Consider the following 57395-nt stretch of genomic DNA (forward strand, 5'->3'; position numbering starts at 1 on the left):
CAGGTTGACCTCCCCGCCCCTCTCCTCCACCAGCTTCGCGGTCTTTTCCCACATCATGCCGGGGCCAAGCCGCGGATACTGGAATTCCTCGATGAGGCTTGCCGTGTCATTGGCACCCGAGATCGCGTTCCAGACCGCCTTGAACAGCGAGAGATTCTTGATCCGCTGCGCCGCCCAGTCGGCGCGGATGTCCTTGGGATTTATGCCCCAGACCTTCTGCGTGTAGCTGCGGAAGAAGTGCATGTAGAGCCGTCCGCCGAAGCGGTTGATCACCCATTGCTCGAAGCTCTCCTCCTTGCGGTAGGGCCGGACCTGCCACTTGAAGTAGGACAGCAGGATGCGCATCGACTCGTAGGGGCCGATGTTGAGGAGCGCATTGAACAGCTTCAGCGGGTAATCGAAGAATTTTTCGCGGTAGTAGATCCGGCTGAGGCGCGGGACAGTGATGAAATCATCCTGGAGAACCTCGTGCCACATCTCCTCGACCTCCTTCACCTTGGTGAAGAAGCGATGACCGCCGATGTCAAAGCGGTAACCATTATTGGTTTCCGTGCGGGATATTCCGCCGACCATATCCGAGGCCTCATAGACCTTGGGCTTGTGCCGCAGGCTGCGTTTCTGCAATTCGTACGCAGCAGTCAGTCCCGCCGGCCCCGCGCCAATAACCACCACGGGGCAACTCTTCCCTTGCTGGATGCTCAATTAACCGCCCCCAGAACACATGTTTCAAATATACATCACTATTTAATATACCCTGCAATTGCACACGGGCAAAACGATCCGAAGCGAAACGGTGGCCAGTCGGGGTGCATCACCCTCAATTGCCACTGTTGTTGCAATTTTTTGAACAATGCCGCCCCATACGCATCTGTCGTAATCATGTAATTTCCCCCTATGGTTGATACCCTAATGGAAGACGCCGCATTGGTTGTGGGCGACCCGAATCGCTTGATCACGAAACAGAAATACCAATCAGGCAAACGGAGGCTCCGCTTGCCCGCTCAAGCCTCTGCAATTCGGGTCAAATCTTGACAATGGGCCCCTTGCCCGCGCTGATGCCTCGCGCCGCGAATGCGTTGCGGGTGTCCAGGATAAGCCGCGCCTCCGCTGCCAGGAGCGCGTAGTCGACGGCGCCGTGGTCGGTGGCCACCAGTACCGCGTCATAGCCCGCCACTGTCTCGGCGTTCAGCGGCACCGAAACCCGCCCCGCCAGCGACGGATGGTCCCGGGTCGCGGGCATGACAGGAAAATACGGATCATGATAATCGCAGGCGGCCCCCATCTCCTCGAGACGGAGAAGAATGGCGAGCGCAGGGCTTTCGCGCGTGTCCTCGACATCCTTCTTGTAGGCGATTCCGAGGATCAGCACCCGCGAATCCTTCACCGCGACGCCGCAATGGCGGGCCAGCTCGCCCGCGATCCGGCCGGCGATCAGGTCCGGCGCCGCGGCGGTACTCGCCTGCGCCAGTTCGACCAGCGGCGTTTGCGCTCCAACGTCGCGCGCCCGCGCGGAGAGATAGACGGGAGAGACCGGAATGCAGTCTCCGCCAATCCCTGGCCCCGGATAGAAAGGCATGTAGCCGAAGGGCTTCGTTGCAGCCGCCGGCACCACCTCCCAGATATCGACGCCCATCGCCTCGAGCGCGGTCTTGATCTCGTTCACAAAGGCGATATTGACCATGCGGAAGCTGTTCTCGACGAGCTTCACGGCCTCGGCTGTGGCGAGCGAGCTCACCGGAACCGTCCGGGCGACGATCTGCGCGTAGAACCGGTCGGCGAGGTCGCGGGACCGAAGATCATCCGCTCCGACGATCTTCGGAATCGTCCGCGTCGTGAAGTTCGCATTCCCCGGATCCTCGCGCTCGGGCGAGAAGGCGAGGAAGAACTCTTCGCCGGCTCGCAGGCCCCGGCGTTCGAGGATCGGCTTGACCACCGTTGCCGTCGCTCCCGGCCAGACCGTGCTTTCGAGTACCACAAGCTGCCCCGGCCGCAGCTGCTCCGCGATCATCTCCGACGCACGGATCACATAACCCAGATCGGGCTTCCTCGCCGACGACAGCGGCGTCGGCACACAGATCAGGATCACGTCCACATCGGCGAGCCCGGCCAAGTCGACGCTGGCGGCAAAGCCGCGCGAGACCGCGTCGCGGACCCGGGCCTCGGGGAAGTAAGAAATCGTCCGCTCGCCGGCATTGATCATGGCCACCCGGTCCGCGTTAAGGTCGAAGCCGGTGGCGGGAAAACCCGCCTCGCACACGGTCAGGGCAAGCGGCAGACCGACATAGCCGAGCCCCACGATTGCCACCCGCGCCTCGCGCCGGCCAATCAGTTCGTTCAAAGACGCATAAAGCGAAAACACGTTTGTCATCGTAGCCCCCGAAACAATGCCTGGTGGCCGGCACGAAAATATACCCTTCGACTGTCGCACACAGGCGTTCCTCAGGGCAATCCTGAGCTGCGGGCTACATCGACGTTGTGCGCATAGCGCGAACAATTCGCCATTTTGACCCGGTTTGACGCCGATCGCGAACCTCGCCTGCGCCAAATGCGCCGCGCCGCACGCCGCACGCCCCTTCGCGGCGTTCACGGTTCGGCACCACCGGGCCATACCAAGACCGACTGTTTCGTAAAAAAAGACAGGCAGGACTGCAGCATAGCCCGGCTGCGGCCGCCATGCTACGATCCGGCAAGTTTCAGCAAAGGGTCGGGCGGGGCATATGAAGGTCTTGATCACGGGTGGCGCCGGTTTCATCGGATCGCATCTGACCGAGCGGCTGCTCGCCGAGGGCCACTCCGTTACCGCGCTCGACGACCTCTCGACCGGTCGAACCGAAAATCTCGCAGGCGTCGCCGGCCACAATCGTTTCCGCTTCCACGAGGGCACGATCCTCGACCCCGCGCTCGTCGGGGCGCTGACGGCCGAGGCCGACATGATCGTCCACCTCGCCGCGGCAGTCGGCGTGAAGCTGATCATGGAGGAGCCCTCGCGCTCGATCCTGACCAATGTCGGCGGCACCGAGACGGTGCTCAAGGCGGCGCTGAAGGATCTCAAGCCGATCTTCGTAGCCTCCACGTCGGAGGTCTATGGCAAGGCCACCAAGTTTCCCTTCAGCGAGGACGACGACCTGACGATCGGCGCGACGAAGAACCTGCGCTGGTCTTACGCCTGCGCAAAGACGCTCGACGAGTTCCTGACCCTCGCCTATGTCCGCGAGGCGGGACTGCCGGCCACCGTCCTGCGCTTCTTCAACACGACCGGCCCGCGCCAGACCGGGCGCTACGGCATGGTCCTGCCGAACTTCGTCCAGGCCGCGCTCGAGGGCCGACCGCTTCTGGTTCACGGCACCGGCACGCAATCGCGCTGCTTCGGCCATGTAGCCGACGCGGTCGAGGCGATGGTGCGGCTGATGGCGGAGCCCGCGGCGCGGGGCGAGGTCTTCAACGTCGGCAATGACGAGGAGGTGACGATCCGCGCGCTGGCCGAACAGGTCATCGCGGCGACCGACTCGGACTCCGAGATCCGGCTCGTGCCCTACGAGTCGGTGTACCCGGCCGGGTTCGAGGACATGGCCCGCCGCCTGCCCGACCTCTCCAGACTCGAACGCGCCACGGGCTTCCGCCCGCGCCGGCCCCTGTCGGAGATCATCGCCGACATCGTGGACGAGAAGCGTTCGGCAATGGCCGCCTGACGGACGCGCGCAGCATGGACCGTATCAGCCGAAGCGACTGGTTCTGGCTCGGCGCCATCCTCGCGCTGGCGACGGCGCTGCGCGTCCGGGGGTTGAACGGGCCCCTTTGGTACGACGAGTTGCAGACCGTGGTCACCCATCTCAGGCTCAGCTGGGGGGACATGCTGCAAAGCTACTCGATGAACCATCACTACCTGCACAACATCGCTGCGAAGGTTTCTATGGAGGCGTTCGGCGAGTCGTCCTGGGCGATCCGGCTTCCGGCGATGGTCTTCGGCCTCGCCTCGCTCGCCGCGATGTGGGCGCTTGCACGTGAGGTCGCAGGCAGCGCGATCGCCCACGTGACGACGCTCTTGCTCGCGCTCTCGTATCACGAGATCTGGTTTTCGCAGAATGCGCGCGGCTATACCGGGCTCGCGCTGTTCTCGACGCTCGGTATGCTGTTGTTCTTGCGAGGCATCGCGCGACCGACTGTCGCGATCTGGCTCGGATATGGCCTCTGTCTCGCCGCCGCCGTCTTCACCCACCTGACCGGTGCATTCTTTTTCGCTGCCCAGGGCCTCGTCTGGCTGGCGCTGGTCGCAACACATGCGCTGCGGGGGCGTCTCGATGGCGCGCTGCTGCGCCTGCCTTTCCTCGGCTTCCTCGCGGGCGGACTTCTCGCGACCCTGCTCTATCTGCCGATACTTCCAAGCCTCCTCGTCACCGTATCGACCGTATCGGAGACCTCGGCGGTCGACGTCATGAAGGAATACCAGAACCCTATCTGGACGGCGTTCGAAGCGATCCGCACCGGTATCGGACATGCCGGACCGTTCACCGCGCTCGTCGGGGCGGCAGTGCTCATCCTGTCGGCGCTCGGGGCGGTGGCGCTCCACCACGACGCACCGCTCTTCGCGCCGATCACGTTGCTGCACATCATCCTGACAACGGCGCTGCTGATGGCCGTCGGGATGCGGATCTGGCCGCGCTTCTTTTTCGTGGACATCGGCTTCCTGATGCTTCTGATCGTGATGGGGGTGCGGCTTTCCTGCGATCTCGTCGGCCATCTCATCAAGAACGAGCGCGCGGGGCGGGGGCTCTTCGCGCTGGCGGTCGTGGCGATGGCGGCGATCTCGCTTCTGCTTGCGAAGCGCAACTACGAAATCCCCAAGCAGGATCTTGCTGGCGCCTTTGAGATTGTCGAAGAAATTGCCCGGCCCGGTGAGCGCGTCTTTGCGGTCGGTCACGCCGGAGCGGTATACCGCGACTACTTCCACGCCGGCTGGCCGATCATATACACGGAGGACGACTATCGTGCAGCGACCGCCGAGCCGGGGCCACTGATCCTCGTCGTCGGCTTCCCCGGTCGCAATTTCCGGGAGGTGCCGGGGCTTGGCCACGATGCCGGACCCGATCCCTGCGATGAAAAGCGGGCAGCGGGCCACTTGCTGACGGCCGTCGCCTGTCTCCCCGGCACGCTCGGCGACGGCGACGTGATCGTCCTGCGCCGTGACTGAGCGGGCAGATATCGTCATCGGCTCGGGCCCCTCCGGGATCGCGGCAGCGACGGCGCTTCTCGCGCGCGGGCGGCCGGTCGTGATGCTCGACGGCGGCAAGGTGCCCGAGCCTGCGGCCGAGGCGCGGCGGACAGCGCTGGCCGCGACCGGCCCCGAGGGCTGGAGCGCTGCGGATCGCGCTCACTGGATGGCGCCGCAGCACGAGACCCCGCCCGGGCAGGTGCGCCGTTTCGGTTCGGATTTCGCGATGGAGCCGGCCTCGGCGACCTTCGCCAATCCACCCGGTTGGTTCGGGCTTCGCGCGTCGCGAGCGGCCGGCGGGTTTTCCAATGTCTGGGGGGCGGCGGTGCTGCCCTACCGGCAGGCCGACATGGCGGGATGGCCGATCACCGCAGACGATCTCGCGCCACACTACCGGGCCGTGGCCGGTTTCGTCCCGATTGCCGGGCGCGAGGACGAGCTTGAAGCCCTGATGCCGGCCCTGTCCATGACCGGGCGCCGGCCGATCGCGCCCGCACCGCAGGCGGAGGCGCTGATCGCCCGCCTGTCCGCCGTTCGCGAACGCCTCGCCGCCCTGGGGCTGCGGGCGGGCCTTGCGCGGCAGGCGGCGGATGCGGCCTGCCGGCTTTGCGGGATGTGCCTGCACGGCTGCCCCTACGGGCTGATCTGGTCGGCCCGCCAGACGCTGGCCGATCTGCGCACCGCACCCGGTTTCAGCTACCGCCCCGGCGCCGTCGTCACCCGCTTCGATGAGAACGCCGCAGGTATCACTTTGCACCTTCGGGACGGCACGACGATCACCGGCGCCCGCGCGTTTCTCGGCGCCGGGGTGCTGGAGACCGCGCGCATCCTGCTCGCCTCGGACCCGAAGCCGGGCGAACTGGTGCTGAAGGACAGCCAGCACGGCTTCCTGCCTATGCTTCAGCGGTTCCCGAACCGGGCCCGACCCGACCGCGGTGCGTTCCACACCCTGCCACAGATCTTCCTCGAACTCGAGGCGCCCGAGATTTCCGCCTACCTCATCCATGCCCAGATCTACAGCTGGAACGACTACTACGCCCGCGACCTTACCGCCAATTACGGCCACGGCCTGCCCTTCGCTTCGAATGTCTTCGCCGCGCTCGCGCGGCGGCTGATCGTGGCGCAGATATTCCTGCATTCCGACCATTCGCACCGGATCGGCCTCAGCCAGGCCGCCGACGGCCGGCTGGTGGCCCGCATGATCGCCAATGCCGATACCGACCGCAGCATCCGCGCGGCGGCCCGCCGGATCGGCGCGGCGATGGGCCATGCCGGACTCCTGCCGCTGAGCTTCGCCAGCCGGCCCGGCGCGCCGGGATCGAGTTTTCATGTTGGCGGATCGGTACCGATGGCCCGGAACTCGGCCCCCGGACAATCCGATCCGCTCGGCCGGCCCCACGGCCTTTCACGGCTGCATGTCATCGACGCCACGGTCCTGCCCGCGATCCCGGCCACGACGATCACGCTCCCTGTGATGGCAAACGCGCACCGGATCGCGACGCTCGCGCCCTAGGCGGCGCCCGTCTCGAAAGCCCCCGCCTCGAACTGCCGTACGAGTGCGCGGTCGCCCTTGCGATGCGCCGCCCGCGCAAGAGCCTCGCCATAGGCCGCCAGCACACGGTCCTCGCGCCAGATCGTCTCGAACGCGTGGCGCGCGGCGCGGGATTGCGCCGCACGAAGGCCGGGTTCGTGCTGCAAGGCGCGCATCGCCGCGATCAGTTCGTCCCCGGTCCCGAAGAGCGCCCCGCCGCCCGCCGCCTCGACGATCTCGGGGAACGGGCCGAGGCGCCGGGCGATCACCGGCGTGCCGAGCCGGAAGCTCTCGATCAGGATGATGCCGAACGTCTCGTAGCAGACCGAGGGAACGATCAGGCCCAGCGCCCCCCGGTAGTAGGCATCAAGCTCCTCGGGGCTCTTGCGGCCGAGGAACTGGATCCGCGGATTGCCCTGTGCGAGCCGTTTCAGCGTCACCGCATAGTCGCCGTCGCCGAGGATCAGGAGATCGGCATCCGGATAGCGTTCGATCGCCGGAAAGACGTCCTGCAGACCCTTGATCTTCTCGAGCCGCCCCACGAACAGGAAATAGGGCCGCGGGTGGCTGGCGGTGGCGGCGGCCTGACTGGTCAGGTCGGGAAGGAAATACGGCAGAACCTCCATCTCGTGGCGAAGGCCGAACTCACGGTGCTTGGCGCGGCTGAACTCGCTCTTGGCGACGATAAGGTCGACCTGGTCGAGCTGGCGGTCGAGGTATCCCGTATAGCGCCAAAGCTGCGGCGGACGGCGATATGAGAGCACGCAGCGCAGACATTCGCGGCCATCGCAAAGCTCCCGCCCGTGACGCCAGAGCACATGGGTCGGGCAGACCAGCCAGTGCTCGTGCGCCTCGTAGAGCTTCAGGCCCTCGCCGCAGGACAGGATCCCCGGTCCGCCGACCAGCGAGGTGTTGTTGTACCAGATGAGGTCGGGGCGGATCTCGTCCAGAAGCGCGCGGATCCGCGCGGCATGGACCAGCGGCCGCCCGGTCTGCTGGGTGAGGAGGTTCGACAGGAAGCCGTTGCGGCTGCGCAGGCCGATCCGCCGCACCCCGTCCGGCGCGCCCTCGGCCTGCGGCTTGCCGCCGAGGATCCGGTAGCTGTCCTCGTCATGCACCACCGTCACGTCATGGCCGCGCGCGGCGAGCGCCCTTGCCATGCGCTGCACGCCGATCGCGTCGCCGCCGAAGGAGTGAGGCGGGTAGAAGGTCGTGAACATCACGACCTTGAGCGACCGGGCGCGGCGTTCGATCTTCATTGTCCAGTCACCCTCCCCGCCCGGTCCGGTGCCGGCTCACCGATCGCTGGCCGGATGTAGGACATGAGGAGCCGAAGCCGGTCGCGCATGAAGATGAAGGTGAGAACCGCATAGGTCAGCACCCCGGTCCCGATGCTCAGAGCAAGCAGCGCCGCCAGCCCCGCGCCGTCCGCCCAGCGGGCGACGAGAAGGACCGGAACGACCATCGCCGCCGACGCGAGGAAGGGCGCGAAAAGCGTCCCCAGAAGCTGCGCCACTGCGATGTTGCCAAGCCGCGCCACGAGCCGGAAGCGGAACACCCAGACGAGATATTGGGCAAGAACGAAGCCGGCCGTGATCGCGACAAGTCCCCAACCCGACACCGCGAAGACCAGCGCGGTGCCCAAGCCGACGCACAGCCAGGTCAGGACCGCAAGCTGGCCTGCCCGGCCCGCCGCGAGGCAGAACGAGGTCTGCACCGAGGCGATGCACAGATAGACGCCGAGTGCTGCCATGACCCTCAGCACCGGTGCCGCACCAACCCATTCCGACCCGAAGACCAGAAGCAGCATCGGCTCGGCAAGCGCGGCCAAACCTGCAAAGAACGGGAACGCCACCAATGCGGTCAGCTGCAGGATTTCGATCAAGAGTTCACCCGTCTTCCCCCGCGCCCGAAAGACTGCGGCGAAGGCGGGCTGCGAGGCCATGCGGAATCCCGTCGAGGCCAGGAACGACAGGATCTCAACAAGCCGCCATGAGACCGAGTAGAGCCCGGTCGCGAGCGGCCCGAGCGTCGTCCCGATGATCAGAATCGGCATCTGCACCATGGCAAGCTCGCCCGACCGCAGGCCAAGGACCTGAAAGCCGAACCGGGCGGCGCGGCCGAGATGCGCGGCACTGAAACGCAGGCCCGGCCGCCAGTCCACGGTTATCCAGGCGATCACGGCGTTGGTGGCGATCATAACCAGCCACTGGCCGACGAAGCTCCAGACCCCGTGGCCGGTCAGGGCCATCGCGACCCCGGTAGCGCCCCCCGCGGCCACGCCCGCCACGGCGCGGATCGACATGACGCGGAAGTTGAACTCGCGCCGCAGGATCGCGACCGGTACCGCGTTGAAGGCGACGAGCACGACGCTCGGCGCCAGTGCCATGATCAGGCCCTTGACCTCGGGGTGGCCATAGACGGCCGCGATCGGCCCCGCCGCCGCATAAAGGACGCCGGCAAGCACGACCCCAACTATGCCGGTCAGCCAGAATACGGCATTGAGATCCTCCGGTTCAGGTTCCTCGACGGCGATAAGCGATTCCGCAACGGACTCGCGCACCAAGGCTTCGGACACGACGATGAACACCGCCGCCATGGACAGAAGCCCGAACGCTTCGGTACCGAGCAGCCGAGCGAGTGTGACGAATGCGGCGAGGTTGATCGCCTGCGCGGCCCAGTTCCCGGCCGACATCCAGGCGACTGATCGGATGAACTTGCCTCCGACGGTCATTGAAGCCGCTCCGGTCTTGGCCGCTGGCGGACAGTCAATCTCACGGTCACACCCCCTGCCAAGGCTTCATGACAGCGCCACGCACCGCACGCAGCGCCTTGCGGCCGGCCAGATAGGTCGCTCCCCGCCCGGCGAGGTGACGGTGCCAATGACCAAGGTCGGTGAAGTAGAACATCTCGAGCCGCGGCAGATCGTAGAAGTCCGAACCGGCAACCGCCTGGCCCAGCCGTGTGCCGACCGAGGTCCGGTAATAGGCGGCGATCCGGCTCCGCACCGGATCACCGGCGATCCCGTAGGGCGGCGCGAAGTGGTGAACCGGCCGGTCGATCTGGTCGGCGATTTCCCGCTGTGAGCGCCCCAGCTCGGCCTCGAGCACATCACCGGGCAGAGCGTCGAGATCGGGGTGAGTGACCGTGTGGCTGCCAAAGGCGACGCCTTCGCGGGCGAGCGCCCGGATCGTGCCCCAGCCCATCAGCGGACGCGGCGGTTCGGTGCCGCCGCGCCAGCCCTCGGCGCGGCCGATGTAGCCGGTGGGCAGGTAGACGATCGGCCGGATGCCCAAGGGCTCCATCACCGGCCAGGCGGCATCGGCGAAATCCTGAAAACCGTCGTCGAAGGTCACGACCACCGAATGCGGCGCCAGCCTGTCCGGCGACGCAATGAGGTCGTCGAGCGAGATCACCGGCAGGCCGGACTCGGCGAGTACGCGCATCTGGCCGGCGAAGACCTCGGGCGGAATGCAGGTCGGACCGCCGCGATCCGAGATCGAATGGTACATCAGGATGTCGACGACGGGCTCGGGCATCGTCAGTCCTCGACCCGGTGGCTTTCGAACTCGTGCCGGTGCCCGGCCCAGCGATCCCGGTCGAGCCCGCCCGCCGCGGTCAGGCTCTCGGCCGCGGCATAGGCCATCGCGAAGGCGTGGTGCGTGTTGTCATGGGCGAAAAGCCCCTGCCGCCCGAAGCTCAGGAACCCGTCGAGCGACGACAGCCATCCGTCCACGGTCTCGAAGTGGCGCTGGTAGTCGAGGTCGTAGACCGGGTAGGCATGGGCGATGCGCCGCGTCTCGCAACGGATAACCGGCACCTTCACTGGCAGACCGACACCCTTCAGCCAGTCGCAGTAATGCCGCCCGAGTTCTTCGTCGGACATGCCCCACCAGCGTTCGCCGGGATCGCAGGGCAGCTCGGCGCAAAGGATCGTGCGGCCCTTCGGCCCGGTCGCGGAATTGTAGTTCTTCGGCTCCGACATCCGGCTGATCGGGATCGAGAGTTCGGGGAAGTAGTGTGCATCATACTCGGTGAAGCGGTCGGTCTCGAGGATGAGATAGACGAGGATCATGCCGCGAAAGCGGATCGCCTCGGCCGCCATCATCACCTCGGGCGGCGGAGGCGGGTCCATCAGGCGGACCGCGATGGTCAGCGGTATGGTCGAGAAGACCTGGTCCGCCTCGTGCCGCGTTTCCTCGCCCTCGGCACGGGTTACGACGCCGGTCACGCGGGATGTCGTCCGCTCGATCCGCACGATGTCGGCGCCGAAGCGGAACAGGGCGCCCTCTGCCTCGGCCGCCGCCGCCATCGCGCGCGAGATCTGCCCGAAGCCCTCGCGGGGATAGTAGAACCGCCCCGTCGTCTCGCCCCGGAGCCCGGGCACCATCTTCGCCATCTTGGCGAGGATCTTGCCGACCGAGCCGCTCGACACCCGCCGTTCGGCGAGCGTCACCGCGAGCTTGTCGGGATCGAGCCCCCAGAGCTTGCGGACATAGGGAAAGTAGAAGTTTTCCGAGATCGTCGGACCGAGGCCGTCATAGAGGACGGAGGAGAAGCTCCGCTTGCCGCCGCGCTTGCGGCGGAAGGGCTTCAGCGCCATGTCGCCGAGCAGCGAGGCCGCGAAAGCCGGCGGCAGGCGCAAGAGCGCGTCGGTGGGTTTCAGCGGGAAGTGGATCCAGCGCCCTCCGAGCCGGATCCGGCCATGGCGCGGCTGCAGGAGGAGATCGTCGCCAAGAAGGCGCTTCACATCCGCCAGCACCTTCGGATCGGCGACCGGGTGGAAGCGGTGCGAGCCGTAATCGCACCAGATCCCGTCGATCTGGAACGAGGCTGAGTTGCCGCCCGCGACCGGTGCGCGCTCCAGCACCTCGACCTCGGCACCGTCGCGGCTCAGGGCGTAAGCCGCCGCGATCCCGGCCGGACCGGCGCCGAGGACGGTGATCCGCGGCTGCTCGGCCACGTTTGCCTCGGTCAGGTCACCCTTCATTCCGAAATCTCCTTGATTGCGGACGGCCGCGTCCGGAAGCTGCCGCCCGAGAGCGCGAGCACCAGCGCCCCCAGCGCGCCGGCCAGGTAGAGGATCCCCTGCCAGGCCAGACCCGAGGCGACGACCTCGGCGGCGGCGGCTCCGAAGGGCGCAAGCAATGCGGCGAGCGAGCTTTCGCGGACCCCGAGCCCGCCGAGCGAGATCGGCAACGTCGCGATGATCTTGGCGAGCGGCCAGGCGAAGAACCAGGCTGCGACCGGCACCTCGACCCCGACCGCCAGCGCGAGCCGGATCGAGAGCCAGATCAAGACCGACTGGATCGCGACCGAGACTGCAAGCGCGGCCAACAGCAGCCCCGGGCGCCGCGCCAGCGCCGCGAAGGCATCCGCCGAGCGCAGCGCAAGATCGCGTGCCGGAAGCTCTGGCCAGCGGCTCCAGAGGACGCGCACGACACCCGGCAGGAGGAAGAGCCCGGCGCTTGCGGCGGCAAGGACGCCCCCGGCGACCACGGCGGCAAGCCCGCCACTGCCCGCGCCGCCGATGAAAGCGAGCCCGACGAGCATCAGGCACACCAACGCCACGAGGTCGATGATCCGGTCGCCCACCGCCGCCGCCGCGACGCGCGGGCCGTCGCGCAGGGCCACATGGGCAAGGCCGGCGCGCACTGCATCGCCACCCGCCGCGCCCGGCAGGCAAAGGTTCGCCGCAAGCCCTCCGAAATGCGCCCGGAGTGCGGCCGGAAAGCCGATCGCCCTGTCCATCAGCCACCACCACTTCGCCGCCGCTACGACATGGCAGACGAGAAAGGACGCGAAGACCGACAGGAAGAGCGGCCATGTGAGCCGCCTGAACCCCTCGAAGATCGCCTCGCGCGGCAGGAGCGAGAAGATCAGCACCAGCGCAAGGGCGGACCCGCCGGCGCGGATCGCCCATCTCCCGAATGCACTTTTCTTGCCGCGCTCCATGTCAGGGCCTTAGATGCAGCCGCGAAATCATGTCCGCGATGAGTCCAAGCGACCAGATCATGATCGCGGCGAGGAAGGCGAAGATCGTCGTCTCGGAGAGGTTGCCGATGAAGATATCGTAGACGAACTTCACCAGCCCGAGCGCCATCAGCGCGAGCCCGAGCGGGATGAAGATCCGCAAAGGGTTGAAGAGCACGATGACCCTCAGGACAAGGATGATGAAGTTGATGAAATCCACCGGCCGGATCTTCGACTTGCCGACCCGCCGCCCGTATTCGATCGGCGTGTAGATCATCCGCTTGCCGTTGCAGGACATGCACAGCGTGATCGTCGTGGTGAACGAGAACTTCTGCGGCAGCAGCGGGATGAACGGCAAGAGTTCGGACTTGCGGAACACCCTGAGGCCGGAATTCAGATCGTTGAGCCGTCGCTCGGCAAGGAACGAGGCGAGCGTGTTGAGCATCCATTTCGCCGGGCGCCGCACCAGCGGCACGTTCTTCATCGCCGCGCCGCGGTCGCCCACCACCATGTCCTGCTCGCGGCACATCGCCAGCATCGGCGGCAGGTAGCGCGCCGGATAGGTGCCGTCGGCATCGAGGATCGCGACATAGTCGTGGCGCGCCCGCCGGATCCCGCGCTTCAGCGCGGCGCCATAGCCCGTGTTGACCTGGTTGGCCTCGACGATCGCGCCGGCCGCCCGCGCCTCGGCGAGCGTGCGATCCTCGGAGCCGTCGTCGACGACGATGATCTCGTAAGGAATGCCGAGCGGGTCCATCGCGGCGCGCACGTCCTCGACCGTCGCGCGCACGGCACCCTCCTCGTTGTAGGCCGGGATCACGACGCTCAACGACAGCCCGTCGAACTCGCTTTCGATCGCCTCGGCCCCCACCATTCCGGTCACCGTGTCATCCATCTCGGTTCTTCCCTTCAACACTCAGGCTCGACCGGCGCCTCCCACTGCGCGGTCATGGCACATGCAGCCGATCCTTGACGCCCAGGACATGGTATTCGAACAGGCACCAGGCGAAGGTCGCGGCCGAATAGACGTAATAGATCTGATGATAGAAGAGCGAAGCCGCCGCGAAGGCGAGCCCGCCGTTCCTGTAGAGATAGCGCGCGAAGCCCCAGTTCGCCGCGACCGCAAGCACCATGAGCGCGAGAGTGACCGGCCAGAGCCAGGGCGCGAAGGCGAGCGCGAGCACCGACAGCAGCAAAAGCCCGGCGATCGCCGCCCGCGCCTTTTCGCCGTGCGACGTATTGAGGTCGTCCGCGACGCCCTCGCGTGCGATCATCAGGCGCGACCAGGGCAACGCGCGGCGGAAGATATCGGTATGGATCGCCTTGCCCGGGGTCCAGACTTTCAGATGTTTGCCGAGCAACGTCGGGTCGAGCACGATCCGCCCCCCGGCGCGGCGGATCCGGTAGCCGAGTTCGATATCCTCGATCGAGGGGACGCGGTAGGTCGCGATGTCGAACCCGCCGACGGCGAGGAACACGTCCCTGCGCACCGCACCGCAGCCGGCCCAGAAGGTCGCCGCCTCGCGGCGGCCGTTTTGGTGGTAGAACCGGTGCATCAGGTTCTTGTAGCGCGAGAACCAGTGCGTTCCGTCGGGCGCCGCGTCGTAGGAACCGAACAGCGCCGCTACGCCGGGATCGGCGAAGGCGGCCTCTAGCTTGGCCGCGCCGTCCTCCCAGGCGATCACATCGCTGTCGACGAACCACAGGATCTCACCCGCCGCGTGTTCCGCCGCAAGATTGCGCGCCGCGCCGGGGCCGCCGTTCACCTCGGTCGTCAGCACACTCACGCCAAGCCCGCGCGCGACCTCGGCCGTGGCGTCGGTCGAGCGGTCATCGACGACGATCACCTCGGCCACCTCGCCGCGATCGCGCATGGCGACGAGTGGAGCGAGAACGCGCGGAAGCTCCGGCGCCGCATTGTAGGCCGGCATCACGACCGAGATCGTTATCCTGCCGGGTCCACTCAAATCCGCCCCTCCCCGACCGTATCGAACCGCCGCGTGCGGCGGGCGAAGATGAACAGGATCGTCGCCATCAGCGGCAGGAGCCAGATCACCCGCGCGCCGTAACGCGTCGCCGGTTGCGAAATCCCGCCGCACACGATCGCGTTGGCGAAAATGCCGAACAGCACCATGACCGCGAGCGCCTTGATCTCGCCGGGCACCCTGCGCGGCGCGATCACGAGAGCCAGGATCACCGCGAGCGACAGAGCATAGAAGACCGCGTGAAGTGGCGTGACTATCCGCAACCAGCCGGTATCCGCGGTGATGCGGCCATGCTCGAAAGCCCCAGTCAAGAGCCCTGACACCGGGGCATTCAGCGCGATGCTTCCCTGGGACGGAAGCGTCATGTCGACGCTGATCGACACGGCTTGCGACAGCACGTTCCGGGTCAACGCAGTGATGATCCCGAGGGGGTCGTGACTGAACACCCTAAAGAAGAAGGCGATCTGGTCTTCGGAAACATGCGTCTGATCTTCGGGAGACAACAGCCGGAAAGAGCCAAGCCGCTCGTTTTGCGCGAAAACGATGTGGGAGGCCGTTAGCCGCATTGGGTCGTCGGAGCGCATGAGCGCCTCGTGCAGGACGCATGTCGGGATCGCCGGGTCGGGGCAGTTCTCGTCGAGGTAGCGCATGCCCGGTCCATCCTGGATGATCCGGGCGGTGATGTAGGGCTTGATGATGACTTCCGAGTCCGACAGCGATCGCGCGGCCGAACGCAGCACGCTCTGCTCGGCATAGCCCATACCGACGATGATCAGCACCAGCGCGGGCGGTAGCCACCACTGGCGCCGAGACTTGATCAGCGAGATCACGATCACGGCCGGCACCATCAAGGTCACGAGCCCGAGATGCGACAGATGTGACACCGTCGCCAGCGAGCCGAGCGCCAGCGCCAGCAAGATCTCCCAAACCGTCATCACGCGGGCGAAGACGGTGAGCGTGGCGACCGTCAGGATCAGCACCGGCGCGAACGTGTCGGGCATGAGATAGCTGGTGTAGAAAGGCAGGGAACCGAATGACGCCATGATGATCGGCAGCGCAACCGCCTGGGAAAGCGGAATGTGCAGCCCCCAGTGCCGCACCGCGATACGCATCGGCAGCCACACCGCCAGGAAGACTGCGGCAATATTCAGCGCGATCAAGCCCTCGAGCGTCCCGAGCCGGGCGAGGGCTCCGGCAAGCAACGAATAGACGGTCGAACGCGACCCGTCGACGATATGGTCGGCCTCGATATCGGCGGTAATGTCGGGTCCCTTCCGCGAAGTGTCCTCGCCCACCGGCTCCCGGTGTATTGGCGACTTGGCGGGAATGCCCATGTGGTAGAGCGCCGAATGACCCTGCGAGACATAACCCATCGTGTCGAAATAGAAGAGCGGTTTGCCATTGATCAGAAAAACGCTCAGACACGCGAGAAGTGCGAACGCGATCCAAAGGACGGCGCGGCCGATGCTCGTCTGGCGTACCGCCGGTCCGTTGCCCTGCACCGTCGTCATTGGCCCGCTCCTTTCTCAAGCCCAAGTTCCCGGCGGAGTTCGGCGAAGTAGGTGATCGTCGCGGCGAGCCCGTCGCGGAGCCGCACCGTCGGTTCCCAGTCAAGCGTGCGTCTGGCCAGGCTGATATCGGGGCGGCGCTGCACCGGATCGTCGTGCGGCAACGGCTTTTGCACGAGCTCGGACCGGGATCCCGTAAGCTCGATCACCATCTCGGCCAGTTCACGGATCGACATCTCGACCGGATTGCCGAGGTTGACCGGCCCGATCACGTCGTCCGGCGCCTCCATCAGCCGGATCAGCGCTTCGACGAGATCCGACACGAAACAGAACGACCGGGTCTGGCTGCCGTCGCCATAGATCGTGATCGGCTCGCCGGCCAATGCCTGCATGATGAAGTTCGACACGACCCGCCCGTCCTTGGGGTGCATCCTCGGCCCATAGGTGTTGAAGATCCGCGCGACCTTGATGCGCAGTCGATGCTGGCGGTAGTAGTCGAAGAACAGTGTCTCGGCGCAGCGCTTGCCCTCGTCGTAGCAGGAGCGGAAGCCGATCGGGTTCACGTTGCCCCAGTAGCTCTCGGGCTGCGGATGCACGTGGGGATCGCCATAGACCTCGGAGGTCGAAGCCTGCAGGATTCTCGCGCGAAGCCGCTTGGCGAGGCCGAGCATGTTGATCGCGCCGTGGACGGAGGTCTTCGTCGTCTGGACCGGATCGTGCTGGTAGTGGATCGGACTCGCCGGGCAGGCGAGGTTGTAGATTTCGTCGACCTCGACATAGAGCGGGAAGGTCACATCGTGACGCACCACCTCGAATCGCGAATTGTCGAGCAAGTGTTCGACGTTGGCACGCCGCCCGGTGAAGTAGTTGTCGACGCAGAGGACGTCGTTGCCGGCATCCAGAAGCCGCTCGCACAGATGCGAGCCGATGAACCCGGCGCCGCCGGTCACGAGTACACGCTTGGAGACGGCGCTCATCTTTCACTCTCCTTCCCGCAGTTGGCGGGGATGATCCGGCAGGGCGGCGCGGCGACAGTCCGCAAGAAGCCGGCCCCCACAAAGAAGCCTAGGACAAGCCCCCGATCGGAGCGAGAAATTTTCCCGATCGCTTGTTCACGTCCGGGCGATCCGGGTGACCGGAAGCGGCGGCCCGCGATATGCGATCCCGATCCCGCCCTGGCGCCGGCAATGCGGACCGGCGCGGTTTCCAAAGCCTTGCCAGGCAACGCGTCAAACTCTCCGCGGGACCGCAATGCGCGCCCTTTTGAACGTCATTCTCGGGCATTCGGCCACTCGTCTCAAATCTCTGTATCTCAAAGAATTTCACCCACCATATCTGACCGAAATCGATTTCGGCCTGACCACCGTTACCCCTTGTCTAAAACCTCCAGGGCGCTGAATAAACGCGTCCCGCAGAAGGCCGGTTCGGGCGCCACGCCCCTTTTAACCGCTACGGGCCGCCTCCATCCTCTATGTCCAACCCATAGCACGAAAAACGCGCGCCTGCGAGCGAAGGGGTTTCTACGCGGCTTGTAGTGGCTCCGAAGGCTGCAATTCTCCACATATTGGAAACAATCCTGCTCACGCGCCCTCTCGATGCCAAAATGGCGTCGAGAAGCCACTGATTCCCGACATAATAACCCCCCTTTCGTCGGTCGGGCGGGCCGGATATGATGCCATGGACCACAAACAAGGCCTGGATTTCCATGAAGATCAAAAAGACCGCGCTGCCCGGCATGCTGATCCTCACGCCGCGCCGCTTCGGAGACGCGCGCGGCTGGTTCTCGGAGGTCTGGAACCAGAAGACCTACGCAGATCACGGGATCGACACAGCTTTCGTCCAGGACAACCACTCCTATTCACGCGACGTCGGTACGGTGCGCGGTCTGCACTTCCAGTCGCCGCCCCACGCGCAGGCCAAGCTCGTTCGCTGCGCGCGAGGCCGGATCCTCGATGTCGCAGTCGACATCCGCCGCGGCTCGCCGAGCTACGGCGACTGGGTCGGGGTCGAGCTTTCGGCCGAGAACGGCCAGCAAGTTCTTATCCCGGCAGGCTTCCTGCATGGCTTCGTGACGTTGGAACCGGATTGCGAAGTGCTCTACAAATGCTCCGACACTTACGCTCCGGACTGCGATGGCGCGGTACGTTTCGATGACCCGGACCTCGGGATCGACTGGGGGCTCGACCCGAAGGCGGCGATCCTGTCGGACAAGGACGCCGCCGCGCAGAGCTTCCGCGACTTCCAATCTCCTTTCGTCTACGAGGCCTGACGATGAAAATTCTCGTGACCGGCGGCGCCGGCTTCATCGGCTCGGCGGTTGTGCGCCATGCGATCCGCGCCGGCCATTCCGTGGTCAATCTCGACAAGCTGACCTATGCCGGCAGCCTTTCGAACGTCGCCGAGGTGGCCGACAGCCCGGCCTACGTCTTCGAGCGGGCCGATATCTGCGACCGCAAGGCCGTCGACACGATCCTTGCGCGCCACAAGCCCGACGCGATCATGCACCTCGCGGCCGAAAGCCATGTCGACCGTTCGATCGACGGGCCAGCGGCCTTCATCGAGACCAACATCACCGGCACCTACACGATGCTGGAGGCCGCACGCGCCTACTGGACCGTCGAGGGCAAGCCCGAAAGCTTCCGCTTCCACCACATCTCGACCGACGAGGTCTTCGGCTCGCTCGGCAAGACCGGCAAGTTCACCGAGGACACGCCTTACGATCCGCGTTCGCCTTACTCGGCGTCGAAGGCATCGTCGGACCACCTCGTCCGCGCCTGGCACGAGACCTATGGCCTGCCGGTGGTGCTGACCAACTGCTCGAACAACTACGGCCCCTATCATTTCCCCGAAAAGCTCATCCCGGTAGTGATCCTGAAGGCGCTCTCCGGCGCGCCGATCCCGATCTACGGGAAAGGCGACAACATCCGCGACTGGCTCTACGTCGAGGACCATGCCGAGGCGTTGCTTCTGGTCGTCGAGACGGGTGAACTGGGCCGCAGCTACAATGTCGGCGGCGAGAACGAGGCGACGAACCTCGAACTGGTGACGAAGATCTGCGCGATCCTCGACGCCGAGCGCCCCGGCAACCGGCCCTACGCCGAGCAGATCACCTTCGTCACCGACCGCCCCGGCCATGACCAGCGTTACGCGATCGACCCGGCCCGGATCCGCGAGGAACTCGGCTGGCGCCCCTCGGTCACGCTCGACGAGGGGCTGGAGAAGACGGTCCGGTGGTTCCTCGACAACGAGGCCTGGTGGCGCGCGCTCGAAAACCGCGAGGGCGTCGGCAAGAGGCTCGGCACCGGATGAAGGCGCTCGTCTTCGGAACGACCGGTCAACTGGCCATCGAACTCGCTCGCAGGGCACCGGCTGACGTCGCGCTGACCGCTCTCGGGCGGGCTGAGGCCGACCTTGCCGATCCGGCCGCCTGCGCCGAGGCCATCGCGGCCGCGGATGCCGACATCGTCATCAACGCCGCCGCCTACACCGCCGTCGACCAGGCCGAGACCGAGCGCGTCACTGCGCAGGCGGTCAATGCGGAGGCACCGGGCGCGATGGCGGCGGCCTGCGCGACGCGGGGCCTGCCGTTCCTCCATGTCTCGACCGACTATGTCTTCGACGGATCGGGCAGCCGCCCCTGGCGCGAGGATGATGCGACGTCTCCGCTCGGTGTCTACGGTGCCACCAAGCTCGACGGCGAACGCCGGATCGCGGCGGCCGGCGGGGCGCATGTCATCCTGCGCACCGCCTGGGTGTTCTCGGCTCACGGCAAGAACTTCGTCAAGACCATGCTGCGGCTTGGCGCCGAGCGCGAGGCGCTCTCGGTCGTCGACGATCAGCGCGGCGGCCCGACCGCCGCCGCCGATATCGCGGATGCGCTCTGGGCCATTGCCGGCGCCTTCCGCGATGGCCGGGGACAGAACGGCATCTTCCACTTCGCCGGCACGCCTACCGTCAGCTGGGCCGACTTCGCCGAGGCGGTCTTCGCGGCCTCGTCGCTGCCCCGCAAACCGGTCGTGAACCGCATCCCCAGCGCGGCCTATCCGACACCGGCCAGACGACCCGAGAATTCCGCGCTCGACTGCTCGCGCATCCGCGAAGCCTACGGCATAGAGCAACCGGATTGGCGCAAGGCATTGTCGCAAGTAATCAAGGAACTGGAGGCAGCATCATGAGCGACACCGGACGCAAGGGCATTATCCTGGCCGGCGGATCGGGCACGCGGCTTTACCCGATCACCCATGCGGTGTCTAAGCAGATGCTGCCCCTCTACGACAAGCCGATGATCTACTATCCCCTGTCGGCGCTGATGCTCGCCCGCATCCGCGAGGTGGCGATCATCTCCACCCCGCGCGACCTGCCGCAGTTCCAGGCGCTTCTCGGCGACGGCTCGGCCTGGGGGATGCGCTTCGAATACATCGTCCAGCCCTCGCCCGACGGGCTCGCGCAGGCCTATCTCCTGGCCGAGGACTTCCTCGACGGCAGCCCCTCGGCAATGGTGCTCGGCGACAACGTCTTCTTCGGCGAGGGGCTGTCGGCGAAGCTCCGCGCCGCCGATGAGCGGACTTCCGGCGGCACCGTCTTCGGCTACCGCGTCTCCGATCCCGAGCGCTACGGCGTCGTCGAGTTCGACCGCGACGGCAAAGTTCTCTCGATCGTCGAGAAGCCCGAGATCCCGAAAAGCTCCTATGCCGTGACCGGCATATACTTCCTCGACGCCGCCGCGCCCACGCGCGCCAAGGCGATCAAGCCCTCGGCCCGCGGCGAACTGGAGATCACCGATCTTCTCAACGGCTACCACCGCGACGGCAACCTCAAGGTCGAGACGCTCGGCCGCGGCTTCGCCTGGCTCGATACCGGCACGCACGAGAGCCTTCTGGAGGCGGCCGAGTTCATCCGCACGATCGAAGACCGTCAGAACCTGAAGGTGGGTTGCCCCGAGGAGATCGCCTTCCTCAACGGCTGGATCGACGCCGAGACGCTGACGGCCCTCGCCAAGCCCTACCTCAAGACCCAGTACGGCAAATACCTTGCCCGCATCGCCGCCGACCCGGAGCTCGCCCGCGCCGCCGAGTGACGTCCTCGGCCGTCAGAACCTCGCGACGGTGATCCCGGCGCCCTCAAGCGCGCTTCGCACCTTTCGCGCGATCGCCACCGCCTCCGGCGTATCGCCGTGCAGGCAGATCGTGTCGATCCGGGCCGGGATGCGCTTGCCACTTTCGGCGATGATCGCGCCGGCCCGGACCATCTCGACCATCCGCGCCGCCGCGCGGGCCGGATCGTGGATCACCGCGCCCGGTTTCGCGCGGTCGACAAGCGTCGCGTCGTCCTCGTAGGCGCGGTCGGCGAAGATCTCGGCGGCGTAGGGACAGCCCATCTCGCGCACGACCACCTCCATCGCCGTCGCGGCGAGCACCATGATCACGAGATCCGGCTCCACCTCCAGCGCAGCCGCGTAGCAAAGCCGCGCGAGGGCCGCGTCCTCCGAGGCCATGTTCGACAGCGCGCCATGAAGCTTCAGATGCCGGAGCCGCCCGCCCGCGGCCTTCGCCATCGCGCTCGCCGCGCCGACCTGGTAGCGGATCGCGTTGGCGAGGCTTTCGCCCGGCAGATGCATCCGGCGGCGGCCAAAGCCCTGAAGATCGGGAAAACCCGGATGCGCGCCGATCCCAACGCTATTTTCGACCGCGAGGCGCATGGTTTGCGCCATCACGTCCGGGTCGCCGGCATGAAAGCCGCAGGCGATATTGGCCGAGGTTACGATGTCGAGTAGTGCGGCGTCGTCGCCGAGGCTCCAGCGCCCGTAGCCCTCGCCCATGTCGGAATTGAGATCGACCGTCGCCGTCATGCCCCGTCCTCCCCGTCCAGATCGGCGCCCGCCGTGACGCCGCCGATCAGTTGATAGGCCAAAAGATCGGCAATGTCGCCTGGATCGCGCAGGAGCGGCCGGATCGCCCCCCTGAAGCGCGCCGCACCGCACCCATGCCGGTGGAGGTCGGCCAGTGCCTCCTCGCGAGAGACAAAGCGGAAGCGGAACCGCGTGCCCGGCGCCGCCTGCGCCACGATCGGCAGGTCCTGCGGCACCACGGTGCCGATCCGCGGATAGCCGCCCATGGTCTGGCATTCGGGCAGGAGTACATAGGGCGTGCCGTCGCCGGTCATCTGGATGTCGCCCGGCACGATGATCTCCGAGACGATGGACAACTGCCCCTCGGTCGCCGCGAACGGTGCGCCATCATGGACGAGCCGCACCCCCTGCCGGTTGCCTCGTGCGTCACGGGTGAAGGTCGCCGCCGAGAAGCGGTCGCGCTCCGCCGCGGAGAAAAGCCCAGTCTGGGCGGAAGGCACGACCCGCACCGTGCCGCCGTTGAACCGGTCCGCGACCGCGATCCCGACGCCCGGCCGCGCCGGTCCCGCCTTGCCAACCGGCAGCCGGTCGCCGGAACCGACCGCCGCGCCGAGCGCGGCCGTCAGATGCGCCGAGCGGCTGCCCATCACCGGAGCCGTCACGATCCCGCCCGCGACATGGAGATAGCCGTAGACCCCGGCCTTCGCGCCGCCGATCACGAGCCGCTGTCCCTGCCCCAGCCTGTGCGTCGCGTTCCAGGCAAGTGGAACGCCTTCGAGCGTCGCGGCCATCGGCGCACCCGTCAGCGCGATGGTGAGGTCGCCCTCCACTTCGAACGTCCCGCCCGACATCGCCATCTCGACAGCCGCGCAATCCTCCGTCTGGCCGAGGAGCGCCGCCCCCTCGGCAAGCGCCAGCGCATCGGCCGCGCCGCCGCGCGACAGTCCCTGGGCGAGGTAGCCCGGCCTCCCCCGATCCTGCAACGTCACTCCGGGTCCGGCGGCAAGGATAAGGAGCGCGCTCACGGGATCGCCTCCGCCACCGCGCCGCCATTGTCCGGGTCAGCCACACTCAGATCGGCAAGCGCCTCGGCTGCGATGGGCACGAAAAGAACCTCGTCGCCGGAGCGGAGCGGGAACGGCTCTGCCGCCTGGGGCCGGAAGCCGCGAAAGCCGGTCTGGCCGATATGGCGCCAGCCGGTCGGCGTCGCGGTCGGAAAGACGATGAGCTGGCGAACCGCGACGACCAAGGCGCCTGCGGGGATGCGTGGCGTGACCCCGGTCTGGCGCGGGATGTCCCAATGCGCGGGCAATGTGCCCATGTAAGGAAGGCCCGGCGCGAATCCGATCGTCAGCACCCGGACGGGCGCGGCGGTCAATTCGGCGACCGCTTCCTCGGGCGTGCGTCCGGCGAGGGCCGCCGCCTCGGCAAGCTGCGGCCCGTCCTCGCCGCCGAAGACGGTCGGAATTCGCCAGAGCCGCCGCCCCGCGGGCAGGCCAGCCGCATACCAGTCGCGGCTGTTGAGCAGCGCCCGAAGCCGGGCTTCGATCGCGGCAAGGTCGGTCTCGTATGGATCGAACCGCAGGAAGACCGAGGCAAGCGAGGCCGCCGTTTCCTCGATACCGGCCCAGCCCTCGGCCTCGACCGCCGCGCGGAAGGCGAGGGCCGCGCGGTTCGCGCGCTCGTCGAGCCGGCCGGCGAAGCTCACCAGAAGCCCGGTCAGCCCCATCGTGGCCAACCGCGGATAGGCCGCGTCTGGCGACCGGATTGCGGTTTCGGCGTCAGGCATCAAGCGAACGGCGCTCCCGGATCGGTTGGTCCCGGCCCAGTTCACCGCAACCCGACGCCGACGGCAAGGGCCGCTCAGTCGTTGTCGAGATTGCCCGCCCCGGCGCCCGCGCGCGACTTCTCGGAGGCCGGCACCGTCGTGCGGAGCGCGAAGCCGTCGAGAAGCGCCCAGTCGTCATGCGAGAGCCAGCGCCCGGACTGGCGCGCGACCGACGTAGCGCCCGCGGCACCGGCGATCTCGACTGTCGCCTCGGCGAGCCCGGCCAGCGCCTCCAGATCGGCGCCCGTCCCCGGCCCGTCCGGCCCGACCGTCACCCGGCCGCCGGGCCAGCTGAGCGCCACGGACTTGCCGCAGCCCTCAGCGACCAGCGACAGGAACGGCAGGATCAGCACCGGCCAGGCGAGCCGTTCCAGCCGCAGCTCCGGCGCGACGTTGCCGGCCCGGTCGGAAAGTGCCGCGCCTGCCGCGATCGGGCAGAGCGCGCCACCGGCGCGGCCACGCCAGACGCCCGAGCCGATCTCCGGGGCCGCGACGCCCCCGGCCTGAAGACGGGCGCCAAGCCGCTCCGGCCCCGGCAGCCCCGCCGCCGCGAGCCAGCGCGCGGCGAAGGCGGCCTCCTCGGCCAGCCCCCATTCCATGCCGGCGCCGCGCGCCGCCTTGAAGCAGAGGCTCTGAATCTCGGGCAGCGTCAGCCTTGCACCGCCCGTTTCGGGAACCGCCACCCCGGCCTGGGTGGGATCGTTCGCGATCTCGCTCATGCCCGCTCTCCTTCCTTCGTCATCTCGTCGGGATAAGGCATCCCCTGACAGAGCGCGATCCGCACCCAGCGGTCCGAGCGCGGGTCGAAATGGGTCGCCCCGAAATAGGCGAGCTTGCAGCGCAGAAGGTCGATCGGCAGCATGTCGGACGCGATCAGGTTGTCGCGGATCTCGGCATAGGGGTGCCGCATCGCCATCTGCAGCCGCCGCGCCATGAAGCGGTGTTCGGGATGGGCAAGGAGGAAGGCCGCCAGACTGTCTTCGCCCTTCCAGCCATCGAGCGCACGCGCCATGTCGGTAGCGAGCCAGCCGGTGCAGAGCGGAAGCTCGCGCTCGGCCCCGTCCTCCTCGAACCGTTCACCGAGGCGGGGTTCGAGCTTTTCCTCCGAGACATACCAGAACCGCGCGATCTGGCTCCGGTCGGCATAGTCGGTGTCGATTGCCCAGCCGTAATGCCTGGCCAGCGCCGCCCGCGTCGCGGAGGCGGACATCGCCCCGTCGATGCGGTGGATCGTGCCTTCCTCGGCGTCCATGCAATCTGCAAGGCCGTCGATGAGCGCGCCATGCGGCTCCAGCATCATCGCCAGAAGCGCCTCCTGGCCCTCGAGCGTGAGCGTCTCCGCTCCCCAGCACCAGAGCGCGTCCCAGGGACGGGCGCCCGCGCCCGGCCAGTTTTCCAGATAATCGCCGATCCGGTCGAGATCGCCGCCGAGATCGGCGAGCTTCTCGATCTGGATCGGGTGCTCGCTGCGCCAATGCGCGTGGTTGGCCCGCGCCGCATCGAGCGCGGCGCGCAGGCCCGCGACCTCGGCCGCGCCGGCGCTCTCCTGCGCGCGCACCCGCGCCAGAGCCTCTTCGCGCGCCGCGACCCAGTTGTTCAGAAGCATCGGGTGACGGATCAGGAACGGCGCCATGCCGAGCCCGGTCGAATTGCCGACCCCGAGCCGGCGGCGCAGGTCGGGCGCAAGCCGCGCCGCCTTCGTCCCGCCCTTCTGGGCGGCGAGATGTTCGACGAGGTCGACCGTGAAGGCGCGCGTCAGCCAGACCGACAACATCTCGGCCTGGAACGGCCCCTTCATCTCGGGCCGCCACGCGAGGACCGAGCGGTCCGCCGCGCCGAACTTGCCCGAGCCGTAGACCGCCGTCGTCCGCATAAGGTAGCCCACGGCGTCGATTTCGGCCGCGTCGGGCTGCTCGCCCTCGGCGAGCCGGGATACGATATGATCGAAAAGCCGGACCGACCGGTTGGCGCGGCTGAGCGACAGCTCGCTTTCAGCGATGCGCCCGGCTTCCTGCAAGGGCACATTGGCCTGAAGCCGGTCGAGATCGGCCGTCGTGGGCGTGCCGTCGAAGAGCGCGAAGGTCGCGTCCCAGGCAGTGGCGATCACCCGGTCGGAACGCATGTCCGCCGGCAGGTCATGCGCGAAGGCGACGAGCGAGTAGGTCCGCTCGGGCCCGATCGCGCGGTAGACGGCGCGGCCGACGCCCTTGGCGTCCATCTCCCAGACCGGGCGGTCGAAGCGCCAGCCCTCGTCGCGCATGCGCCGGAGGAGAACCCGTAGGAACGAGAGCCGTGTCGGATGGGCGCTGCCCATGCGCGCGAGCCGCATCACCTCGGCGGGGTCGCGGCGAAAGCTCGCGACATTTCCGGCGGCATCCTTCGCAGTGACGGTCATTCTCTCCTCCCTTGGGTGGGGTCCGGGCGAGTTCCGCCCGGACCGATGATATCATTTCCGCCCCAGCGCCAGCGTGATCCGAAGCGCGTCCCAGAGCGAGGGCAGCAGGATCAGAGACACCGGCACCGCGGTGACGACGATGAAGCTCTGCAGTTTGCCGATGCCGCCCGATCCGGTCGAGATCAGCACCACCGCCATCACCGCCATCGCGAGGCCCCAGAACACGCGAAGGGTGGCGGGCGGGGTTTCGTCCTTCGACATGGTAGTCGCGACGACGAAGCTCATCGAGTCGCCGGTCGTGGCCACGAAGATCAGCGTGAGCACCAGGAACAGGAGCGACAGGATGAAGCCCATCGGCATCGCCTGGGTGATCGCCAGAAGCCCCGCGGGCAGGTTGAAGCCCTCGAACGGTCCCGAGATGACGCCCGGCGTCGCGAGTTCGAGCGTGATGCCGGTGCCGCCGATGATCGTGAACCAGAAGTTGGTGATCAGGGGCGCCACGATCGAGAGCATCAGCACGACCTGGCGGATCGAACGCCCACGGCTGACCTTGGCGACGAAGATCGCCATCAGGGGTCCGTAACCGAGGAACCAGCCCCAGAAGAACACGGTCCACCAGCCGAGCCAGCCCGGCTCGCCGAAGAGACCGGCATCGCCGCGATACATCGACATGCCGACGAAGTTCGAGAGATAGGTTCCCATGCCGTTGAAGAAGCCGGAGAAGATGGCCCCGGTCGGCCCGAAGACCAGCATGAAGATCAGGAGTGCGGCAGCCAGCACCACGTTGATCTTCGACAGGAGCTGGATGCCCTTCGAAAGCCCCGAGACCGCCGAGAGCGTGTAGATCCCGGCGAGCGCGACGATGATGATCGTCTGCATCGCAAGCCCGTCCGGCAGCCCGAAGAGCGCGCCGAGCCCGTAGGAGACCTGGAGCCCGAGGAAGCCGATCGGTCCGACCGTGCCCGCGACGACCGCGATCACCGAGGTCGCGTCGGCGATGAGCCCGATCGGCCCGTTGATCGCCTTGTCGCCGAAGACCGGGTAAAGGAGCGTCCGCGGCGCGAGCGGCAGCCCCTTGTCATAGTGGTAATGCATCAGCATGACGGTGGTCAGCGAGCCGAGGATCGCCCAGGCGAGGAAGCCCCAGTGCAGGTAGGACTGCGCCAGCGCCACCTCGGCGCGGCGCGCCGGATCGGCGCTGAGATCGCCGAAGAGCGGCGGGTTCGACAGGAAATGGGCGATCGGCTCGCCCGCGGCCCAGAACACGCCGCCGCCCGCGAGGAGCGTGCACATGATCATAGAGGCCCACTGGAAATAGGTGAATTCCGGCGTCGCGCGCTGTCCGAGGATCGCCTTGCCGCCCGGCAGGACGCAGAGGACGAGGCTGATCACGAAGGTCGCGAGCAGCAAGACCTGCCAGTAGAGGCCGAAATACTTCGCCGAGACCGCGAAGCCCCAGTCGACGGCGGCCGACAGCGCCTCGAGATCGAAGAGCGCCAGAGCGCAGAAGAGCAGGATGAACCCGCCCGTGGCCGCGAAGAGCGGCCTGTCGATTCGGCTGGCGCTCCGCGCCCCGCCGGTTGCCGTGACATCGCTCATGCGTTTCCTCCCTGAAGCGTGTCTGTCCCCGGCCGCCCCTGGAGGCGGCCCTCCCCCATCGTGTCTAGCCGCCCGTCGCCGGGCCGAAGCTTTCCCCGAAGAACCTCATCCAGTTGCCGCCCATGACCCGGGCCACCTCGGCCTCGGACATGCCGACCGCTCTCAAACCACCGGAAATCGTCCCGAAATCGCGGTTGTCGTGGAACCAGCCCGGCATCGGCGGGAAGCCCGGCGCCGAGGCGCTGCCCTCGCCGTAGTCGATCTTCTTGGTCCAGCGTCCGACCCGCATCCATTCGACGATGCTGTCGGGCTGGTCCTGGCAAAGGTCGGTGCCGATGCCGATGCGGTCTGTTCCCATCACATCCGCGGTGCGCGCGATCATCTCGCAGAAGCTTTCCAGCGTGCAGCCGCTGCCGCCCTGCAGGTGGTGGGGATAGACCGAGAATCCGAGCATCCCGCCGCTTTGCCCAAGCGCCTTCAGGACAGTCTCGGACTTGTTCCTCAGGGCCTTGTGCCAGCTGGCAGGGTTCGCGTGAGTGATGGCGATGGGCCGGGAGGAGAACTCGATGGCCTCGAGCGTCGAACGCTCGCCCGAATGGCTCATGTCGACGACCATGCCCACCCGGTTCATCTCTTCGACGACCTCGCGGCCCATGCGGGTGAGACCGGTGTCGTCCTTCTCGTAACAGCCGGTCGCGAGCAGCGACTGGTTGTTGTACGTGAGCTGCATGAAGCGCAGCCCGAGCCGGTGAAGGACCTCGACGAGCCCGATGTCATCCTCGATCATCGAGGGGTTCTGCGAGCCGAAGAAGATCGCCGTCCGCCCGGTCTCGCGCGCCTTCGTCACGTCCTCGGCGGTGAAGCCCTGGAAGATCAGATCGGGGAACCGCTCGAAGAAACGGTTCCACTTCTCGATCTGCAGCACCGTCTCACGGAAGTTCTCGTGATAGGTGATGGTCACATGGACCGCATCGACACCGCCCTCGCGCATCTGGCGGAAGATCTTCTCCGACCAGTTGGCGTATTGCAGACCGTCGATCAGCACGCTCATTCCGGGCTGCCCGCCGCCACATAGGCGGTCTTCACCGTGGTGTAGAACTCGGCCGCGTAACGGCCCTGCTCGCGCGGGCCGAAGGAGGACGCGCCGCGCCCGCCGAAGGGAACGTGGTAGTCGGTGCCGGCGGTGGGCAGGTTCACCATCACACAGCCCGCCCGCATGTTGGCGCGGAAGTGGCTCGCGCGCGACAGCGAGCGGGTCATGATCCCGGCCGTCAGGCCGAACTCGCTGTCATTGGCGATGGCAAGCGCCTCGCCGTAGGAGCCCGCCTTCATCACGCAGGTGATCGGCGCGAACATCTCCTCGCGGTTGACGCGCATGTCGTTGCGGGTACCGGCAAAGACCGTCGGCGCCATGTAGTAGCCCTCGGTCGCGCGGTCGAGGCGGTCGCCGCCGGTCAGAAGCTCGGCGCCCTCGGACTTGCCGATGGCGACAAAGTCGAGGTTCTGATTCAGCTGGCCTTCGCTGACGACCGGCCCGATCTGGGTTCCGGCTTCGAGCGCATGGCCGACCTTGAAGGCCTCGGCGGCCTTCACCAGCTTCTCGACGAAGGCATCGTGGATCTTCTCGTGGACGATGAGCCGCGAGGCGGCGGTGCATTTCTGACCCGTGCCGCCGAAGGCCGCGCCCGAGGCATGGGCCACGGCAAGGTCGAGATCGGCGTCGTCCATGACGAGCATCGGGTTCTTCGAGCCCATCTCCATCTGCAACTTGGTCATGTTGGCCATGGCCGAAGCCGCGATGCCGCGCCCGACCGGAACCGAACCGGTGAAGCTGATCGCATCGACGCCGCGCGCCTCCACCAGCCGCTGGCCGACCGAGCGGCCCGAGCCGGTGACGAGGTTGAAGAGGCCAGCCGGTATGTCCTGCTTCGCGATCACATCGGTCAGCATCACCGCCGAGGCAGGCGTCAGGTTCGCGGGCTTCCACACGACCGCGTTGCCGAAGGCGAGCGCCGGCGCGATCTTCCAGGCCGGTGTGGCGACGGGGAAGTTCCAGGGGCTGACGATGGCGACGACGCCAACCGGCTCGCGGCGCACGTCGATCTCGATGCCGGGGCGCACGCTTTCAGCAAGGTCGCCCTGGTTGCGCAGCACTTCCGCCGCGAAATAGGTGAAGAACTGGCCGGCGCGGTAAACCTCACCCTTGCCTTCCGCGAGCGGCTTGCCTTCCTCGCGCGCCACCATCTCGCCGATCTCGGCCGACCGCGCCATCAGCTCGGTGCCGATCGCCATCAGGACGTCGTGGCGCTTCTGGATACCCGCCGCCCACCAGAGCGGTTGCGCCTTGCGCGCGGCCGCGAGCGCCTCGTCAAGCTGCGCGGCGCTCGCCTGCGCGTAAAGCCCGATCAGGTCGGAGACGTCGGAGGGGTTGCGGTTCTCGATCTCGCTCTCGCCCGCCTGCCAGCGTCCCGCGATGTAAAGACCTGTCTGTTGCGTCATGGCGATCCCCCTTTTCGACTGCCCCCGTACTAAGCGTCACAAAAGCTTCAAACAATCTTGAATTTTTGAAGCTTATTTCAGATAATCTGAATATGGCAGTGAAGATCGACATGATGCGTTGCTTCCGCACCGTCGCGCAGGACGGCACGCTCGCCGCCGCGGCCGAGACGCTCGGGCGCACGCCCTCGGCGGTGTCGATGATGCTGGCGCAGTTCGAGGACCATATCGGCGCGGCCTTGTTCGAGACCGAGCGCAAGAACCGGCTCACGCCACTCGGCCTGCGGGTGCTCGAGGAATGCGACCGCGCATTGGACGCCTTCGACCGGTCGGCCGAAGCAATCGCCCGCCACGCCCGCTCGACAGCGGGCACGGTGCGGGTCGCGGCGGTGCCTTCGGCCGCGCTCACGCTCCTGCCCGCCGCGATCACCGCCTTCCGGCGCGAAAGGCCGGACGTGCGGCTTGAGATCAGCGACGTCGACAGCGCCTCGGTACATCGCCGGTTGCAGTTCGACGAGGCCGACCTCGGCATCGCCTCGGCCGCGCCCGGCGCGGGCGTCGAGGGGGAAGTGCTCCTGACCGACCGGCTCGGCATCGTCTGCCGCGACGGCAGCCCGATTCTCGACGGCCCGCCGAGTTGGGCATGCCTTTCGCGCGAGACCTTGATCTCCAACCCGCTCTGCGCGCTCGTCGATCATCCGGTCGTCAGCGAACTTGCCGCGACCGGCACGCTCGAGGCGCGCAACACGACCGCACTTCTGGCCTTCGTGCGGCGTGGCCTCGGCGCCACGGTCCTGCCCGGTCGCGTCATGGATTCCGAACCGCCCGGCATTGCGTTCCTCGCCCCGGAGGACCCCGTCGCCGAGCGCCGGCTCCTGGTGCTTGCCAACGCGCGGCGCCAGCTCAGCCCGGCCGCCGCGGCGTTCCGCTCCGCGCTGGTGGCCGCTGCCGCTACGTCAGATTCCGGCCAGCCGCGAAATCTCGCGACAACATATTGAACTTCACCGTTCAGTTGCCAGATAATGGGTGTCATGGACAGGTGCATTGCCTCGACCCTCTCATCGACGGTCGGGGCCGCGCCCATGCCAGAAACGTTCAGGACTTCTTCAGCATGGCTTTGCATTTCAAGGGCCACAAGATTACGGCCATTCTAGTTCTGGTTGCCGCCGCCGCGTGGGTCGGCACCGGCAAGTTTTCCTCCGTCGGCAGCGAAGAGGCGCACGCAGCCCAGCCCGCGCCCGCTGGTGGCACCGTGTCCGACGATCCCGACGCGGCGCTGCGCACCGTTGCCGCGATCACCCCTGATTTCGTCGAACATGCCCGCGAGATCCGAATCTCCGGCGTGACCGGCGCCGACAAGCGCGCCGTTCTCGCGGCGCGGGCGGACGGCGTGATCTCGGAACTCGGGATCGCCCAGGGCGACGAGGTCGATGCCGACGAGGCCGTGATGCGCATCGAGGGCGCCGACATCACCGCCACGGTCAAGACCGCGGAAGCGACGCTCGCCCAGCGCGCGCAGGAACTCGAGGTGGCCGAGAAGCTCTTCAAGACTGGCAACACCGCCGAACTGCAGCTGATCAAGGTCCGCGCCGAGAAGGCCGCCGCCGAGGCCATGCTGAGCCAGGCGGAAGCCGCCGCCGATCGTCTGAACCTCTATGCGCCCTTCACCGGCGTTGTCGACAAGGTCGAGGTAGAGCTTGGCGAATGGGTGCAGACCGGCACCCCGATCGCGACCGTTCTCGCGCTCGACCCGATCGTTGTGCGGGCCGAAGTCAGCGAGGTCGACATCGGCTTCGTCGGCGTCGGCGACCAAGCCGACATTCGCCTCGTCGGCGGCAAGCGGCTCGAAGGGGTTGTCCGCCATGTCGCGCGCGAGGCGTCCTCCCAGACCCGCACCTTCCCGGTCGAGATCGCGCTGCCCAATCCCGATCGCGCGGTGCCCTCGGGCATGACCGCCGAAGTCAGCCTCTACACCCGACCCGAACGCGCGGTGATCGTGCCGCGTTCGGTGATCACCCTGTCGGCCGAGGGGGAACTCGGCCTCCGCGTCGTCGGTTCCGACGATATCGCCGCCTTCGCCTCGGTCGAGCTGATCGACGACACGCCCGAAGGGCTGGTGCTGGCAGGCATACCCGAAGGTGTCCGGATCGTCGTATCGGGCCAGGATTTTGTCCGCGACGGCGAGAAGGTCCGCGTCAAGGACGCCAAGCTCCTCGCGGCCGGAGAGTAATCCGATGAACCTCGTCGATACCGCGATCCGCAACGCGCGGCTGACGATCTCGGTGCTGATCTTCCTGATGCTCGCCGGCATCCAGGCCTATATCGCCATCCCGAAGGAAGCCGAGCCGGACATCCAGATCCCGATCATCTATGTGAGCCTCGGCTACCAGGGCATCTCGCCCGAGGACAGCGAACGGCTGCTCCTGCGGCCGATGGAGACGGCGCTCAAGACCATCTCCGGGATCAAGGAGTTGACCGCTTCCGCCTACGAGGGCGGCGGCAACGTGCTGATGGAGTTCCAGGCCGGCGCGGATCTCAACAAGGCGCTCGAAGACGTACGTTCGAAGGTGTCCGAAGCGAAGCGCGACCTGCCGGACGGTGCCGACGAACCCTCCGTCTCCGAGGTGAACATCTCCGAGTTCCCGGTTCTGGTCGTCTCGCTCGCGGGCGACGTGCCCGAACGGATCCTGGCGAAGGCGGGGCGCGAACTGCGCGACCGGATCGAAGAGATTCCGGGCGTCCTCGACGCCGCCCTTCAAGGGGTGCGCGACGATCTCGTGGAGGTCATCATCGACCCCGCGAAACTGTCGTCCTATGTACTCCGCCCCGATATGCTGACCGCGGGCGTCGCCGCCAACAACCAGCTGATCGCCGCGGGCGCACTCGAAGGCGCAGAGGGGCGCTTCGCGATAAAGGTGCCGTCCCTGATCGAGACGGTGGAGGATGTGGCCGACCTGCCGGTCATCACCAACGGAAATGCGACCGTGCGGGTCCGCGACCTTGCCGCGATCCGCACAACCCACAAGGATCCCGAGACGATCACCCGGCTCGACGGCAAGCCCGCGATCGCGATCGAAGTGTCGAAGCGCATCGGCTCGAACCTCGTGGAAACCGTCGACGCGGTGAAGAAGGTCACCGAGGAGTTCCAGAAAACCCTGCCACCAGGCACGGAAGTCTCGTTCAGCCAGGACAAGTCGACGACGATCCGGCAGATGCTCGCCGATCTTCAGAACTCGGTGCTGACGGCGGTGATCCTCGTCTTCATCGTGATCCTCTATGCGCTCTCGGGCCGCGCCTCGCTGCTCATCGGCCTCGCGATCCCGGCCTCGTTCCTGATCGGCATCCTCGGTTTGCAGCTAGCCGGGCTGACGGTGAACATCGTCGTCCTCTTCAGCCTGATCCTCGCGGTGGGCATGCTCGTCGACGACGCCATCATCGTCACCGAATACGCCGAGCGCCGGATGGCCGAGGGTATGGACAAGCGCGAGGCCTTCTCGCTCGCCTCGCGCAAGATGGCGGGCCCCGTGATCGCGGCCACCGCGACCCGCGTCGCGGCCTTCTCGCCGCTTCTCTTTTGGCCGGGCATCGTCGGCGAGTTCATGAAGTACATGCCGATCACGCTGATCGCGACGCTTTCGGCCTCGCTCGTCTACGCGCTCCTCTTCGCGCCGACCCTCGGCGCGATCATCGCACGCCCGGTGAAGGAGGAGGATCGGTCCCGCGACAGCCTCTACATGCGCTTCGTGGCCCGCGCGATCCGCCATCCGAAGCTTGTCACCGTCACTGCTGTCGCCGCGCTGATCGCAGTGCCCTATGCCTATGGCACGCTCGGCAAGGGAGTGGAGTTCTTCCCCGACGTGGAGCCCGATTACGGCCTCCTTTACGTCCATGCCCGCGGCAACCTCTCGATCGAGGAGAAGGACGCGCTGACCCGCGAGGCCGAAAGGCGCATTCTCGGCTGGCCGGGCATCAAGACCGTCTACACCCGCGCCGGACAGTCGAGCGGCAACGCCATGGGCGGCACCATAGCCGCGGACGTGGTGGGTGTGATCCAGTACGAATTCATCGACTGGCGCGAACGCAAGAACGCGAACGCCATCCTCGCCGACCTGCGCGAGGAGATGTTGGGCATCCCCGGCGTCGAGGTCGAAGTCTCGGTTCCCGACGCCGGCCCGCCGACCGGCAAGGCAATCCAGATCCGGCTTTCGGCGTCCAATCCCGCCGGGCTCAACGAGGCGGCGCGGCAGATCGCCGACGAACTGGCCAAGACGCCCGATATCATCGACATCGACAACGGCCTGCCGCCCCCCGGGATCGACTGGGAGATCCGCGTCGACCGCGCCGCGGCCGCGCGCTATGGCGTCTCTCCCGGCGGAGTGGGTGCGGTCGTGCAGCTCGTGACCGACGGGTTGAAACTCTCGGACTTCCGCCCCGCCGGCAGTGATGACGCCGTCGACATCGTCCTGCGCCTGCCGCCCGGTCAGCGCACCATCTCCTCGCTCGATCAGCTTCGGGTCGAGACCGCGGAAGGTCCGGTCCCGATCGCCAATTTCGTCACCCGCAAGGCGGTCCCGACGACCGGCACACTGACCCGGATCGACGGACGCCGTACAGTGACGGTGCAGGCCGGCATTCGTGAGGGCGTGCAGGCAGACCCGATCCGCAAGGCGATCACGGAAAAGCTCGCCGCCTCGGATTTGGAGAAGAACGGAATCCGCTGGCAGCTTGCCGGCGAGGATGAGGAACAGGCCGCCGCGATGTCCTTCCTCGGCAAGGCGTTCCTCGCCGCGCTGTTCCTGATCTTCGTGGTGCTTCTGGCGCAGTTCAACCGCTTCATCTCGGTCGGGCTGATCTTCTCCGCCGTCATCATGTCGACGATCGGTGTCTTCCTCGGCCTGATGATCATGGGCCAGCCCTACAACATCATCATGACCGGGATCGGGATCATCGCGCTCGCGGGCGTCGTGGTGAACAACAACATCGTGCTGATCGACACCTACGACAACCTCCGCCGCGAGGGGATGGAGAAGGTCGAGGCGATCCTCGAGACCTGTCACGAACGCGCGCGGCCCGTCGTGCTGACCGCCGTGACCGCGATCCTTGGCGTGTTCCCGATCGCCTTCAGCTTCAACCTCGAGATTCTGAGCCACGAGACGACGTTCGGAGCGCCCTCGACGCAATGGTGGATCGCGCTCTCATCGGCCATCGTCTTCGGCCTCGCCTTCGCGACGATCCTGACGCTGGTGGTGACGCCGTCGCTCCTGATGCTGACCTCGCGCGGCATGGGGCGGCCCGGCGTCGACAAGCCGAAGCCCAAGCGGCGCTGGTTCGGGCTGCGGAAAGCTCAGGCGAACCCGGCGGAGTGACGCGCGGCTTCAGTCGCGCGCCGCCCCGATGAGGGCCGTCAGCACCTCCGCGAGGCCGGCCGCACGCTCCTCGCCGAGCCGCGACCTGAGCAGGGCATCGAACCGGATCGCCTCGGCGGCAAGGGCCTGGTAGGCGTCGTGCCCCGCGGGCGTCAGCGACAGAGCCTCGGCGCGGCGGTCCTCGGCCAAGGCATCGCGTACAAGCCAGCCGCGCTCCTCCAGCGCCTGAACCGCGCGCGACACGCCGGTTTTCTCCTCCATCGCTCGCCGGCAGATCTCGGTCGCCGTGAGCGCGCCGAACCGGCCGAGATGCGCGAGCACACGCCACTGGGTCCGGGTCATGCCGTAGCGGCCACGGTAGGCTGCCGCGAACTCCCGTCCGGCCGCCTCGGCCGCCTGATTGAGGAGATAGGGCAGGAAGCCCTCCAGATCGAACTGCGTTTCCGCCATAGGCTCCTCCTTCCCTTCCTGTGTAACGCTTGATTGTTGTTGTCGCAACCGTTACAAACGCAACCATATCTCGAGTCGGAGGATGAGCCATGGACGGCCAGATACAAGCCAACACCAGCATGAAGGACGTGGTGGTCGACGCGAACTACATGCCGGGCTTCGGCAATGATTTCGAGACCGAGGCACTTCCCGGCGCGCTGCCGCAGGGCATGAACAGCCCCCAGAAATGCAATTACGGGCTTTACGGCGAACAGCTCACCGGCACCGCCTTCACGGCACCCTCGCACCAGAATGAACGCACCTGGTGCTATCGCATCCGCCCCTCCGTCAAGCATTCGGGCCGCTATGAGAAGATCGAGCTCCCGTACTGGAAGACTGCGCCGCATGTCGCCCACGACGTGATCTCGCTCGGCCAGTACCGCTGGGATCCGGTGCCGCATGCGGGCGAGGCGCTCACCTGGCTCACCGGCATGCGGACGATGACCACGGCGGGCGACGTGAACACGCAAGTCGGCATGGCGAGTCATATATACCTCGTCACCGCCTCGATGGAGGACGCCTATTTCTACTCGGCCGACAGCGAGCTTCTGGTCGTGCCGCAGGAGGGACGGCTGCGCTTCGCGACCGAGCTTGGCGTGATCGACCTCGGTCCGCAGGAGATCGCCATCCTGCCGCGCGGACTCCTTTACCGGGTGGAGCTGCTCGACGGTCCGGCGCGCGGCTTCGTCTGCGAGAACTACGGCCAGAAGTTCGAGCTGCCCGGCCGCGGCCCGATCGGCGCCAACTGCATGGCCAACCGGCGCGACTTCAAGACCCCGGTGGCGGCCTTCGAGGACCGCGAGGTGCCCTCGACCGTCACGGTCAAGTGGTGCGGCCAGTTCCACGAGACGAAGATCGGCCACAGTCCCCTGGACGTCGTCGCCTGGCACGGCAACTACGCGCCTTGCAAATACGACCTGCGCACCTACTGCCCGGTCGGCGCGATCCTCTTCGACCACCCGGATCCGTCGATCTTCACGGTTCTAACCGCGCCATCCGGCGTCGCAGGCACCGCGAATATCGACTTCGTGCTCTTCCGCGAACGCTGGATGGTGGCGGAAAACACCTTCCGCCCGCCCTGGTACCACAAGAACGTCATGTCCGAACTGATGGGCAACATCTACGGCGTCTATGACGCCAAGCCGAAGGGCTTCATTCCGGGCGGCATGAGCCTTCACAACATGATGCTGCCGCACGGGCCGGACCTGAACGCCTTCGAGGGCGCCTCGAACGCCGATCTCGGGCCGGAAAAGCTCGACAACACCATGTCCTTCATGTTCGAGACGCGCTTTCCCCAGCACCTGACCGAATTCGCCGCGAAGGAGGCGCCGCTGCAGGACGATTACATCGACTGCTGGACCTCTCTGGAGAAGAAGTTCGACGGAACGCCCGGCGTGAAATGATGCGGCTTTACTCCTACTGGCGCTCAACCGCCGCCTACCGGGTCCGGATTGCGCTGAACCTCAAGGGGATCGACCATGAGCTGATCCCCGTCGATCTGGTCGCGGGCGGCGGCGCGCAGCACGCGCCCGACTATGTGGCGCTCAACCCCGCCCAACTGTTGCCGACGCTGGTATTGGATGATGGCACCGCGCTCACCCAGTCGCTGGCGATCGTCGACTGGCTGGAGGCGACGCATCCCATGCCGCGACTCCTGCCCGCCGATCATACCTCGCGCGCGCGCATCCTCGCGGCGGCCTATCTCATTGCCATGGACATCCACCCGGTCAACAATCTTCGCGTCATGCAGGAGCTTGAACACCGCTTCGGCGCGGGCGCCGAGGCCAAGGCCGACTGGATGCGGCACTGGATGCGGCTCGGCTTTGACGCGCTCGAAGGCATGGTCGAGCCGGACATGCCATTCGCCGTCACCGACGCCCCGTCTCTCGCCGACATCTGCCTCGTCGCTCAGATGTACAACGCCCGCCGCTGGGGCCTCGACCTTGGCCCCTACCCGCGTCTCGTGGCAATTGACGCCGCGGCCCGCGCCCTTCCCGCCTTCGCCAAGGCCGCGCCCGAGGTGCAGCCGGACGCCCCGCAAACTTGAGGACAACGATGCCGCTTCTCAAATCCTGGATCGACAGCGCCAACGACCCCGAAGGGCCGTTCCCGCTAAACAACCTGCCCTATGGAGTCTTCTCGACCGGGGAGGAGGAGCCGCGCTGCGGCACCGCCATCGGCGCGATGATCCTCGATCTCGCCGCTTTGGAGGAGGAGGGCATCCTTGCCGCCGCCTCTGACCCGGTCCTCGACGTGCCGTTCTGGAACGACTTCATGGAGCTTGGCCCGAAGGCATGGGAGAGCTACCGCGCGAGGCTCCAGCAACTGCTCTCGGCCGAGGCTCCGGCCGAGACCCGCGCGCTGCTGGAACCCCATCTGGTGGCGATGGATACGGCCGAGCTGCACCTGCCCTTCCTCGTCTCCGAGTACACGGATTTCTATGCCGGCCGGCACCATGCCGAGAACGTCGGCACCATGTTCCGCGGCCCCGAGAACGCGCTGCCGCCGAACTGGCTCTCGATCCCGATCGGCTACAATGGCCGCGCCTCCTCGGTTGTCGTCTCCGGAACGCCTGTCCGCCGGCCCTGGGGGCAGGTGAAGGGGCCGGAAGACGATCTGCCGCGTTTCGCGCCTTCCGCCCGGTTCGACATCGAGCTGGAACTGGGTGCCGTGGTCGGCCAGCCCTCCGACGGGCCGGTCACGGTGGCCGAGGCCGACCGGATGATCTTTGGCTACGTGCTTCTCAACGACTGGTCGGCGCGCGACATCCAGGCTTGGGAATACCAGCCCCTTGGCCCGTTCCAGGCCAAGGCGACGGCGACGACGATCAGCCCCTGGATCATTACCAGGGCCGCGCTGGAGCCTTTCCGTGTGCCCACGCCCGGGCGTGACCGCCCGCTCCTGCCCTACCTGCGGGAACCGGGACCGATGCTCTACGACATCGGCCTGGAGGTCACGCTCGCACCCGAGGGCAAGGCGCCGACCACCATCGCGCGGACCAACTACCGCGAGATGTACTATTCCGCCGCCCAGCAGCTCGCGCATCACACGACATCCGGCTGCCCGATGAATGTGGGCGACCTTCTCGGCTCAGGCACGATCTCCGGCCCGGCGAAGGACAGCCGCGGCTCGCTGCTGGAACTGACCTGGGGCGGCAATGAGCCGCTCACGCTCGCCACCGGCGAGTCCCGTCGCTTCGCCGAGGACGGCGATACGCTGTCCCTGACCGGTGCGGCGTTGGGCGATGGTTACCGGATCGGTTTCGGCCGCTGCGCCGGTACGGTTCTCGAGGCCCTCGCGGACCCATACGCCGGTTCCTAAAGCGTGAAACGCGGCCAATAAGAACCGCTACCCCGCTGAAAGGCTGAGGAGGACGAACAGTCCGGCGAAGGCACAGGTTTCCATGACGGGAAGCGTCGAACCGATCCGGCAAGATACCACGGCGAAGTCGCGCAGACCCGCGACCGCGAACCTCATACCATTCGCACCGCCACGCCTGCGATCCGTTGCGACGCAGCGGGAAAACACCCTTTGTTCACTCATACCAACCACCGTTACGATTTTTTTTACCGCTTAACACTATATAAACTACTTCATACCGGCCGGTACCGCAACTTATTGGGGGTTACACGGTCGATTCGTCCCCGCAGCGTCATCAATATCGCGGAATCCGGCTCACTCGCTCCGGATCTCGTCGAGCGCCACTTCATAGCCCCAAAGTTGCCCGAGATAAGCGAGCGTCGCGTCGCGGGTCGCGGGGTCGAGCGGCACGCCGTCGCGCTGAACGTGGCGCAGCCTGAGCCGCCGGTCGCCCAGCAAGTCGACATCGGAGACCTGGATATCGGGATCGTTGACCGACACATCGAGGCTGCGCGCCAGCGCCGCGCGCAGCTCGCGATAGCCGCGCTCGTCATGGATAGCGTCAACCGTGAAGAACGGGTCGCCTTCGTCGTCGGTCAGCGCGAACATGCGATAGTCGCGCATCACCTTCGGACTGAGGAACTGCTGCACGAAGCTCTCGTCGCGGTAGTTCGCCCAGGCATCCTTCAGAACCCCGCGCCAGTCCCTCGCACCGGCGATGTCGGGGAACCACTCGCGGTCCTCCTCGTTGGGCGCCTCGCAGATGCGGCGGATGTCCTGCATCATCGCGAAACCGATCGCGTAGGGGTTGAAGGTCGCGTGGCCCGGCGTACCGTAGCCCGGCTGGGCCACGACGTTTGTGTGGTTGTGGAGTATCTCGAGCATCGCGCCGTCGGTCAGCTGGCCCGCATCGTGCAGCGCATGCGTGATGTAGTAGTGAACGAAGCAGGCGCAGCCCTCGTTCATCACCTTGGTCTGGCGCTGGGGATAGAAATACTGGGAGATGTTGCGGACGATGCGCAGAACCTCGCGCTGCCAGGACTTCAGGATCGGACTGTGGCGTTCGAGGAAATAGAGCAGATTCTCCTCCGGCAGGCCCATCCGGCGCTTGCGTTCGCGCATCTCCTCGTCAGCTTCGCTCGGCCGGGTCGCCCGGTCGAAGCTCGCCCAGAGATAGTTCGCCGCGCGTTCCTCCTCTTCCAGGCGCTCACGCCGCCGCTCGGCCTCCTCGCGCAGCGAGGCAGAGGGCAGACGGCGGTGACGGAAGACGCTCGTCGGCATCAGCGCATGGGCGGCATCCAGGAGATGCTCGACCTCGCGCGCCCCGTAACGCTCCTCGCATTGCGCGATGTAGCCGCGGGCATAGTCGAGATAGTCGAGGATGCCGTCGGCATCGGTCCATTGCCGGAAGAGGTGGTTGTTCTTGAAGAAATGGTTGTGGCCGAAGGCAGCATGGGCGATCACCAGCGCCTGAAGCGCCATCGTGTTGTCTTCCATGCAGTAGCTGATGCAGGGGTTGGAGTTGATGACGATCTCGTAGGCGAGCCCCTGCGCGCCTTTCCGGTAGAGCTTCTCGTCATGCATGAAGCGCTTGCCGAAGGACCAATGGTGGTACATCAGCGGCATGCCGATCGAGGAATAGGCGTCCAGCATCTGCTCGGAGGAGATGATCTCGACCTGGTTGGGATAGGTGTCGAGTTCAAGCTCCTCGGCCGCCACCTTGGCAATCGCGTCATAGGTGCGGCGCAGCGTGTCGAAATCCCACTCGGCCCCGTCGAACAGGGGCGTTGCGGTGCGGGCGGTCCTGGCCATGTCAGACACCCTCCGGCTTCTTGGAGAACAGCTCGCGGAACACCGGATAGATGTCGGGCGGGCTCGCGATCCGCTTCATCGCGAAGTTCGGCCAGTCCTCCGCCACCCCGCGGTAGGCGCGCCACAGCTCCATGCCGTTCGCCTCGCTGTTCATGAGCTGGGACTCGTTCTCCTCAAGGATCTCGATATAGGCGAAATACTGGCAGAGCCGCATCAGCTCGTTGCCGAGGATGTCGGCGCAGGTGGCGGAATCGCCGCCGAAATTCTCGCCGTCCGAGGCCTGGGCTGCATAGATGTTCCACTCGCCGGGCGGATAGCGCGCTTCGATCACCGCCTGCATCTCCTTCAGCGCGCTCGAAACCACGGTGCCGCCGGTCTGGCGGGAATGGAAGAAGGTCTCCTCGTCGACCTCGCTCGCGACCTGGGTGTGGCGGATGAACACGAGATCGATCTTCTCGTAGCGTTGGCGCAGGAAGAGGTGCAAAAGCACGAAGAACCGCTTGGCCAGATCCTTCTCGCGTTCCCCCATCGAGGCGGAGACGTCCATCAGGCAGAACATCACCGCCGCGGAGGCCGGTTCCGGCCGCCGCTCGAAATGCTTGTAGCGCACGTCGAGCGGATCGACATAGGGGATCATCCGCCGAAGGCGCAGGACCCGGTCGAGGTCGGCGCGGAGCTCCAGAAGTTCCTTGCGTTCCGCGGCACTCGGCGTGTCGAGCGCCTCGAGCGCCTCGATCCGGGCCATCATCTCGCGGGTCTTGGCGGTCTTCGGCCGGCGAAGCGCGATCCGGCGGCCGAAGGCATTGCGCATGGTGCGCGCGACCGAAAGGTTGGCCGGCGCGCCGGTCGCGGCGTAGCCCATGCGCTGGGGCTTGGTCGCCGCGGTTTCCTTGAGGCTACGCTTAACGAGGTCGGGCAGTTCCAGATCCTCGAAGAACATGTCGAGGAACTCCTCACGCGACAGCACGAACAGGAAATCGTCGTCGCCCTCGCCGTCGTCAGAGCCCTCGCGTCCGCGCCCACCGGCGCCGCCTCCGGTCGGCTTCTCGATCCGGTCGCCGGTCTGGAAGCTCCGGTTGCCGGTTAGCACCCGCTCGCGGTGCCCGCCCTGATCGGCGGGCCGGAAGCTCGGCTCGGAGATGCCCTCGGTCGGGACCGAGACCTTCTCTTCCTTGTCGACATCGGCGATGGAGCGGCGGCGGACGCTTTCGTCCACCGATTTCTTCACTGCGGCGCGCACGCGCCCGATGAACCGGCGCCGGTTGCCGTGGCTCTTGTCCTTGGGGTTCAGGCGGCGGTCGACGAAATGGGGCATCACACGGCCCTCCTTTCTCTTATCCCGCCTTGTTCACCCGCATGTACCACTCGACCAGCCTGCGAACCTGACGGCGGGTGTAGCCGCGGTCGGTCATACGGTCGATGAACTCGTTGTGCTTGGCCTCGGTTTCCTTGTCGCGCTTGGCACCGAAGCTGATCACCGGCAGAAGATCCTGGATCTGGCCGAACATCCGCTTCTCGATCACCCGGCGTAGCTTCTCGTACTTTCGCCAGTCGGGATTCTGGCCGTGGTGGTCGGCCCGGACACGAAGCACGAACTTCACCACCTCATTGCGGAAGTCCCGCGGATTGGTGATGCCAGCCGGCTTCTCGATCTTGGCAAGCTCCTGTTCGAGGATCTCGCGGTTGAAGATCTGACCGGTATCGGGATCCTTGTAGTCCTGGTCCTCGATCCAGGCATCGGCATAGGCGATGTAGCGGTCGAAGAGATTCTGACCGTAGTCGGCATAGGATTCCAGATAGGCCTTCTGGATCTCGTTGCCGATGAACTCCGCATAGCGCGGCGCCAGCACGTCCTTCATGAAGCCGAGATAGCGCCCCTCGGTATCGTCGGGGAACTGCTCGCGCTTGACCGCCTGCTCCAGCACATAGAGCAGGTGGACCGGGTCGGCCGCGACCTCCTCGGTGTCGTGGTTGAAGGTCTCCGACAGCACCTTGAAGGCGAAGCGGGTGGAGATCCCGTTCATGCCCTCGTCGACGCCGGCCGCGTCGCGGTACTCCTGGGCCGAGCGGGCCTTCGGATCGGTGTCCTTCAGCGTCTCGCCGTCATAGACCCGCATCTTCGAGTAGATCGGCGAGTTCTCATGCTCCTTCAGCCGCGTCAGCACGCTGAACTGGCCGAGCATCGACAGCGTCTCGGGCGCACAGGGCGCACCGCCGAGGCTGCTCTCGCGCAGGAGCTTCTCGTAGATGTCGGTCTCTTCGGTGGCCCGCAGGCAATAGGGCACCTTCACGACGCTGATCCGGTCGAGGAACGCCTCGTTGTTCTTGTTGTTCTTGAACTGGCGCCATTCGGATTCGTTCGAATGGGCCACGATGATGCCCTGGTAGGGGAAGGCGCCGATGTTCTCGGTGCCCGCGTAGGAGCCTTCCTGGGTCGCCGTCAGCAGCGGATGCAGCACCTTGATCGGCGCCTTGAACATCTCGACGAATTCCATCAGCCCCTGGGTGGTGCGGTTCAGCGCGCCGGAATAGCTGTAGGCGTCGGGATCGTTCTGGCCGAAATCCTCGAGCTTGCGGATGTCGAGCTTGCCGACCAGCGCCGAGACGTCCTGGTTGTTCTCGTCGCCCGGCTCGGTCTTGGCCACGCCGATCTGGCGCAGCTTCGAGGGATGCACCTTGACGACCGAGAATTTCGAGATATCGCCGTCGAACTCGGCCAGCCGCTTGATTGCCCAAGGCGAGATCAGCCCGTTGAGGAGCCGCTTGGGAACGTTGTACTTGCCTTCGAGCAGATCGCCCATCCGCGACCGGTCGAAGAGGCCCAAGGGGGATTCGAAGATCGGGCTGATCTCCTCTCCCGCCTTCAGGACATAGATCGGCTCCTGTTCCATCAGGTTCTTGAGAACCTCGGCCAGGGTCGACTTGCCGCCGCCCACCGGGCCGAGAAGGTAGAGGATCTGCTTGCGCTCCTCGAGCCCCTGGCTCGCGTGGCGGAAGAATCCGACGATCCTCTCGATCGTCTCCTCGATACCATAGAGGTCGCGGAAGGGCTTGTATCTCTTGATCGTTCGGTTGAGGAAAATCCGGCTGAGGCGCTGGTCCTGGCTGGTATCGACAAACTCGGGCTCGCCGATTGCCGCCACCATTCTTTCTGCTGCCGTGGCCCGCATCCCTTCGTCTTCGCGACATCCGAGCAGGTAGTCCTGCAGGGTCATCTCTACGAGTTTCGTGCGGCCATACTCTTCTGCGAACCGATCAAAGATCTCCATTTTCGTTTTCCTGTTTGCTCAGATAGGGTTTCGTCCGTTGTTTTCCGTTCGTTGCTGTCCTCTGCGTTCCATTTTACACCTAAATGGGGCGCTCCGGCGGCCTATTCCATTCACGTTTCGTTTTTTTTCATATTTTTGAACGGATCATGCGACGGTCCGACCCCGGTCGGGTCCGTTGTTTCCGATATCGGCGCCCCGGCCGCCCCCTCGCATGCCGCGAACCGGCAAGAAACGATTCCCCGCTACCGTGTGCCGCGTTTGCGGGGCGCGGATCCTGGTCTGTGCGCGGTCGCCGGACGGCAACCGGCGGCGGCCGCAAACGGAATGGCGCACGGACGAGGGGCGCCGCCTCCGTCAGGCCGCGATCAGAGGGGCAAGCAAGGCGGGCGGGAATGCACATCCTCACCCGAACTTCCGGACGCGCCGCAGCGGGCCGGTTCCCGTGGCGCGGACTTCGAGTCGGGATCATTACGGTGGCGCGACGCCGGGTCGGGCGTCAGCGGGTCATCTTCAACCTGAGGGTGTTTGGTGGAGCAGAGGGGGATCGAACCCCTGACCTCGTCATTGCGAACGACGCGCTCTCCCAACTGAGCTACTGCCCCGCACCGGCGGCGTATTTGGCCCAGCGCCGGACTATTGTCAAGCGACCGCGACGCGCAGCCGCGAGATTTTTCAGACCGCCGCCCCCGCCTGCGAGCGGACGAAAGCCTCGATCTCGGCGGCGGGTCGCGCACCGGGCAGCCGCGCCACCTCGCGGCCGCGATGCCACAGGATCAGCAGCGGAATCCCGCGAATGCCGAGCCGCTGCGACACCGCCGGAAAGTCCTGCGTGTTGATCTTGGCGAATCGCGCCCGCCCCTTCAGCGCCTGGGCCGCCCTGGCGAATTCTGGCGCCATCATCCGGCAGGGGCCGCACCATGGTGCCCAGTAGTCGACGACTAGCGGCAACTCGTCGCCCCGCACCATCCGGTCATGAGCCGCCATGTCCAGTTCAGCCACCTTGCCTGTGACCAACGGATCTCCGCAGGAGCCGCATTTCGGCCCCTCGGCAAGCCGCGCCCCGGGGATCCGGTTGGCCTGGCCGCAAGTCGCACAGGTCAGCTTCACGTTCTCAGCCATCTCCCGCCTCATATTCGAGTTGAGGAATATATCGGCAAGGGCAGGCCCTGTTTCAAGCCTGCCCCTTCATCTTGCTTCAAATATCCTCGCCGAAGGCATCGGGGCCCAGTGGGGCCCCGAATTTCACTCCGCCGCGTCGGCGTAGCTCTCGACCGGCGGGCAGATGCACACGAGGTGGCGGTCGCCATAGACGTTGTCGACCCGGCCCACTGGCGGCCAGTACTTGTCGACCCGGAAGGCGCCCGGCGGGAAGCAGCCCTGCTCGCGGCTGTAAGGCCGGTCCCAGTCTCCGATCAGCGCGTTCACCGTGTGCGGCGCGTGCTTCAGCGGGTTGTTCTCGGCGTCGATCTCGCCCTTCTCGATCGCCGCGATCTCGTCGCGGATCGAGAGCATCGCGGTGACGAACCGGTCGAGCTCCGCCTTGGTCTCGGACTCGGTCGGCTCGACCATCAGCGTGCCGGCAACCGGCCAGCTCATCGTCGGCGCATGGAAGCCGTTGTCGATCAGCCGCTTGGCGATGTCGTCCACGGTCACATGGGCGCTTTCCGCGTAGGGCCTCGTGTCGAGGATGCACTCATGCGCGACGCGCCCGTTGCGGCCGGTGAAGAGGATGCCGTAGGCCCCCTCCAGCCGTTTCGCGATGTAGTTGGCGTTGAGGATCGCGACCTTCGTCGCCTGCGTCAGCCCCGCCCCGCCCATCATCAGGATATAGGCCCAGGAGATCGGCAGGATCGAGGCCGAGCCCCAGGGTGCGGCGGACACCGGCCCCTCCTCGCCGCCGGTCACCGGATGCCCCGGCAGATGGTCCGCGAGATGCGCCTTGACGCCGATCGGCCCCATGCCCGGACCGCCACCGCCATGCGGGATGCAGAAGGTCTTGTGGAGGTTGAGGTGGCTGACATCGCCGCCAAGGTCGCCCGGCCGCACGAGGCCGACCATCGCGTTCATGTTGGCGCCGTCGATATAGACCTGCCCGCCGTGGTCGTGGGTGATCTTGCAGACCTCGCGCACCGTCTCCTCGAAAACGCCGTGGGTCGAGGGATAGGTGATCATGCAGGCCGCGAGATTCTCGCCCGCCGCTTCCGCCTTGGCGCGGAAATCCTCAAGGTCGATATCGCCGTTCTCGGCCGATTTCACCACGACGACCTTCATCCCCGCCATCTGCGCCGAGGCGGGGTTGGTGCCGTGGGCCGAGACCGGGATGATGCAGATGTTGCGATGCCCCTCTCCCCGCGCTCGGTGATAGGCCGCGATGGTCAGGAGGCCGGCATATTCACCTTGCGCGCCGGAGTTGGGCTGCAAGCTCATCGCGTCATAGCCGGTGATCTCGCAGAGCTTCTCCGACAGGTCCCGGAACAGCTCGGCATAGCCCTCGGTCTGGTCGGCGGGCGCAAAGGGGTGGAGGTTCGAGAACTCCGGCCAGGTGATCGGCATCATCTCGGCCGCGGCATTCAGCTTCATCGTGCACGACCCGAGCGGGATCATCGCCCGGTCGAGCGCGAGGTCGCGGTCGGCGAGCCGGCGCATGTAGCGCATCATCTCGGTCTCGGCCCGGTTCATGTGGAAGACCGGATGCGTGAGGTACTCCGAGTTCCGGACAAGCGCGTCGGAGATCCGGAAATGGTGCTTGAGGTCGTCGTCCTTCTGGTCGATCCCGAAAGCGCGCCAGAGCCGTTCGATGGTCAGCCGCCGGGTGGTCTCGTCGATCGAGATGCCGACCTTCGTGGTGCCGATCTTGCGCAGGTTGATGCGCTCGTCACGCGCCGCCTTCAGGACCGCGCCCTGCATCGCGCCGACGTCGACGGTGATCGTGTCGAAGAATTCCTTCGGCTCCACCTTGTAGCCCGCCGCCTCCAGCCCGCGCGCGACGCGGACCGTCTTGCGGTGGATGCGCTGACCGATGGCCTTGAGCCCCTGCGGACCGTGATAGACCGCGTAGAACGAGGCCATGTTGGCCAGCAGCGCCTGCGCGGTGCAGACGTTCGACGTGGCCTTCTCGCGCCGGATGTGCTGCTCGCGGGTCTGCAAGGAAAGGCGATAGGCCTTGCCGCCCTGCGCGTCGATGGAGACGCCGACGATCCGTCCCGGCATGTTGCGCTTGTGCGCGTCCTTGCAGGCCATGTAGGCGGCCGAAGGCCCCCCGAAACCCATCGGGATTCCGAAACGCTGGGTCGAGCCTACGGCAATATCCGCACCCATCGCGCCCGGCTCCTTCAGGAGGGTCAGCGCCATGATGTCGGCGATGACGATGCCCACGGCACCGGCCTCGTGCAGCTTGGCAATATGGGGCGTGAAATCGGTCAGATGGCCATAAGTGCCGGGATACTGGAAGATCGCGCCGAACACCTTGGTCGGGTCAATCTTTTCGGGATTGCCGACGATGATCTCGATGCCGATCGGGGCCGCCCGGACCTTCATCACCTCGATGTTCTGGGGATGGCAGTTCTCGTCGATGAAGAAGGCCGTGGCCTTCGACTTCGCCGTGCGCTGCGCCATCGTCATCGCCTCGGCCGCCGCCGTCGCCTCGTCAAGAAGCGAGGCATTGGCGATCTCAAGGCCAGTCATGTCGCAGACCATCGTCTGGAAGTTCAGAAGCGCCTCGAGGCGACCTTGCGAAATCTCCGGCTGGTAGGGCGTGTAGGCCGTGTACCAGGCGGGGTTTTCGAGGATGTTCCGCTGGATCGCAGGCGGGCAGACGGTGCCGTAGAAGCCCTGTCCGATCATCGAGGTGAAGACCGCGTTCTTCTTCGCGACTTGGCGCATGAACCACAGAAGCTCGCGCTCGGACTTGGCCTTGCCGAAGTCGAGCGGCTTTTCCTGCCGGAGCGATTTCGGCACGGTCTGGTCGATCAGCTCGTCGAGGTCCTTCACCCCCAGCACCTTGAACATCTCCTCCATCTCTGCAGGAGACGGGCCGATGTGGCGGCGGTTGGCGAAGTCGTAGGGCAGGTAGTCGGTGGGGGTGAAGGGCATTTCCACTTCTCCAGAATGGGTTCGTCAGGTCTTCGGATCGGCATACCGCTCAGTGAATCGGAGCGAGATGCCAGTGTTTTTGTCGATCAATAGATCGGTGAAGCGGAACACGCCGACATAGCCGTCGCGAGCCATTGTGTCCGGGTCAGCGTCTCGCTGGATCACTGCCAGGTCATTCTCACGCAATGCCGTGAGGAGGTCGTCGAGCCGCTTAGTGCCGATATGCTCCGGCAAGATCGCCGCCTCGTATCCGTTGGCGCCGCGGCGGTGTAGATGGTGGAGGACGGCAAGCCACTTGCCCTCCACCTCCGCGACCCAACGGCCCCGAACACCATTGATCTTGACGCGGCGGACCATCTTCAGCCGATCATTTCCTTGTAGGCGGCCTCGTCCATCAGCCCGTCGAGCGCGGAGAGGTCGGCCACCTTCATCTTGAAGAACCAAGCCTTGCCGGTCGGGTCCTCGTTCACCATGCCGGGATTGTCGGCGACGTCGGAATTGACCTCGACGATCTCGCCGTCCAGGGGCGCCGCGATGTCGGAGGCGGCCTTGACGCTCTCGATCACCACGATCTCTTCGCCCTTCGAGACACTCGTCCCCGGCTCGGGCAGTTCGACGAAGACAACGTCGCCGAGCTGTTCAGAGGCATGGTCGGTGATGCCGACGACGACGTGATCGCCCTCGACGCGGAGCCATTCATGGTCTTCTGTATATTTCATGGGTCTTTTCCCCTGCTGGTTAACGTTTGTAACGGTTGGGCTGGAACGGCATCGGCGAAATGACGGCGGGCAGGCGCTTGCCCCTAACCTCGCCGTAGACCGTCGCGCCGTCGGAAAGATCGGCTGGCAGATAGGCCATCGCCATCGGCGCCTCGATCGAGGGACCGAAGCCGCCCGAGGTGATCTTGCCGATCGGGTCGCCGCCCTCGGCGGCCGCATAGACCTCGATCCCCTCGCGCATCGGCGCCCGGCCCTTGGGGCGCAGCCCCACCCGTCGGCGCGGCGGCCCCTCGGCCAGTTCCTTCAGGATACGCCCCGCGCCCGGGAACCCGCCCTCGCGGGCACCGCCGGCGCGCCGAGCCTTCTGGATCGCCCAGGTCAGGTTGCCCTCGACCGGGCTCGTGCCCTCATCGATGTCATGTCCGTAAAGGCACATGCCAGCCTCGAGACGCAAGCTGTCGCGCGCCCCGAGCCCGATCGGTGCGACCTCCTCCATGCCGAGAAGCCTGCGCACGAAGCTTTCGGCGAACTTGTTCGGCACCGAGATCTCGAACCCGTCCTCGCCGGTATAGCCCGACCGCGAGATCCAGAGCTCGGCGCTGTCCCAATGGCGGATGGCCACATCCATGAAGGCCATCTCGACCACATCCGGCACCAGCCGGGCGAGTGCGGTCGCCGCCTCCGGCCCCTGCAACGCGACGAGCGCCCGGTCCTCGACCATGCCGATATCGCAATCAGCGCCAACATGCGCCTTCAGATGCGCGAAATCGGCCTCCTTGCAGGCCGCGTTGACGACGAGAAAGAGGTGATCGCCGCGATTGGCGACCATCAGGTCGTCCTGGATCCCGCCTGTGTCATTGGTGAAAAGCGCATAGCGCTGGCGGCCTTCCTTCAGCCCGAGGATGTCGACCGGCACCAGCCGCTCCAGCGCCAGCGCCGCGTCCTCGACCCGGCCCGATTTCGCGGTCATCAGGATCTGGCCCATGTGGCTCACGTCGAATAGCCCGGCATGGGCGCGGGTGAAGAGATGCTCCTTCATCACCCCCATCGGGTACTGCACCGGCATCTCGTAGCCCGCGAAGGGCACCATCTTGCCGCCGAGCTCGCCATGCAGGTCGAAAAGAACCGTACGTTTCAGGTCGGTCATGCCGTCCTCCCTTCCTCACGCCGGTTCATGCTGTCCGGCATCGCCCCGGGCGGTCAACCCCACCCTTCCGATGCCCCCTCTGTCCTTTCGCCTGAGATCGTTATCCCTTCGGCGCCCCGTCCCGGGGTCTCTCCAGAGTTCCACTGTCAGAACGGTCCTTGCGCCTGAGAGTTTACCGGGGCGGTTGCTCCTTCGGCACCGGCCCGGGTCCCTGACCCCACCGGATTCTCCCGATCTGACACGATTTGAATACCCGAATCCCGGGGCGTCTGGCAATAGGGTATACAATGGGATACATTGTTGCGCGCACCCACAAGCCGCCGCAACAAGCTTGCCCAAGCAACATTTTTGTTCCATAGGCGACAGCGTGACCGGCGACAGACACCCCGCTTTTTTCGGCTATGGCTCGCTCGTGAACCGGGCGACGCATGACTATGCGCCCGGCGAACCGGCGCGGCTCGCGGGCTGGCGCCGGGTCTGGCGGCACACGCGGCTCCGCCCATGGCCCTATCTCTCCGCCGAGCCGGCCGAAGCAGAGATCGACGGCCTAGTGGCCGCAGTGCCGCGCGACGACTGGGCGCTCCTCGACCAGCGCGAGGCCGCCTACCTGCGCCATCCCCTCGCCCGCGACCGCCTGACGGCGACACCCGGCTGGGCCCGCCGGGTCGAGATCTACGCGGTCGATGAGGCGCACGGATTGCCGGCGAACGACCAGCCGATCCTCCTGAGCTATCTCGATACGGTCGTGCAGGGCTTCCTGCGCGAATTCGGCGAGCCGGGCGTCGCGCGCTTCTTCGCCACGACCACGAGCTGGACCGCGATCCTCGACGACCGGGCCGCGCCGCACTACACGCGCCACCAAAGAACAACCGCGGCCGAGCGCCGCCTCACCGACGACCATCTCGACGCGCTCGGCCTCATCCGCCGCCGCCCCTGATCTTCTTCGTTGCAAAAAATACCCCACGGGGGTGTGGGGGTGTGAAACCCCCACCGCGACCTCACCCCTTGGCGCGCAGCTTTTGCAGAAGCGGCATGAGTTCCGCCATCTCCGGCCCGTGCGGCTGGCCGGTCAGCGCCAGCCGCAAGGGCATGAACAGCCCCTTGCCCTTCCGCCCGGTCTTTTCCTTCACGGCTCCCGTCCACTCCCCCCAGGTCGCCTCGGTGAAGGGCATCTCGGGCAGGAGCGCCATCGCCTCGCGCACGAACTCGGCATCCTCCGCCGCGATCACCGGCTCGGCCCCGTCGCGGCAGAGCACCCACCAGCCCTCGAGATCGTCCAGCGTGGTGATGTTCTGCGATGCGACGCGCCAGAAACGCTCGGCCATCGCCACCGGCACGCCGAGCCCGGCGATTCGCTCCTTCACCGCCTCGAAGGGCAGCGCCTGGTTGCGCTGGCGCGTCAGCGGCCAGAGATCCTCGGCGTCGAACTTGGTCGGCGCCGCTCCGAACTGGCTCAGATCGAACCCCTCGGCGATCTCGTCGATCGACATCTTCAGCTCCACCGGCTGCGACGAGCCGAGCCGCGCCATCAGGCTCAGAAGCGCCTCCTTGGCCACGCCCTGTGCCCTGAGGTCGCGCAACGACAGCGTGCCGAGCCGCTTCGACAGGCCCTCGCCCTGCGGGCCGGTCAGGAGCGAATGGTGCGCGAAGGCCGGCGGCGTGCCCCCGATGGCGTGCATGATCTGGATCTGCGTCGCGGTATTGGTCACATGGTCGGCGCCGCGCACGATATGGGTGATCCCCATGTCGATGTCGTCGACCGAGGAGGCGAAGGTGTAAAGCACCTGTCCGTCCGCCCGAATCAGCACCGGATCGGAGACCGAGGCCGTGTCGATCGACACGTCGCCGAGGATGCCGTCAGCCCATTCCGTCCGCCCCTGGTCGAGCTTGAAGCGCCAGTAACCCTCGCGCTCGGCGCGCATCCGGTCCTTCTCGGCGTCCGACAGCGCCAGCCCCGCGCGGTCGTAGACCGGCGGCTTGCCCATGTTCAGAAGCTTCTTGCGCTTGAGGTCGAGCTCGGTCGGCGTCTCGAACACCTCGTAAAGGTCGCCCGTCTTTCGCAGATCCCCGGCCACCTCGCCGTAGCGGCCGAGCCGTTCGGACTGCTTTTCCACCCGGTCCCAGTGCAGGCCGAGCCATTCGAGATCCTGCTTGATCCCGTCGGCATATTCCTGTTTCGAGCGTTCCCGGTCGGTGTCGTCGAGGCGCAGGATGAAGGTGCCGCCGGTCTTTCGGGCGATCAGATAGTTCATCAGCGCGGTGCGCAGGTTGCCGACATGGATGTAGCCGGTCGGCGACGGGGCGAAACGGGTCACGGTCATGGGATGTCTCCTGTCGCGCCCCCTCTTTCACAGGGCGCGCATTTTGTCCATATGATGGGGGCCAAGGAGATACGCATGAATGACTGGCTGGGGCGCGCCGCGCCCGATCTCGAGACGATCGAGTATATGGCGCGGGCGACGGTCGCGGACCTGCCGCCCGCCTTCGCCGCGCCCGCGCGCGCGATCGTGCTCCGGGTCGAGGACTTCCCGCCCGAGGACATCCTCGAGGACATGGACATCGAGGATCCGTTTCAGCTCACCGGGCTCTACATGGGGATCCCGCTCACCGAGAAGTCGGTGATGGACATCGTCGACCGGCCCGACACGATCTGGCTCTTTCGCCGTCCGATCCTGGACGAATGGGCCGAGCGCGGCGACGTCACGCTCGGCCAGCTCGTTGCGCATGTGATGGTGCACGAACTCGCCCACCATTTCGGCTGGACCGACGAGCAGATCGCCACGATCGACCGCTGGTGGGAGTGAGGGGCGCCCGAGGCGCCCCGGATCAGAGGCTGCCCTCGTCCGTCAGCGACATCGGCCTGGTGGTGGTGCCGTCGGAATAGGCGATGCACTGCCAGCGGGCGCGGTCCGGACCGACGCCCACGATCACTTCGGTGCCGGCCTCCGAGAAGCTCGACCCGAGCAATGTGACATCGGGATTGTTCGTCTCGGCGGTCACTGCCCTGAGGCAGGCCTGATCCGCCTCCGTCGGCATCGGGGCGCTGGTCCCGCCCCCGCCGGTGTCCTCGACACAGCCGGCCAGGGACATGGCCGAAAGTGCCACCGCTCCCAGTATGATTCTTCTCGGCATCGTTAAATCTCCCCGTTTCGCTGAATTTTTGGATAAAGCCCGAACACGGCGTCACTCGATACCAAAAATCACATTGTACTCGGCGGGGCTCCCACCCCGGTTGATCACTTCCACGACATGTTCACCGGTCTGCCAGAGCTGGCCGCGGTATTCCTGGCGCGCGGGAATCTGGTCGAGCAGAAACGACATGTCGGGATTGAAGATCTGGTAAGACACATCCGGGCTGCCGGTCGCGACACGGACGTAGAGGAACTGCCCGTTCTGCGCGCCCAGAACGTAACGCCGCGACTCGCCTGGAGCCAGCGCCCCGGTCAGCTCGGCACCACCCGCGCCGGCCGCAAACCGGACCCTTTCCGTCGAGGTGCCGCCGGCCTGCCCGGCGGGCGCGACCGCCGAGCCGGTGCCCTCGACCAGGAACTCCCCGGCCGCCCAGCCCTCGTATCCGGGATCCGCAAGCGTCGCGACCTGGCACCACCGGCGCCCCTCCGCCATGCGGCACCCGAGATTGCGCAGCTCGGTGCCGTTCTCGACCCGGGTAACCACGCCCGCCCCCGAAGACGGCCCGGCGCGGAGGTTGAGCCCCCCGCCCGAAGTGTTCACCCGGTAGAAATCGGGGCCGCCCTGAAGCCCGTCTGCGAAGTCGCCCTCGACAACCGCGCCCGTGGCGCCGCTGATGCCGATTTCCAGCGTAAAGCTCGACCGTTCGCCACGCCGCGCCGCGGAACGCATCATATAGACAGAGATCGTGTATTCGCCCGAGGCCGTGAGTTCGGCGTCGAACCGGTTCAGGTCGGGGGTGTTCGGGCCGGTCATACTGCTGTTGGCGATCGCCTCGTCGCCGGGGCCGCTGCCCGGCCCATAGACGTTGAAATAAGTCGCCAGGTTGGATGGCGCGAGCGTTACTGACATCCGCTGCCCCGCCTCGGCCCCGACCATGTAGGACACCGACTTGTAACCTTCGATCTCGTCCCGGATCGACGCGCTCGAGGCGCCCGCCGCGAACCGGACCTGTTCGGTCCGGATATCCTGCGCCATCACCGGTATCGACAACGCCAGAAGCCACAGGGTCATGCCTGTTAAGATACGCGCCAACAAAACTCAGCCCCCGCAACGAAACGAAAAAAATGCGTGTTTCGCGGGAGCCTAGCACAAGGGTGCGTCATCGGCCAAATGTGAAACTGTCAACGGCTCTCGACAGGCCAGTGTCTCGCAAGGCCATCGAGTCCGGCCCGAATCAACCGCGCCAGAACCGCCTCGTCGATATCGGATAACTTGCTGATGTATAGACAGGATTTTCCGAGCTTATGCCTGCCGAGATCCTTGAGGATATGACCGAAGTCGGTATAGCCGGGCATGATGTAGACCGTCAGCGCGGCCTTCCGCGGCGAAAATCCGGTGGCGAGAAAGTCGCCCTCGCGCCCGCTCGCGTAGCGGTAATGATAGCGCCCGTAGCCGATGATCAACGGCCCCCACATCACCGGCTCGAACCCGGTGACCTCGCGAAAGAGCGCATCGAGCCGCAGCGCCTCATCGCGCCGCGCAGGTGGCTCGGCCCCGGCAATGAAGTCCTGAACGGAAAGGGTGGTCGGGACGGTCTTGTTGGCCATAGCCAAGTCTCGTCCCGTCCCGCAGTTCGTGTCCAGTCAGAAAGATACCTCCGCCAGCGTCGCCCGGTGATCCGAGGGCCAGGGATCGACCGCGAGATCGGTGCGCGGCCCCGTCTCGCCGACGATCCAGGCGCCGGTGACGGTCAGCCCCTCGGCCCTCGCGAAGGCAAAGTCGATGCGGTCGTGATGGTCCTCGGGATCCGCCTCATCGCCCTGCGGGGTCCAGGTATAGGCGGGCTTCGCGACCGGGTCGGGCCAGACCGCGCGGTAGGTGTCGACGAACCCGGCCTCCGACAGGCGGTGCGTCGTCGGCCATTCCACCTTGACCGGCTGTTGCCCGGCTGCGACGGCGGCATCGGTCCAGTCGTGCTCCGAGGGCTCGTTGAAATCGCCGAAGACGAAGACCGCCGCGGCACCGTCCGCCGCCGCCATGTCCTCGAAGAGCAGATCCATCGCGGGCCCGCGCGTCTTAGTCGCCCAGTCCTGCGCCTCGGCCTCGGCCTTGATGAAGGGGGCGGGCCCGTATTCGATGCTCAGAAGCTGGTAGGGCTGATAGGGCTCATCATCGTGGTGGATGTTGAAGGCCCAGACCGTCACCCCGTTCACATTGATCGGCACCCCAAGATCATGCGCGGTCGGCGTCCCAATCGGATAGCGCGACAGGATCGCGTTTGCCCAGAGGGCGACGTTTTCCTGGCTCTGGTCGTAGTAATAATAGCCCAGCGCCTCGGCGATCTGCTTCGCCACGCTCTCGCCAACCGCGGCGCAAGCCTCGGCGGTGCAGTCTTCGGGCTCTAGCCGGGTTTCCTGCATCCCGATGATGTCGGGATTGGCGGCCTTCAGCACGGCGACGGTTTCCTCGACGCCCTTGCCCTCGTTCCCACCGCCGCCCCAGATATTGTAGCTCATGATGCGAAGCGTCGTTTCGGCATGTGCCGAACCCGCCCCCAGCAGCGCTGCGACAAGCCCAGTTACCAAATACGTCTTCATGAACGTCTCCCTGTTATGGACGCCCGATGGTCAAATACGTTGAAGATTCGCGCAAGAATTTTTTTGACTGATCATTCAATCAGCAAAAACGCTACGTGTCATCCCGCCAGCGATTCACGATCGGGTAGCGCCGGTCCAGCCAGAACGCCTTCCGCGTCAGCCGCACCCCCGGTGCCGACTGGAACCGTTTGTATTCGCTCGTGAAGACCAGCTGTTCGACGCGCTTCACCGTGTCGCGGTCGAAGCCCGCGGCCACCACTTCGGCCACCGACTGGTCGCGGTCCACGAGCCGGTCGAGGATCGCGTCGAGCACCGGATAGGGTGGCAGACTGTCCTCGTCCTTCTGGTCCGGCCGGAGCTCCGCCGAGGGCGCCTTGGCGATCACCCGGTCGGCGATCACCTCGCCCTCCGGCCCCTTCATCCAAGGCCGGTGGTTTGCATTGCGCCAGCGGCAGGTCTCGTAGACGCGGGTCTTGTAGAGATCCTTCAGCGGGTTGTAGCCGCCCGCCATGTCGCCATAGATCGTGGCATAGCCGACCGCGACCTCGGACTTGTTGCCGGTCGTGAGCAGCATCTCGCCGAACTTGTTCGAAAGCGCCATCAAGAGAAGCCCGCGGAGCCGCGACTGGATGTTCTCTTCGGCGACCCCCGGCACGGTGCCCTCGAAAAGCGGCGCGAGCGCCTCCGTCACTGCGGCCCGCGGCCCCGAGATCGGCACCGTGTCGAGCCGGCAGCCGAGCGCCTTCGCGACGCTCGCCGCATCCTCCAGCGAATGGGCCGAGGTGTATTCCGACGGCATCATGACGCAGCGCAGGTTCTCTGGCCCCACCGCGTCGGCGGCGATCGCCGCCACCAGCGCGGAATCGACGCCTCCCGAGAGCCCGAGCAGCACCTTTCCGAAACCCGATTTGCCAAGGTAGTCACGCAGCGATTCCACCATCGCCCGGTAATCCTGCTCCCACTCGTCCGGAACCGGATCGAGTTCGGTCCGCTCTGCCTGCCAGCCCTTGTCGGTGCGGCGGAACTCGACGTGACGGATG

Annotated in this window: 49 protein-coding genes, 1 tRNA gene and 1 riboswitch (2 of these 51 cut by a window edge); of the genes, 15 read left to right on the top strand and 35 right to left on the bottom strand. The window is 66.3% G+C overall.

Annotated elements, in window-relative coordinates; genetic code table 11:
- Nucleotides 1-672 carry the 5' portion of an NAD(P)/FAD-dependent oxidoreductase gene (locus R5H32_RS10880; RefSeq protein WP_412099015.1) on the bottom strand. Its footprint begins 783 nt before the window's first position, so the window shows 672 of its 1455 coding nt (coding positions 1-672); the start codon lies at nt 670-672; its stop codon lies off the left edge, out of view.
- 349 nt (nt 673-1021) lie between these two features.
- Nucleotides 1022-2587, bottom strand: coding sequence for a nucleotide sugar dehydrogenase (locus tag R5H32_RS10885; RefSeq protein WP_318338709.1), 1566 nt, complete (start codon nt 2585-2587; stop codon nt 1022-1024).
- Nucleotides 2588-2717: 130 nt separating this feature from the next.
- Here R5H32_RS10885 and R5H32_RS10890 point away from each other — a divergent pair, with 130 nt between their 5' ends.
- Genes R5H32_RS10890 through R5H32_RS10900 form a run of 3 tightly spaced genes read left to right on the top strand, consistent with a single transcriptional unit; the run spans nt 2718 to nt 6722 of the window.
- Complete coding sequence (locus tag R5H32_RS10890) at nt 2718-3689, top strand: NAD-dependent epimerase/dehydratase family protein (protein WP_318338710.1); 972 nt, start codon at nt 2718-2720, stop codon at nt 3687-3689.
- 14 nt (nt 3690-3703) lie between these two features.
- Nucleotides 3704-5188 (top strand): glycosyltransferase family 39 protein, encoded by a 1485-nt coding sequence (locus R5H32_RS10895; protein WP_318338711.1) that lies wholly within the window; start codon nt 3704-3706, stop codon nt 5186-5188.
- Nucleotides 5181-6722, top strand: coding sequence for a GMC oxidoreductase (locus R5H32_RS10900; protein ID WP_318338712.1), 1542 nt, complete (start codon nt 5181-5183; stop codon nt 6720-6722). The genes R5H32_RS10895 and R5H32_RS10900 overlap by 8 nt, the downstream gene beginning before the upstream one ends.
- Here R5H32_RS10900 and R5H32_RS10905 read toward each other — a convergent pair.
- The 9 genes from R5H32_RS10905 to R5H32_RS10945 are packed head-to-tail and all read right to left on the bottom strand — an operon-like array spanning nt 6719 to nt 17183.
- The gene (locus R5H32_RS10905) at nt 6719-7999 is read right to left on the bottom strand and encodes a glycosyltransferase family 4 protein (protein ID WP_318338713.1); all 1281 of its coding nucleotides are present in this window, start codon (nt 7997-7999) and stop codon (nt 6719-6721) included. The genes R5H32_RS10900 and R5H32_RS10905 overlap by 4 nt on opposite strands.
- Nucleotides 7996-9474, bottom strand: coding sequence for a lipopolysaccharide biosynthesis protein (locus R5H32_RS10910; protein ID WP_318338714.1), 1479 nt, complete (start codon nt 9472-9474; stop codon nt 7996-7998). The genes R5H32_RS10905 and R5H32_RS10910 overlap by 4 nt, the downstream gene beginning before the upstream one ends.
- A 46-nt stretch (nt 9475-9520) precedes the next feature.
- Nucleotides 9521-10279, bottom strand: coding sequence for a polysaccharide deacetylase family protein (locus tag R5H32_RS10915; protein WP_318338715.1), 759 nt, complete (start codon nt 10277-10279; stop codon nt 9521-9523).
- 2 nt (nt 10280-10281) lie between these two features.
- Entirely contained in the window at nt 10282-11730 is a 1449-nt protein-coding gene (locus R5H32_RS10920; RefSeq protein ID WP_318338716.1) for a protoporphyrinogen/coproporphyrinogen oxidase, read from the bottom strand.
- Nucleotides 11727-12695, bottom strand: coding sequence for a lysylphosphatidylglycerol synthase transmembrane domain-containing protein (locus R5H32_RS10925; protein WP_318338717.1), 969 nt, complete (start codon nt 12693-12695; stop codon nt 11727-11729). Before R5H32_RS10925 ends, R5H32_RS10920 begins: the two co-directional genes overlap by 4 nt.
- Before the next feature lies 1 nt (nt 12696).
- Nucleotides 12697-13608: a glycosyltransferase family 2 protein gene (locus tag R5H32_RS10930; RefSeq protein ID WP_318338718.1), complete on the bottom strand. Its 912-nt coding sequence runs from the start codon at nt 13606-13608 to the stop codon at nt 12697-12699.
- Nucleotides 13609-13660: 52 nt separating this feature from the next.
- Entirely contained in the window at nt 13661-14644 is a 984-nt protein-coding gene (locus R5H32_RS10935; RefSeq protein WP_412099016.1) for a glycosyltransferase, read from the bottom strand.
- Between the two features lie 32 nt (nt 14645-14676).
- A complete protein-coding gene (locus R5H32_RS10940; protein ID WP_318338719.1) occupies nt 14677-16209 on the bottom strand; it encodes a hypothetical protein in 1533 nt (510 codons plus the stop codon).
- Nucleotides 16206-17183 (bottom strand): UDP-glucuronic acid decarboxylase family protein, encoded by a 978-nt coding sequence (locus R5H32_RS10945; protein WP_318338720.1) that lies wholly within the window; start codon nt 17181-17183, stop codon nt 16206-16208. The genes R5H32_RS10940 and R5H32_RS10945 overlap by 4 nt, the downstream gene beginning before the upstream one ends.
- Before the next feature lie 728 nt (nt 17184-17911).
- On the opposite strand from R5H32_RS10945, the gene rfbC reads away from it, so the two are divergent.
- From rfbC to rfbA, 4 genes are read left to right on the top strand one after another with little or no spacing between them, the layout of a single operon-like run.
- Complete coding sequence (gene rfbC / locus R5H32_RS10950) at nt 17912-18475, top strand: dTDP-4-dehydrorhamnose 3,5-epimerase (RefSeq protein WP_318338721.1); 564 nt, start codon at nt 17912-17914, stop codon at nt 18473-18475.
- Between the two features lie 2 nt (nt 18476-18477).
- Nucleotides 18478-19515 carry a dTDP-glucose 4,6-dehydratase gene (gene rfbB, locus R5H32_RS10955; RefSeq protein WP_318338722.1) on the top strand — a complete coding sequence of 346 codons (1038 nt, stop codon included), beginning with the start codon at nt 18478-18480 and terminating at the stop codon, nt 19513-19515.
- Nucleotides 19512-20381: a dTDP-4-dehydrorhamnose reductase gene (rfbD, locus tag R5H32_RS10960; protein WP_318338723.1), complete on the top strand. Its 870-nt coding sequence runs from the start codon at nt 19512-19514 to the stop codon at nt 20379-20381. The genes rfbB and rfbD overlap by 4 nt, the downstream gene beginning before the upstream one ends.
- Nucleotides 20378-21283, top strand: coding sequence for a glucose-1-phosphate thymidylyltransferase RfbA (rfbA, locus tag R5H32_RS10965; RefSeq protein ID WP_318338724.1), 906 nt, complete (start codon nt 20378-20380; stop codon nt 21281-21283). Before rfbD ends, rfbA begins: the two co-directional genes overlap by 4 nt.
- A gap of 12 nt (nt 21284-21295) precedes the next feature.
- On the opposite strand, the gene R5H32_RS10970 is transcribed toward rfbA, so the two are convergent.
- The 8 genes from R5H32_RS10970 to R5H32_RS11005 form a co-directional block, all read right to left on the bottom strand.
- Nucleotides 21296-22054 carry a 5-oxoprolinase subunit PxpA gene (locus tag R5H32_RS10970; RefSeq protein WP_318338725.1) on the bottom strand — a complete coding sequence of 253 codons (759 nt, stop codon included), beginning with the start codon at nt 22052-22054 and terminating at the stop codon, nt 21296-21298.
- On the bottom strand, nt 22051-23079 hold the full coding sequence (locus R5H32_RS10975) for a biotin-dependent carboxyltransferase family protein (RefSeq protein ID WP_318338726.1): 1029 nt from the start codon (nt 23077-23079) through the stop codon (nt 22051-22053). Before R5H32_RS10975 ends, R5H32_RS10970 begins: the two co-directional genes overlap by 4 nt.
- Entirely contained in the window at nt 23076-23843 is a 768-nt protein-coding gene (locus R5H32_RS10980) for an allophanate hydrolase subunit 1 (protein WP_318338727.1), read from the bottom strand. The genes R5H32_RS10975 and R5H32_RS10980 overlap by 4 nt, the downstream gene beginning before the upstream one ends.
- 74 nt (nt 23844-23917) lie before the next feature.
- A complete protein-coding gene (locus R5H32_RS10985) occupies nt 23918-24601 on the bottom strand; it encodes a DUF3726 domain-containing protein (protein ID WP_318338728.1) in 684 nt (227 codons plus the stop codon).
- On the bottom strand, nt 24598-26277 hold the full coding sequence (locus R5H32_RS10990) for a hypothetical protein (protein ID WP_318338729.1): 1680 nt from the start codon (nt 26275-26277) through the stop codon (nt 24598-24600). The genes R5H32_RS10985 and R5H32_RS10990 overlap by 4 nt, the downstream gene beginning before the upstream one ends.
- Nucleotides 26278-26328: 51 nt before the next feature.
- Entirely contained in the window at nt 26329-27876 is a 1548-nt protein-coding gene (locus tag R5H32_RS10995) for a BCCT family transporter (RefSeq protein ID WP_318338730.1), read from the bottom strand.
- Nucleotides 27877-27940: 64 nt separating this feature from the next.
- Entirely contained in the window at nt 27941-28927 is a 987-nt protein-coding gene (locus R5H32_RS11000) for a membrane dipeptidase (protein WP_318338731.1), read from the bottom strand.
- Nucleotides 28924-30375: an aldehyde dehydrogenase family protein gene (locus R5H32_RS11005; protein WP_318338732.1), complete on the bottom strand. Its 1452-nt coding sequence runs from the start codon at nt 30373-30375 to the stop codon at nt 28924-28926. Before R5H32_RS11005 ends, R5H32_RS11000 begins: the two co-directional genes overlap by 4 nt.
- A gap of 92 nt (nt 30376-30467) precedes the next feature.
- Here R5H32_RS11005 and R5H32_RS11010 point away from each other — a divergent pair, with 92 nt between their 5' ends.
- The 3 genes from R5H32_RS11010 (at nt 30468) to R5H32_RS11020 (ending at nt 35738) form a co-directional block, all read left to right on the top strand.
- Entirely contained in the window at nt 30468-31370 is a 903-nt protein-coding gene (locus tag R5H32_RS11010) for a LysR family transcriptional regulator (protein ID WP_318338733.1), read from the top strand.
- 113 nt (nt 31371-31483) lie between these two features.
- Entirely contained in the window at nt 31484-32602 is a 1119-nt protein-coding gene (locus tag R5H32_RS11015; protein ID WP_318338734.1) for an efflux RND transporter periplasmic adaptor subunit, read from the top strand.
- Nucleotides 32603-32606: 4 nt separating this feature from the next.
- Entirely contained in the window at nt 32607-35738 is a 3132-nt protein-coding gene (locus R5H32_RS11020; protein WP_318338735.1) for an efflux RND transporter permease subunit, read from the top strand.
- Nucleotides 35739-35747: 9 nt separating this feature from the next.
- Here the strand turns inward: R5H32_RS11020 and R5H32_RS11025 are convergent, their stop codons facing one another.
- Nucleotides 35748-36188, bottom strand: coding sequence for a MarR family winged helix-turn-helix transcriptional regulator (locus tag R5H32_RS11025; RefSeq protein WP_318338736.1), 441 nt, complete (start codon nt 36186-36188; stop codon nt 35748-35750).
- A gap of 89 nt (nt 36189-36277) precedes the next feature.
- Here R5H32_RS11025 and hmgA point away from each other — a divergent pair, with 89 nt between their 5' ends.
- Genes hmgA through fahA form a run of 3 tightly spaced genes read left to right on the top strand, consistent with a single transcriptional unit; the run spans nt 36278 to nt 39548 of the window.
- Entirely contained in the window at nt 36278-37630 is a 1353-nt protein-coding gene (gene hmgA, locus R5H32_RS11030; protein ID WP_318338737.1) for a homogentisate 1,2-dioxygenase, read from the top strand.
- Nucleotides 37627-38274, top strand: a complete 648-nt coding sequence (gene maiA, locus R5H32_RS11035) for a maleylacetoacetate isomerase (protein WP_318338738.1) — start codon at nt 37627-37629, stop codon at nt 38272-38274. The genes hmgA and maiA overlap by 4 nt, the downstream gene beginning before the upstream one ends.
- A gap of 8 nt (nt 38275-38282) precedes the next feature.
- Complete coding sequence (gene fahA / locus R5H32_RS11040; protein WP_318338739.1) at nt 38283-39548, top strand: fumarylacetoacetase; 1266 nt, start codon at nt 38283-38285, stop codon at nt 39546-39548.
- Between the two features lie 354 nt (nt 39549-39902).
- Here fahA and R5H32_RS11045 read toward each other — a convergent pair whose 3' ends face one another.
- The 9 genes from R5H32_RS11045 to gcvT form a co-directional block, all read right to left on the bottom strand.
- Entirely contained in the window at nt 39903-41399 is a 1497-nt protein-coding gene (locus tag R5H32_RS11045) for a SpoVR family protein (RefSeq protein WP_318338740.1), read from the bottom strand.
- A gap of 1 nt (nt 41400) precedes the next feature.
- The gene (locus R5H32_RS11050) at nt 41401-42714 is read right to left on the bottom strand and encodes a YeaH/YhbH family protein (RefSeq protein WP_318338741.1); all 1314 of its coding nucleotides are present in this window, start codon (nt 42712-42714) and stop codon (nt 41401-41403) included.
- Nucleotides 42715-42733: 19 nt separating this feature from the next.
- Nucleotides 42734-44668, bottom strand: coding sequence for a PrkA family serine protein kinase (locus tag R5H32_RS11055; protein WP_318338742.1), 1935 nt, complete (start codon nt 44666-44668; stop codon nt 42734-42736).
- Nucleotides 44669-45194: 526 nt separating this feature from the next.
- A tRNA-Ala gene (locus tag R5H32_RS11060) sits at nt 45195-45270 on the bottom strand.
- 70 nt (nt 45271-45340) lie between these two features.
- Nucleotides 45341-45787, bottom strand: a complete 447-nt coding sequence (gene trxC / locus R5H32_RS11065; protein WP_318338743.1) for a thioredoxin TrxC — start codon at nt 45785-45787, stop codon at nt 45341-45343.
- A 123-nt stretch (nt 45788-45910) separates the two neighbouring features.
- A complete protein-coding gene (gene gcvP, locus R5H32_RS11070) occupies nt 45911-48760 on the bottom strand; it encodes an aminomethyl-transferring glycine dehydrogenase (protein WP_318338744.1) in 2850 nt (949 codons plus the stop codon).
- A 24-nt stretch (nt 48761-48784) separates the two neighbouring features.
- Complete coding sequence (locus tag R5H32_RS11075; RefSeq protein WP_318338745.1) at nt 48785-49117, bottom strand: hypothetical protein; 333 nt, start codon at nt 49115-49117, stop codon at nt 48785-48787.
- A gap of 2 nt (nt 49118-49119) precedes the next feature.
- Entirely contained in the window at nt 49120-49479 is a 360-nt protein-coding gene (gene gcvH / locus R5H32_RS11080; RefSeq protein WP_318338746.1) for a glycine cleavage system protein GcvH, read from the bottom strand.
- A gap of 19 nt (nt 49480-49498) precedes the next feature.
- Nucleotides 49499-50626 (bottom strand): glycine cleavage system aminomethyltransferase GcvT, encoded by a 1128-nt coding sequence (gene gcvT, locus R5H32_RS11085; protein WP_318338747.1) that lies wholly within the window; start codon nt 50624-50626, stop codon nt 49499-49501.
- Between the two features lie 142 nt (nt 50627-50768).
- Nucleotides 50769-50869, bottom strand: a riboswitch (glycine riboswitch).
- Nucleotides 50870-50993: 124 nt separating this feature from the next.
- Here gcvT and R5H32_RS11090 point away from each other — a divergent pair.
- Entirely contained in the window at nt 50994-51563 is a 570-nt protein-coding gene (locus R5H32_RS11090) for a gamma-glutamylcyclotransferase family protein (RefSeq protein WP_318338748.1), read from the top strand.
- 61 nt (nt 51564-51624) lie between these two features.
- On the opposite strand, the gene gltX is transcribed toward R5H32_RS11090, so the two are convergent.
- A complete protein-coding gene (gene gltX / locus R5H32_RS11095; protein WP_318338749.1) occupies nt 51625-52947 on the bottom strand; it encodes a glutamate--tRNA ligase in 1323 nt (440 codons plus the stop codon).
- Nucleotides 52948-53022: 75 nt separating this feature from the next.
- On the opposite strand from gltX, the gene R5H32_RS11100 reads away from it, so the two are divergent.
- Nucleotides 53023-53430: a metallopeptidase family protein gene (locus R5H32_RS11100; RefSeq protein WP_318338750.1), complete on the top strand. Its 408-nt coding sequence runs from the start codon at nt 53023-53025 to the stop codon at nt 53428-53430.
- A 22-nt stretch (nt 53431-53452) separates the two neighbouring features.
- Here R5H32_RS11100 and R5H32_RS11105 read toward each other — a convergent pair whose 3' ends face one another.
- The 5 genes from R5H32_RS11105 to R5H32_RS11125 all read right to left on the bottom strand — a co-directional run.
- Nucleotides 53453-53758, bottom strand: a complete 306-nt coding sequence (locus tag R5H32_RS11105; RefSeq protein WP_318338751.1) for a hypothetical protein — start codon at nt 53756-53758, stop codon at nt 53453-53455.
- A 51-nt stretch (nt 53759-53809) separates the two neighbouring features.
- Entirely contained in the window at nt 53810-54829 is a 1020-nt protein-coding gene (locus tag R5H32_RS11110) for an SH3 domain-containing protein (RefSeq protein ID WP_318338752.1), read from the bottom strand.
- Between the two features lie 110 nt (nt 54830-54939).
- Nucleotides 54940-55365 (bottom strand): DUF1801 domain-containing protein, encoded by a 426-nt coding sequence (locus R5H32_RS11115; protein WP_318338753.1) that lies wholly within the window; start codon nt 55363-55365, stop codon nt 54940-54942.
- A gap of 36 nt (nt 55366-55401) precedes the next feature.
- Nucleotides 55402-56355, bottom strand: a complete 954-nt coding sequence (locus tag R5H32_RS11120) for an endonuclease/exonuclease/phosphatase family protein (RefSeq protein ID WP_318338754.1) — start codon at nt 56353-56355, stop codon at nt 55402-55404.
- 91 nt (nt 56356-56446) lie between these two features.
- Nucleotides 56447-57395, bottom strand: the 3' portion of a protein-coding gene (locus R5H32_RS11125; protein WP_318338755.1) for an NAD+ synthase. The gene runs 710 nt beyond the window's last position; the window shows 949 of its 1659 coding nt (coding positions 711-1659); its start codon lies off the right edge, out of view; it ends in the stop codon at nt 56447-56449.

It is taken from the genome of Defluviimonas sp. D31, assembly GCF_033436765.1.
In the GTDB taxonomy this organism is placed as follows: domain Bacteria; phylum Pseudomonadota; class Alphaproteobacteria; order Rhodobacterales; family Rhodobacteraceae; genus Albidovulum.

Coding starts and splice junctions, on each gene's coding strand:
- R5H32_RS11015 (WP_318338734.1), top strand. CDS start 31,484: ATGGCTTTGCATTTCAAGGGCCACAAGATTACGGCCATTCTAGTTCTG.
- maiA (WP_318338738.1), top strand. CDS start 37,627: ATGATGCGGCTTTACTCCTACTGGCGCTCAACCGCCGCCTACCGGGTC.
- gcvT (WP_318338747.1), bottom strand. CDS start 50,626: ATGACCGACCTGAAACGTACGGTTCTTTTCGACCTGCATGGCGAGCTC.
- R5H32_RS11010 (WP_318338733.1), top strand. CDS start 30,468: ATGGCAGTGAAGATCGACATGATGCGTTGCTTCCGCACCGTCGCGCAG.
- R5H32_RS11055 (WP_318338742.1), bottom strand. CDS start 44,668: ATGGAGATCTTTGATCGGTTCGCAGAAGAGTATGGCCGCACGAAACTC.
- R5H32_RS10910 (WP_318338714.1), bottom strand. CDS start 9,474: ATGACCGTCGGAGGCAAGTTCATCCGATCAGTCGCCTGGATGTCGGCC.
- R5H32_RS10920 (WP_318338716.1), bottom strand. CDS start 11,730: ATGAAGGGTGACCTGACCGAGGCAAACGTGGCCGAGCAGCCGCGGATC.
- R5H32_RS10990 (WP_318338729.1), bottom strand. CDS start 26,277: ATGACCGTCACTGCGAAGGATGCCGCCGGAAATGTCGCGAGCTTTCGC.
- R5H32_RS10970 (WP_318338725.1), bottom strand. CDS start 22,054: ATGACGGCGACGGTCGATCTCAATTCCGACATGGGCGAGGGCTACGGG.
- R5H32_RS11045 (WP_318338740.1), bottom strand. CDS start 41,399: ATGGCCAGGACCGCCCGCACCGCAACGCCCCTGTTCGACGGGGCCGAG.
- gltX (WP_318338749.1), bottom strand. CDS start 52,947: ATGACCGTGACCCGTTTCGCCCCGTCGCCGACCGGCTACATCCATGTC.
- gcvH (WP_318338746.1), bottom strand. CDS start 49,479: ATGAAATATACAGAAGACCATGAATGGCTCCGCGTCGAGGGCGATCAC.
- R5H32_RS10935 (WP_412099016.1), bottom strand. CDS start 14,644: ATGCCGGCCTACAATGCGGCGCCGGAGCTTCCGCGCGTTCTCGCTCCA.
- R5H32_RS11000 (WP_318338731.1), bottom strand. CDS start 28,927: ATGAGCGTGCTGATCGACGGTCTGCAATACGCCAACTGGTCGGAGAAG.
- R5H32_RS10945 (WP_318338720.1), bottom strand. CDS start 17,183: ATGAGCGCCGTCTCCAAGCGTGTACTCGTGACCGGCGGCGCCGGGTTC.
- rfbB (WP_318338722.1), top strand. CDS start 18,478: ATGAAAATTCTCGTGACCGGCGGCGCCGGCTTCATCGGCTCGGCGGTT.
- R5H32_RS10980 (WP_318338727.1), bottom strand. CDS start 23,843: ATGCCTGACGCCGAAACCGCAATCCGGTCGCCAGACGCGGCCTATCCG.
- rfbA (WP_318338724.1), top strand. CDS start 20,378: ATGAGCGACACCGGACGCAAGGGCATTATCCTGGCCGGCGGATCGGGC.
- rfbC (WP_318338721.1), top strand. CDS start 17,912: ATGAAGATCAAAAAGACCGCGCTGCCCGGCATGCTGATCCTCACGCCG.
- R5H32_RS10905 (WP_318338713.1), bottom strand. CDS start 7,999: ATGAAGATCGAACGCCGCGCCCGGTCGCTCAAGGTCGTGATGTTCACG.
- R5H32_RS11100 (WP_318338750.1), top strand. CDS start 53,023: ATGAATGACTGGCTGGGGCGCGCCGCGCCCGATCTCGAGACGATCGAG.
- R5H32_RS10915 (WP_318338715.1), bottom strand. CDS start 10,279: ATGCCCGAGCCCGTCGTCGACATCCTGATGTACCATTCGATCTCGGAT.
- R5H32_RS11120 (WP_318338754.1), bottom strand. CDS start 56,355: ATGAAGACGTATTTGGTAACTGGGCTTGTCGCAGCGCTGCTGGGGGCG.
- R5H32_RS10995 (WP_318338730.1), bottom strand. CDS start 27,876: ATGAGCGATGTCACGGCAACCGGCGGGGCGCGGAGCGCCAGCCGAATC.
- R5H32_RS10985 (WP_318338728.1), bottom strand. CDS start 24,601: ATGAGCGAGATCGCGAACGATCCCACCCAGGCCGGGGTGGCGGTTCCC.
- R5H32_RS11050 (WP_318338741.1), bottom strand. CDS start 42,714: ATGCCCCATTTCGTCGACCGCCGCCTGAACCCCAAGGACAAGAGCCAC.
- R5H32_RS10940 (WP_318338719.1), bottom strand. CDS start 16,209: ATGACGACGGTGCAGGGCAACGGACCGGCGGTACGCCAGACGAGCATC.
- trxC (WP_318338743.1), bottom strand. CDS start 45,787: ATGGCTGAGAACGTGAAGCTGACCTGTGCGACTTGCGGCCAGGCCAAC.
- fahA (WP_318338739.1), top strand. CDS start 38,283: ATGCCGCTTCTCAAATCCTGGATCGACAGCGCCAACGACCCCGAAGGG.
- R5H32_RS11075 (WP_318338745.1), bottom strand. CDS start 49,117: ATGGTCCGCCGCGTCAAGATCAATGGTGTTCGGGGCCGTTGGGTCGCG.
- hmgA (WP_318338737.1), top strand. CDS start 36,278: ATGGACGGCCAGATACAAGCCAACACCAGCATGAAGGACGTGGTGGTC.
- R5H32_RS11005 (WP_318338732.1), bottom strand. CDS start 30,375: ATGACGCAACAGACAGGTCTTTACATCGCGGGACGCTGGCAGGCGGGC.
- rfbD (WP_318338723.1), top strand. CDS start 19,512: ATGAAGGCGCTCGTCTTCGGAACGACCGGTCAACTGGCCATCGAACTC.
- R5H32_RS10930 (WP_318338718.1), bottom strand. CDS start 13,608: ATGGATGACACGGTGACCGGAATGGTGGGGGCCGAGGCGATCGAAAGC.
- R5H32_RS10925 (WP_318338717.1), bottom strand. CDS start 12,695: ATGGAGCGCGGCAAGAAAAGTGCATTCGGGAGATGGGCGATCCGCGCC.
- R5H32_RS11020 (WP_318338735.1), top strand. CDS start 32,607: ATGAACCTCGTCGATACCGCGATCCGCAACGCGCGGCTGACGATCTCG.
- R5H32_RS11115 (WP_318338753.1), bottom strand. CDS start 55,365: ATGGCCAACAAGACCGTCCCGACCACCCTTTCCGTTCAGGACTTCATT.
- R5H32_RS11105 (WP_318338751.1), bottom strand. CDS start 53,758: ATGCCGAGAAGAATCATACTGGGAGCGGTGGCACTTTCGGCCATGTCC.
- R5H32_RS10895 (WP_318338711.1), top strand. CDS start 3,704: ATGGACCGTATCAGCCGAAGCGACTGGTTCTGGCTCGGCGCCATCCTC.
- gcvP (WP_318338744.1), bottom strand. CDS start 48,760: ATGCCCTTCACCCCCACCGACTACCTGCCCTACGACTTCGCCAACCGC.
- R5H32_RS11110 (WP_318338752.1), bottom strand. CDS start 54,829: ATGACCCTGTGGCTTCTGGCGTTGTCGATACCGGTGATGGCGCAGGAT.
- R5H32_RS11025 (WP_318338736.1), bottom strand. CDS start 36,188: ATGGCGGAAACGCAGTTCGATCTGGAGGGCTTCCTGCCCTATCTCCTC.
- R5H32_RS10890 (WP_318338710.1), top strand. CDS start 2,718: ATGAAGGTCTTGATCACGGGTGGCGCCGGTTTCATCGGATCGCATCTG.